The 43,344-nt window shown below is 73.0% G+C and carries 42 protein-coding genes (1 of these 42 cut by a window edge); 22 read left to right on the plus strand and 20 right to left on the minus strand.

The genetic code is table 11. The annotated features are described in order from the left end of the window. Positions 1–121, plus strand: partial view of a right-handed parallel beta-helix repeat-containing protein gene (locus ACZ303_RS25245; RefSeq protein ID WP_467342612.1) — the 3' portion only. 2,300 nt of this gene lie to the left of the window's left edge; the window shows 121 of its 2,421 coding nt (coding positions 2,301–2,421); its start codon lies off the left edge, out of view; it ends in the stop codon at positions 119–121. Here ACZ303_RS25245 and ACZ303_RS25250 read toward each other — a convergent pair. Continuing rightward, a complete protein-coding gene (locus ACZ303_RS25250) occupies positions 91–2,436 on the minus strand; it encodes a hypothetical protein (RefSeq protein ID WP_467342614.1) in 2,346 nt (781 codons plus the stop codon). The genes ACZ303_RS25245 and ACZ303_RS25250 overlap by 31 nt on opposite strands. A 182-nt stretch (positions 2,437–2,618) precedes the next feature. Between ACZ303_RS25250 and ACZ303_RS25255 the strand changes: the two genes are divergently transcribed. Next, complete coding sequence (locus tag ACZ303_RS25255) at positions 2,619–3,467, plus strand: DeoR/GlpR family DNA-binding transcription regulator (RefSeq protein WP_467342615.1); 849 nt, start codon at positions 2,619–2,621, stop codon at positions 3,465–3,467. A 22-nt stretch (positions 3,468–3,489) separates the two neighbouring features. Here ACZ303_RS25255 and cds1 read toward each other — a convergent pair whose 3' ends face one another. Further along, on the minus strand, positions 3,490–4,620 hold the full coding sequence (gene cds1, locus ACZ303_RS25260) for an L-cysteine desulfhydrase Cds1 (protein ID WP_467342617.1): 1,131 nt from the start codon (positions 4,618–4,620) through the stop codon (positions 3,490–3,492). Between the two features lie 137 nt (positions 4,621–4,757). On the opposite strand from cds1, the gene ACZ303_RS25265 reads away from it, so the two are divergent. Then, on the plus strand, positions 4,758–5,084 hold the full coding sequence (locus tag ACZ303_RS25265) for a hypothetical protein (protein ID WP_467342682.1): 327 nt from the start codon (positions 4,758–4,760) through the stop codon (positions 5,082–5,084). A gap of 199 nt (positions 5,085–5,283) precedes the next feature. Continuing rightward, positions 5,284–5,847 (plus strand): ATP-binding protein, encoded by a 564-nt coding sequence (locus ACZ303_RS25270; protein WP_467342619.1) that lies wholly within the window; start codon positions 5,284–5,286, stop codon positions 5,845–5,847. Between the two features lie 379 nt (positions 5,848–6,226). On the opposite strand, the gene ACZ303_RS25275 is transcribed toward ACZ303_RS25270, so the two are convergent. Next, positions 6,227–6,517, minus strand: coding sequence for an SHOCT domain-containing protein (locus ACZ303_RS25275; protein WP_467342621.1), 291 nt, complete (start codon positions 6,515–6,517; stop codon positions 6,227–6,229). A gap of 198 nt (positions 6,518–6,715) precedes the next feature. Next, a complete protein-coding gene (locus ACZ303_RS25280) occupies positions 6,716–7,939 on the minus strand; it encodes an ROK family protein (protein WP_467342623.1) in 1,224 nt (407 codons plus the stop codon). A 17-nt stretch (positions 7,940–7,956) separates the two neighbouring features. On the opposite strand from ACZ303_RS25280, the gene ACZ303_RS25285 reads away from it, so the two are divergent. Together ACZ303_RS25285 and ACZ303_RS25290 are read left to right on the plus strand one after the other, a co-directional pair. Then, complete coding sequence (locus tag ACZ303_RS25285; RefSeq protein ID WP_467342624.1) at positions 7,957–9,180, plus strand: MFS transporter; 1,224 nt, start codon at positions 7,957–7,959, stop codon at positions 9,178–9,180. A gap of 172 nt (positions 9,181–9,352) precedes the next feature. Further along, entirely contained in the window at positions 9,353–10,246 is an 894-nt protein-coding gene (locus ACZ303_RS25290; protein WP_467342625.1) for a DUF2797 domain-containing protein, read from the plus strand. Positions 10,247–10,369: 123 nt separating this feature from the next. Here ACZ303_RS25290 and ACZ303_RS25295 read toward each other — a convergent pair whose 3' ends face one another. The 3 genes from ACZ303_RS25295 to ACZ303_RS25305 all read right to left on the minus strand — a co-directional run bounded on the left by ACZ303_RS25295 (position 10,370) and on the right by ACZ303_RS25305 (position 13,629). Continuing rightward, the gene (locus tag ACZ303_RS25295; RefSeq protein WP_467342683.1) at positions 10,370–11,032 is read right to left on the minus strand and encodes a response regulator; all 663 of its coding nucleotides are present in this window, start codon (positions 11,030–11,032) and stop codon (positions 10,370–10,372) included. A 20-nt stretch (positions 11,033–11,052) separates the two neighbouring features. Beyond that, positions 11,053–12,276, minus strand: coding sequence for a sensor histidine kinase (locus tag ACZ303_RS25300; protein WP_467342627.1), 1,224 nt, complete (start codon positions 12,274–12,276; stop codon positions 11,053–11,055). A 126-nt stretch (positions 12,277–12,402) separates the two neighbouring features. Further along, complete coding sequence (locus ACZ303_RS25305; RefSeq protein ID WP_467342628.1) at positions 12,403–13,629, minus strand: geranylgeranyl reductase family protein; 1,227 nt, start codon at positions 13,627–13,629, stop codon at positions 12,403–12,405. Positions 13,630–13,804: 175 nt separating this feature from the next. Between ACZ303_RS25305 and ACZ303_RS25310 the strand changes: the two genes are divergently transcribed. Next, positions 13,805–15,196, plus strand: a complete 1,392-nt coding sequence (locus ACZ303_RS25310) for a M20/M25/M40 family metallo-hydrolase (RefSeq protein WP_467342629.1) — start codon at positions 13,805–13,807, stop codon at positions 15,194–15,196. Positions 15,197–15,205: 9 nt separating this feature from the next. Here the strand turns inward: ACZ303_RS25310 and ACZ303_RS25315 are convergent, their stop codons facing one another. Together ACZ303_RS25315 and ACZ303_RS25320 are read right to left on the minus strand one after the other, a co-directional pair. Beyond that, a complete protein-coding gene (locus tag ACZ303_RS25315; protein ID WP_467342630.1) occupies positions 15,206–16,243 on the minus strand; it encodes an NUDIX hydrolase in 1,038 nt (345 codons plus the stop codon). 350 nt (positions 16,244–16,593) lie between these two features. Beyond that, on the minus strand, positions 16,594–16,821 hold the full coding sequence (locus ACZ303_RS25320; protein WP_467342632.1) for a hypothetical protein: 228 nt from the start codon (positions 16,819–16,821) through the stop codon (positions 16,594–16,596). A gap of 226 nt (positions 16,822–17,047) precedes the next feature. Between ACZ303_RS25320 and ACZ303_RS25325 the strand changes: the two genes are divergently transcribed. After that, positions 17,048–18,448: an amino acid permease gene (locus tag ACZ303_RS25325; RefSeq protein ID WP_467342633.1), complete on the plus strand. Its 1,401-nt coding sequence runs from the start codon at positions 17,048–17,050 to the stop codon at positions 18,446–18,448. A 28-nt stretch (positions 18,449–18,476) separates the two neighbouring features. Here the strand turns inward: ACZ303_RS25325 and ACZ303_RS25330 are convergent, their stop codons facing one another. Then, positions 18,477–19,439, minus strand: coding sequence for an ROK family protein (locus ACZ303_RS25330; protein ID WP_467342634.1), 963 nt, complete (start codon positions 19,437–19,439; stop codon positions 18,477–18,479). A 209-nt stretch (positions 19,440–19,648) separates the two neighbouring features. Here ACZ303_RS25330 and ACZ303_RS25335 point away from each other — a divergent pair, with 209 nt between their 5' ends. Beyond that, positions 19,649–20,638, plus strand: coding sequence for a LacI family DNA-binding transcriptional regulator (locus ACZ303_RS25335; protein ID WP_467342684.1), 990 nt, complete (start codon positions 19,649–19,651; stop codon positions 20,636–20,638). Between the two features lie 21 nt (positions 20,639–20,659). Here ACZ303_RS25335 and ACZ303_RS25340 read toward each other — a convergent pair whose 3' ends face one another. The 6 genes from ACZ303_RS25340 to ACZ303_RS25365 form a co-directional block, all read right to left on the minus strand. After that, positions 20,660–21,934, minus strand: coding sequence for a DUF6986 family protein (locus ACZ303_RS25340; protein ID WP_467342636.1), 1,275 nt, complete (start codon positions 21,932–21,934; stop codon positions 20,660–20,662). 88 nt (positions 21,935–22,022) lie between these two features. Next, positions 22,023–22,742, minus strand: a complete 720-nt coding sequence (locus ACZ303_RS25345) for a TetR/AcrR family transcriptional regulator (RefSeq protein ID WP_467342638.1) — start codon at positions 22,740–22,742, stop codon at positions 22,023–22,025. Between the two features lie 129 nt (positions 22,743–22,871). After that, a complete protein-coding gene (locus tag ACZ303_RS25350) occupies positions 22,872–23,834 on the minus strand; it encodes an electron transfer flavoprotein subunit alpha/FixB family protein (RefSeq protein ID WP_467342640.1) in 963 nt (320 codons plus the stop codon). A gap of 118 nt (positions 23,835–23,952) precedes the next feature. After that, positions 23,953–24,738, minus strand: a complete 786-nt coding sequence (locus ACZ303_RS25355) for an electron transfer flavoprotein subunit beta/FixA family protein (RefSeq protein ID WP_467342642.1) — start codon at positions 24,736–24,738, stop codon at positions 23,953–23,955. Between the two features lie 188 nt (positions 24,739–24,926). Beyond that, positions 24,927–25,433 carry a flavin reductase family protein gene (locus ACZ303_RS25360; protein ID WP_467342643.1) on the minus strand — a complete coding sequence of 169 codons (507 nt, stop codon included), beginning with the start codon at positions 25,431–25,433 and terminating at the stop codon, positions 24,927–24,929. Between the two features lie 219 nt (positions 25,434–25,652). Then, on the minus strand, positions 25,653–26,015 hold the full coding sequence (locus ACZ303_RS25365; protein WP_467342645.1) for a TlpA family protein disulfide reductase: 363 nt from the start codon (positions 26,013–26,015) through the stop codon (positions 25,653–25,655). A gap of 338 nt (positions 26,016–26,353) precedes the next feature. Here ACZ303_RS25365 and ACZ303_RS25370 point away from each other — a divergent pair, with 338 nt between their 5' ends. Next, a complete protein-coding gene (locus tag ACZ303_RS25370) occupies positions 26,354–27,082 on the plus strand; it encodes a lysophospholipid acyltransferase family protein (RefSeq protein ID WP_467342646.1) in 729 nt (242 codons plus the stop codon). A gap of 63 nt (positions 27,083–27,145) precedes the next feature. On the opposite strand, the gene ACZ303_RS25375 is transcribed toward ACZ303_RS25370, so the two are convergent. From ACZ303_RS25375 to ACZ303_RS25385, 3 genes are read right to left on the minus strand one after another with little or no spacing between them, the layout of a single operon-like run. After that, positions 27,146–28,249 (minus strand): threonine aldolase family protein, encoded by a 1,104-nt coding sequence (locus tag ACZ303_RS25375; protein WP_467342648.1) that lies wholly within the window; start codon positions 28,247–28,249, stop codon positions 27,146–27,148. Further along, positions 28,228–28,989, minus strand: a complete 762-nt coding sequence (locus ACZ303_RS25380; protein WP_467342650.1) for an SDR family NAD(P)-dependent oxidoreductase — start codon at positions 28,987–28,989, stop codon at positions 28,228–28,230. The genes ACZ303_RS25375 and ACZ303_RS25380 overlap by 22 nt, the downstream gene beginning before the upstream one ends. Before the next feature lie 26 nt (positions 28,990–29,015). Continuing rightward, positions 29,016–30,410 (minus strand): DUF6421 family protein, encoded by a 1,395-nt coding sequence (locus ACZ303_RS25385; protein WP_467342651.1) that lies wholly within the window; start codon positions 30,408–30,410, stop codon positions 29,016–29,018. A gap of 360 nt (positions 30,411–30,770) precedes the next feature. On the opposite strand from ACZ303_RS25385, the gene ACZ303_RS25390 reads away from it, so the two are divergent. Genes ACZ303_RS25390 through ACZ303_RS25400 form a run of 3 tightly spaced genes read left to right on the plus strand, consistent with a single transcriptional unit; the run spans position 30,771 to position 33,414 of the window. Next, positions 30,771–31,700, plus strand: a complete 930-nt coding sequence (locus tag ACZ303_RS25390; RefSeq protein ID WP_467342686.1) for an ABC transporter substrate-binding protein — start codon at positions 30,771–30,773, stop codon at positions 31,698–31,700. After that, positions 31,697–32,614, plus strand: coding sequence for an amino acid ABC transporter permease (locus tag ACZ303_RS25395; protein ID WP_467342653.1), 918 nt, complete (start codon positions 31,697–31,699; stop codon positions 32,612–32,614). Before ACZ303_RS25390 ends, ACZ303_RS25395 begins: the two co-directional genes overlap by 4 nt. Beyond that, entirely contained in the window at positions 32,611–33,414 is an 804-nt protein-coding gene (locus ACZ303_RS25400; protein ID WP_467342654.1) for an amino acid ABC transporter ATP-binding protein, read from the plus strand. The genes ACZ303_RS25395 and ACZ303_RS25400 overlap by 4 nt, the downstream gene beginning before the upstream one ends. 54 nt (positions 33,415–33,468) lie before the next feature. Here ACZ303_RS25400 and ACZ303_RS25405 read toward each other — a convergent pair whose 3' ends face one another. Continuing rightward, positions 33,469–34,017, minus strand: a complete 549-nt coding sequence (locus tag ACZ303_RS25405) for a GNAT family N-acetyltransferase (RefSeq protein WP_467342656.1) — start codon at positions 34,015–34,017, stop codon at positions 33,469–33,471. A gap of 100 nt (positions 34,018–34,117) precedes the next feature. Between ACZ303_RS25405 and ACZ303_RS25410 the strand changes: the two genes are divergently transcribed. The 9 genes from ACZ303_RS25410 (at position 34,118) to ACZ303_RS25450 (ending at position 43,229) form a co-directional block, all read left to right on the plus strand. Beyond that, on the plus strand, positions 34,118–34,510 hold the full coding sequence (locus ACZ303_RS25410) for a VOC family protein (RefSeq protein WP_467342658.1): 393 nt from the start codon (positions 34,118–34,120) through the stop codon (positions 34,508–34,510). Between the two features lie 222 nt (positions 34,511–34,732). Next, positions 34,733–35,305, plus strand: coding sequence for a DUF5134 domain-containing protein (locus ACZ303_RS25415; RefSeq protein ID WP_467342660.1), 573 nt, complete (start codon positions 34,733–34,735; stop codon positions 35,303–35,305). Positions 35,306–35,481: 176 nt separating this feature from the next. Continuing rightward, positions 35,482–36,414 (plus strand): M56 family metallopeptidase, encoded by a 933-nt coding sequence (locus ACZ303_RS25420; RefSeq protein ID WP_467342662.1) that lies wholly within the window; start codon positions 35,482–35,484, stop codon positions 36,412–36,414. A 43-nt stretch (positions 36,415–36,457) separates the two neighbouring features. Beyond that, positions 36,458–37,153: a phosphatase PAP2 family protein gene (locus ACZ303_RS25425; protein ID WP_467342663.1), complete on the plus strand. Its 696-nt coding sequence runs from the start codon at positions 36,458–36,460 to the stop codon at positions 37,151–37,153. A 75-nt stretch (positions 37,154–37,228) separates the two neighbouring features. Then, positions 37,229–38,194 (plus strand): pirin family protein, encoded by a 966-nt coding sequence (locus ACZ303_RS25430; RefSeq protein ID WP_467342665.1) that lies wholly within the window; start codon positions 37,229–37,231, stop codon positions 38,192–38,194. 512 nt (positions 38,195–38,706) lie between these two features. Then, on the plus strand, positions 38,707–40,752 hold the full coding sequence (locus tag ACZ303_RS25435) for an RICIN domain-containing protein (RefSeq protein WP_467342667.1): 2,046 nt from the start codon (positions 38,707–38,709) through the stop codon (positions 40,750–40,752). 73 nt (positions 40,753–40,825) lie between these two features. Then, entirely contained in the window at positions 40,826–41,428 is a 603-nt protein-coding gene (locus ACZ303_RS25440) for a hypothetical protein (protein WP_467342668.1), read from the plus strand. Positions 41,429–41,551: 123 nt separating this feature from the next. Next, positions 41,552–42,343: a papain-like cysteine protease family protein gene (locus tag ACZ303_RS25445; RefSeq protein WP_467342670.1), complete on the plus strand. Its 792-nt coding sequence runs from the start codon at positions 41,552–41,554 to the stop codon at positions 42,341–42,343. Between the two features lie 16 nt (positions 42,344–42,359). Next, entirely contained in the window at positions 42,360–43,229 is an 870-nt protein-coding gene (locus tag ACZ303_RS25450) for a hypothetical protein (RefSeq protein WP_467342672.1), read from the plus strand. The last annotated feature ends 115 nt before the right edge of the window (positions 43,230–43,344 follow it).

The following is a 43,344-nucleotide window of genomic DNA, read 5'->3' on the forward strand; positions in this document are numbered from 1 at the left end:
CGCACGCCAGACCTTCGAGGCGATGGTGGAGCGGCACGCTGGCCGGGTGGCGCAGCTTGCCGACCCGAGCACCGACGATCTCACCCTGCTCTATCCGGAGGATCTGCCCGCGCTGCCCTGAGCCGGTGTCCGGGCCGCCAGGCGGGCCAGCAGGGCCGTGCGCTCCTGGGCGAACGCGGGGTCGGCCTGGTATTGGGAGTGGCCGAGGATCGGGGTGGGCAGCGGGTGGTCGACCGTCCGGCCGTAGGCCAGGGGGTCCTTGAGGGGGCCGTGGTCGACGGCCGCGCCGGTGCCGTCGGGGAGGCGCACGGGGCCGCCGATGGGGTCGGTGAGCCGCCACAGATTGCGCCAGCAGCGGATGTCGCGGTGCAGCGCCGTGAGCTGGGCGGGGCCGAAGTAGGCGGGGAACCAGCGTCCGTAGAGCCGCTCCAGGGGTGAGCCGTAGGTGAGGAGGGCGACCCGGCGGCGGGTGGCGGGGTCGAGCTGCCAGACGGCGGCGGCCGCGAGGACGCTGCCCTGGGAGTGCCCGGAGATGACGAGGCGGCCGCCGGTGCGCTCGGTCCAGGTCCGCATGCGCCAGGTGAGGTCGGGCACGGCGCGCTCGGCGTAGCAGGGCGGGGCGAAGGGGTGGGCGGCGCGGGGCCAGAAGGTGCCGACGTCCCAGAGGATGCCGATGGTGCGCCGGGCGGCGGGGTCGCGGTAGGCGCGCCGGCCCCACGTCAGCAGCAGGACGATGCCGAGCCCGACGCCCCAGGAGCCCAGCGCCTGCGCGGTCTGCGCGGTGTCCTCGACGATGGCGGGTGTGCCCTCCGCCGCCTGGCCGGGGACGTCCCTGGTGGCCCAGGCGCCGGCGAGCGCACAGCCGCCGAGGAGGAGCGTGAGGGCTCCGGCGGCGCCGACGATCCAGGGGGCGGAGTCGGTGAGGCCGGCGCGGGCGATGGCGCCGGCGATGACGCCCGTACGGCCGGGGTCGGGCCGTTCGCCGGGATAGCCGTCGGGGACGGTGCGGAAGAGCGCGCGGCGCACGTGCACGGCCCGGGCGGTGAGCAGGACGACGAGCCCGACGAGGGCGGCGAGCAGGGGCGGGACGGCCGCAGCCTGCCAGGAGAGGACCACCGGTGGTCCGGCGATGGGGCCCTCGCCCATGCCGGGGGTGGCGCGGCCGTCGAGCCAGTCCGCCATCCGCTGGGCGACGCCGCCGGACATGAGGCCGCCGAGCGCGCAGGCCAGCATGGCGACGGCGGGTCCGGCGAGGCCGCCCAGCGGGGTCCGCTCCACCGGCGCGGCCCGGTGCAGGCGTCGGGCCGCGAGCGCCAGGAGGACGACGAGGAGCCCTTGGGCGAGGGCGATGAGGCCGAAGGTCCGGTCTCCGGGGAGCATGCCGCGGGAGGTCCAGCCGGGGCGGTTCCAGGCCGCGTCGAGGGCGGCGAGGGCGAGCAGGGCCAGGGCGGCGGCCGGCAGGGCCCGTACGGTGGGGTGGTCGGTGCCCTCGTCGCGGGTGTCCTCGGTGCGACCCCGGCGGCAGACGGCGAGGACGACGAGCGCGGCGGCCGCCGGCAGCGATACGACGAGCGCCCATCCGACGGCGTCGAGCACCTGGCTGCCGCCGGGCGCGCGGTCGTAGCGGGTGGTGGCCTGGACGAGCACGACGGCGACGGTCAGCAGGGCCGCGGCGGTGTGGGCGGCGCGCAGCCGGGCGACGATCCGCCGCCCGTACCAGAAGCCGGGCAGGCACAGGGCGGGGCGGCCGCCCGTGCCGCAGTCGCCGTTGTCGGCGGCAGGCCGCTGGGACTCATAGGCGCTCCAGGTGCGGCGGGAGAGGAACCACAGCACGCCGGTCAGCAGCGCGGGCAGCGTGGCGGCCAGGGCGAGCCGCCGGCCGGGCTGGCTCCACCAGCCGTGCCGGTCGGCCGACATGAAGCCGAGCCATGCCTTTCCGGAGGAGCACGCGCGGGTGCCAGCGCACTGCCAGGCCGTCAGGTCGAGGGAGACCTCGCAGACGGCGGCGGTGAGCAGGACGGTGAGGCTGAGCGCGACGAGGCGCACCAGCAGGCCGTAGGCGCGCACGGTCCGGGCGCGCCCCTCGGACGTGGGGCGCATCCAGTGGGCGAGGTTGACGACCATGAAGGGCACGAGCACCAGCCACAGGGCGCGCGAGCCGTTCCCCGAGGTGAGGTTGGACCAGACGTATGCCTCGCGGACGGGCCGGTCGCGGTAGTCGCCGGGCCGCTCCTCGGCGTCGAGGTCGTCGGCGCGGCGGTGGATGCCCGCCGTGTCGTCGCCGGCGACGCGCTCGGTGCGCGGGTCGGCGAGCATGCCGTGCGGGGTGGCGCCGCCCACGCCGTGCACGAGCAGTTCCAGCGCGAGCTCCGGCTCCGCGCCTTCGCGTGGCCGCGCCGCTCGTGAGACCGTCGTCGGTCGTTCCGTCAGTGCCACCGCGTCCCCCGATCCCGGTGTGTCCTCGCTTCCAGCATCGTGCCAGGACCCACTGACAACAGCCCGCCACAGGCGAGCGAAGCGCAATTGTGATGCGCCCCGAGCGCACGTGATCGATGCCGTGCGTGCGTGGGAGGATGAGCGCGCACATCTGTCGGCGACCGATCGGAAGGACGGGCCGGGTGAGCGACCACCAGAACCTTCTCGCGGAGCAGCGTCGTGCCCTGATCCTCGACGAGGTCAGGCGGCGCGGTGGCGTGCGGGTCAATGAGCTGACCCGGCGGCTCAACGTCTCGGACATGACGGTCCGTCGGGACCTGGACGCGCTGGCCAGGCAGGGTGTTCTGGAGAAGGTGCACGGCGGTGCGGTGCCGGTCGCCGAGGCGACGGCGCACGAGCCCGGGTTCGAGGCGAAGTCGGCCCTGGAGCTGACGGCCAAGGAGGACATCGCGCGGGCGGCGGCGAAGATGGCCGCGCAGGGTGGGGCGATAGCCCTGGCCGGTGGGACGACGGTGTTCGCTCTGGCGCAGCGGCTGGTGGACATCCCGGATCTGACGGTGGTGACGAACTCGGTGCGGGCCGCCGACGTGTTCCACACGGCTCAGCGTTCCGTGACGGCCGCGGGCCCGTCGTCGCGTCCGGGCGCGGCGACGGTGGTCCTCACAGGCGGGGTCCGTACGCCGTCGGACACGCTGGTGGGGCCGGTGGCGGATGCCGCGATCCGCGCGCTGCACTTCGATGTGCTGTTCATCGGCGTGCACGGCATATCCGTGGAGGCCGGCCTGTCGACGCCCAACCTCGCGGAGGCCGAGACCAACCGGCACTTCGTCCGCTCGGCGCGCCGGGTGGTGGTCCTGGCGGACCACACCAAGTGGGGGACGGTGGGCCTGAGTTCCTTCGCGTCGCTCGACGAGGTGGACGCGCTGGTCACGGACGCGGGGCTGCCCGCGGAGGCGCGCGCGGAGATCTCCGAACGGCTGCCGGAGCTGGTGGTGGCGGAGGGCTCCGGGGACACCGCGGCGGACCTCTGACCGGGGGCGGAGCCCGGCGGGCTCAGCCGGGCCAGCGTCCGGTGGCCAGGAAGGTCTTGATGGTCTCGGTGTACGGCCCGATGTCCAGGCCCTGTTCGGCGAGCCAGGTGTCGGAGTAGTACTTGTCGAGGTAGCGCTCCCCCGGGTCGCACAGGAGGGTGACGACGCTGCCCTTGCGCCCCTGCCCGGCCATCTCGGCGACGATCTTGAGCGCGCTCCACAGCCCGGTGCCCGTGGAGCCGCCCGCCTTGCGGCCGATGGCCTGCTCCAGGGCGCGTACGGCCGCGACGCTGGCGGCGTCGGGGACCTTCATCATCCGGTCGATGGCGCCGGTGACGAAGCTGGGTTCCATGCGCGGCCGGCCGATGCCCTCGATGCGTGAGCCGGTCGCGCTGGTCGCGGAGGGGTCGTGGTCCTTCCAGCCGTCGAAGAAGCAGGAGTTCTCGGGGTCGGCGACGCAGACGTGGGTGTCGTGCTGCATGTAGCGCACATAGCGGGCGATGGTGGCGGAGGTGCCGCCCGTGCCGGCGGTGGCGACGATCCAGGCGGGCACCGGGTGGCGTTCGAGCCGGAGCTGGCTGTAGATCGACTCGGCGATGTTGTTGTTGCCCCGCCAGTCGGTGGCCCGTTCGGCGTAGGTGAACTGGTCCATGTAGTGGCCGCCGGTCCGCTCGGCGAGGGCGGCGGCCTCCTCGTACATCCCGCGCGGGTCGTCGACGAGGTGGCAGGCCCCGGCGTGGTACTCGATCAGCCGGCACTTCTCCCGGCTGGTGGTGCGGGGCATGACGGCGATGAACGGCACGCCGATCAGGGCGGCGAAGTACGCCTCGGAGACGGCGGTGGAGCCGCTGGACGCCTCGATGACGGGGGCGTCGGGGCGGATCCAGCCGTTGCACAGGCCGTAGAGGAAGAGCGAGCGGGCGAGGCGGTGCTTGAGGCTGCCGGTGGGGTGGGTGGACTCGTCTTTGAGGTAGAGGTCGATGCCCCATTCCTCGGGCAGCGGGAAGCGCAGCAGATGGGTGTCGGCCGAACGGTTCGCGTCGGCCTGCACCTTGCGGACGGCTTCGGCGAGCCAGGCCCGGTACCGCGGGTCGCTGCGGTCGATGTCGAGGGTGGGGCCGGCGGAGCCGCCCGTGGGTACGGTGCTGTTCACGACGCTCCTCGGGGGGTTCGTCCGGTTTCTTTGTGGATCACTCGGACGTTTCGATCATAAAGGGGCACTGGTGCGTGAGCCGCGTCACAGGCAGACTTCGCACCAGGGCGCACGAGTCGGCCGGGGAGGCGGTTGTCGTGGCGGAGCCGGAGTTCAACGCGACCGGGGTGCGGATCGAGCGCGCTCTGCGTTCCCTCACCCGGGCGGGTCAGGTGAAGATCAGTAACGGTCGGCTCGAGCTGCTGACGAGTTACGGCCGGGAGATCGACAGCGCGCCCCTGGGGTCGGTCCACGCGAGCAAGCCGTGGTTCGCCGCCCGGGACCGGGCGCGGGCCACGGTGAACGGAACGCGCTATCTGCTCACACTGGGCGGCCTCGACACCGCCGAGGAATCGGGGCCGTCCGCGGTCCGGCGCTTCCTGGAGGCGGTCCGCTCCGCACGCGGGGGCGATGCGCGGGGCTGATGGCACAGGAGTTGCGGATGCCGCCACAAGAGTCGACGCTTGACTCGTATCAGCATTACCGAGGGTGCACCGGCGGTTACGCTCCGGATCAGTCTGCCGCCCATCGGACCGGCGGCCACCGTCGCCGGCCGGACCCAGCGCGTGTCAGAAACGCCTATCTGAATCAGGCTAGCCCTACTTCTTCCAGGGAGTCGCAGCCGTGATCAGCCGACCGAACAAGCACTGCACCGTCGAGCTCCAGGCTCTTCCCCCGCGGATCGGCCAGGTCCGCAGAATCGTATCTGCGCAACTGCGCTACTGGCATCTCGACTCTCTCATCGACCCCGCGGCGCTCGGCGTCACCGAGCTCTTGACGAACGTGCACCGGCACGCGGAACCGGACAAACGCTGCACGGTGGAGATCGACCTCGTACTGGACCAGCTCACGGTCTCGGTGCGTGACCACGACCCCCGGCTGCCCCGGATCGGGAACGGGGACACGGGCAGCACGCACGGTCGCGGCCTCGCCCTGATCGCGGCGGTCAGCGCGAGCTGGGGCGTCCAGGAGCGCCATGACGGCGGCAAGGTCGTCTGGTTCACGCTCCCCGTCCCCGGTACGGCCGCGGTCCGGACGGCGCAGGCCGACCGGACCACCATCGCGTTCGAGCAGCCCGTCCTCGAACTGCCCGCCCTGGAGGAACCCGTCTTCGACGAGCCCGCGGTGGCCGTCCGGGCGGCCTCCCTCCGCGAGCGCTCCCCTGTCCGCTCCGCCGTTCCCGGCTGACCGGACAGGGGCATCCACCCCAGCGGGAGCGGCGCCGACTCCGCCGCGACGGCGCGCGACACATCCGGGCGATCGGCCCCCGGGCGGATCGCGGCCCGGTCGGCGCGCCGGCGGCCAGGCCCAGCGGCGCGACCACCACCGGCCGCGTGGGCGGCACCGTGAAAACTCCGGTGCTCCAAGGCCCCTACGAGCACCCGGCCCGGCAAGCGCCCGACGCGGGCCCGCCGGCCGTTCCGAAGGCGGCGCCCCGCGCACCGTCGCGCACGGCTGACGGTGTCCACCCGACGGGCCGCGACAGACCCGGCTCCCGGATCCGTTCCCGGACCGCGAATGTCAGGGTGCCGACGAGGATGACACCCCGCCCTCGCAACCGCGAACGTCATGGCGCGCTCCGCTTTCCGCCGGTGCCGAAGTGCTCCTCCAGGACGGAGAGCCGGCGCCAGTACTCGTCCTCGTCGATGTCACCGGCGGCGAACCGGCGGCCCAGCACGGTCAGAGGAGAGTGCTCGGGCCGGTCGGCGCGGGGCTGCCAGGGGGCGCGGCCCGCGCGCCATCCGGTGCGGCGCAGCAGGGTGATGACTCCGATGACGACGGCCGCCCAGATCAGCGGGAAGAAGAGGATCCAGGGGCCGGGCCCGCCGTCGGCCCAGGTGTGCGCGAGCGTGTTCATGAGGGTTCAGCTCCTCGGTGGTGACGGTTGTTCTCCTCACCACCGAGCCTGGCCGCCGCGGGCCTCCGGGTCGTCGTACGGCGGGCGGCTGCGGGGGTGCCGCACGGGGAGTACGCGGCGGCTCGCGCGTACTCCCCCTTGAGCCGTCGGCGCGTTCCACGCGTGCGCGCGTACGCGTGGAACGCGCCTCCCCGTGCGTCAGCTCAGCGCGGCCAACGGGTCGTCCAGGACCGGCTGCCAGGCCGCTTCGGCCGCCCCGATGAGGCTGTTGTGGTCGAGCGTGCAGGGCAGGATCGGCACGCTGCCGCTGCGGCCCCACAGGCTGCGGTCGGCGACGACGGCGCGCAGCCGCTCCGGGTCGGCCTCCAGCAGCTCGCGGTGGAGGCCGCCGAGGATGACGCGGTCGGGGTTGAGGATGTTGACCAGGCCGGCGAGGCCGAGGCCGAGCCGGTCGATGAGCAGTTCGGCGGCGTTGCGTACGGAGGGGTCCGCGTACTCCGAACGGAGCAGGTCGCGGGACTGCTGGAGCAGGGAGACCTCGGGGCCCGGGTCGCGGCCGGCGGCGGTGAGGAAGGCGAGCGGATCGGCCTCGACGTCCAGGCAGCCCCGGCTGCCGCAGTGGCAGGGCAGGCCCGTGGGGTTGACGGTCAGGTGGCCCACCTCCAGGGCGAGCCCCGAACTGCCGGAGTGCAGACGACCGTCGAGGACGAGCGCGCCGCCGACACCGCGGTGGCCGGTGGCCACGCACAGCAGGTGCTGGGCGCCCCGGCCGCCTCCGTGCCGGTGTTCGGCGAGGGCGGCGAGGTTGACGTCGTTGCCGGTGACGCCCTTGGCCGGGCCGGCTCCGGGGCCGGGGACGTCCGCCTTGGCGAGGGCCTCGGTGAACAGGGTGCGGACCGGGGCGCCGGCGGGCCAGGACAGGTGCAGCGGGTTGAGGGCGGTGCCCTCCGGTTCGGCGACGGCCGAGGGGACGGCGAGTCCCGCGCCCAGGCAGCGGCGGCCGGTCTCGCGGAGCAGGCCGGCCCCGGCCTCGACGACGGCGTCGATGATGTGCGCGGGGTTCGCGGGGACGGTCATGCAGCCGGGCGCGGTGGCGACCATCCGGCCGCCGAGGCCGACGAGGGCGGCGCGGAAGCCGTCGGCGTGGATCTGCGCGGCGAGGACGACGGGGCCGTCCGGAGCGACGGAGAGCCGGTGCGAGGGCCGGCCCTGGGAGCCGGCGGCCGCTCCGGGGCGGGCGTCCACCTCGATCAGCCCGAGGGCCTCCAGCTCGGCGGCGACGGCTCCGGCGGTCGCGCGGGTCACCCCCAGTTCGGCGGTGAGCACGGCGCGCGTGGGGGCGCGGCCGGTGTGTACGAGCTCCAAGGCCGGGCCGAGGGCGCCGCGGCCCCGCTCCAAACGTGTTGTCCGAGTCTGGGTCACACCCCTATTCTGACTTTGTGCCGACGCTAAACAAAATACGGACGGCCATTCGGGGCCGATCCGGCCCGATGCCCTCCGATCCCGCCCTCCGCCGCCTACGCACCGCCCTCACCCTGTTCTTCGCCCTCGACGGCCTGCTCTTCGCCGGATGGGTGGTCCGCATCCCCGCGATCAAGGAGCAGACCGGAGCGTCCGCGGGCGCGCTCGGGCTGGCCCTGCTCGGCGTGTCGGCCGGCGCGGTGGCCACCATGACCGTCACCGGCAGGCTGTGCCGGCGCTTCGGGAGCCACCCGGTGACGGTCGCCACCGGGGTGCTCATGTCCCTGGGCATCGCCCTGCCGCCGCTGACCCACTCGGCGCTCGCCCTCGGGCTGGTCCTGCTCGTCTTCGGCGCCGCCTACGGTGGCCTCAACGTCGCCATGAACAGCGCGGCGGTGGACCTCGTCGCGGCCCTGCGCAGGCCGGTGATGCCCAGCTTCCACGCGGCGTTCAGCCTCGGAGGGATGCTCGGGGCGGGGCTCGGCGGCCTGGTCGCCGGGCAGCTGTCCGCGACCCTCCACCTGCTACTCCTGACCGCCGTCGGCCTCGTCCTCAGCGCGGCCGCGGGCCGTGCGCTCCTCTCCCACCCGGCGCCCGCCGTCGAACGGACGGCCCCGGCGCCCGCACCCGGCGGCGGGACGGCCGGCGGCAAGCGCGGGCTGGTCGCCGTCTTCGGGCTGATCGCGCTGTGCGACGCCTACGGGGAGGGCGCGCTCGCCGACTGGGGCGCGCTCCACCTCCAGCAGGACCTCGACGCCCGGCCCGGCCTCGCGGCCGTCGGCTACTCCGTCTTCGCGCTCACCATGACCCTCGGGCGCCTCACCGGCACGCTGATCCTCGAACGGCTCGGCCAGACGCGGACGTTGGTCGCGGGCGGCGCGACCGCGGCACTGGGCATGCTGCTCGGCTCCCTCGCGCCCACCGTCTGGATGGCGCTGGCGGGTTTCGCGCTCACAGGCGTCGGACTGGCCAACATCTTCCCCGTCGCGATCGGGCGGGCCGGTGAGCTGGCCGGACCGAGCGGTGTGGCCCTGGCCTCCACCTTCGGTTACGGCGGGATGCTGCTCGGCCCGCCGGCGATCGGCTTCCTCGCCGAGTGGTTCTCCCTGCCCGTCGCCCTCACCACGGTCGCGGGGCTCGCGGCGATGGCGGCGGTGATCGCCTACGGCACCCGCGATGTGGTGCGGGCCGCGTCACGGTGATGGACGGGATGTTGCCAGGTGGTGGGCGAGGCGTTGGAAGTGATGGAGGGTGCGTGGGAGGTGAGGGAAGAGGCATTGTCAGTGGGGGCTGACACAATTCTGTGCGTGGGGGTTTCCGGTCACCGCGTGTGACGGCGAGCGGAAGGGCGACGGGAGAAGAGGGGTGGGCGTCATGGGCGTCGAGCGTGCCGGCTGGCAGTGCGCGGGGGTGCGCTGGAGCCGTTCCGGCCCGGCGCTGGCCTGGCTGCACCCGGACCACGGGACACGCTCCTCTCCCCTGCCGCCGGAGCGTCCGCTGGCCTTCACGACGGGTGACGCCCGCCGCTGCGTCGGGGTCCGCAGGGGTGGCCGGCACACGCCCTGCCCGGTGGACGCCCAGGTGGCGGCCGCGGCCGTCTCCGCGCAGTGCGCGGAGTGCGCGCGGCTGGACCGGGCGCACTCGGTGGCCGCCGACACGATCGCCGACGACCCGCGCCCGTACGACGTCTATCTCGCCTGGTTCGGGCCCGGCGTGGTCAAGGTGGGGATCACGGCGGCCGAGCGGGACGGCGTGCGCCTGCTCGAACAGGCCGCGCTGTCCTACGCACTGCTCGGCCGCGGCCCCCTGATGGCGGCCCGCCGGGCGGAGGCCGTGCTGGGCGCGGCGCTGGCGGTCCCGGACCGCTTCCCGTACGCCGCCAAGCGCGCGGCACGGCACCCGACGCCGCCGCGAGGACAGCGGGCCGCGGAGCTGGCGTCGCTGCACGAGCGGGCTCTCGGTCTCGACACCCTGCCGGAGTCGCTGGAAGTGCGGCCCTTCGCGCCGGTGCACCATGACGCGGTGTTCCGCCTGGACCGGATCCGTCCCGGTCACGGCATGGTCGAGCTCTCGCCCGGCCGTACGATATCGGGCCGGGTCGCGGCGGTGGCCGGTCCGGATGTGTATCTCGACGCGGCGGACGGGCGGCCGCTCCTGATGGACGCCCGGCAGTTGGCGGGCTGGCCGCTCCTGGCCACCGCCCCGGAGGCGCGGACCACGGCGACCGTACGCCCACCGGAAACCGCCGGGCCGGAAGCACTCTTCTGAGGCCACCGCGTGACGGCTCCCACCTGACCCGCAGGCGCGGGGCCGTACGCCGATACATCCGTGCGGCCGGATGCCCGTAGGCCCAGGTGCTCGTACGCGCGGACGCCCGGCATCAGCAGGCCCTCAACCCAGCCAGCCCGGCCGGACCAGCCCCGACTCATAGGCGAGGACGACCAGTTGGGCACGGTCGCGGGCGCCGAGCTTGATCATGGTCCGGCTGACGTGGGTCTTGGCGGTGAGGGGGCTGACGACGAGCCGGCGGGCGATCTCCTCGTTGGACAGTCCGATGCCGACGAGCGCCATCACCTCGCGCTCGCGCTCCGTCAGCTCCGTGAGAGCGGTGGCCGCCGCCGGTTCCTTGGACCGTGCGGCGAACTCGGCGATCAGGCGGCGCGTCACCCCGGGCGAGAGCAGGGCGTCGCCGTCGACGACGGCCCGCACGGCGCGCAGCAGTTCCTCCGGTTCGGTGTCCTTGACGAGGAAACCGGAGGCGCCGGAGCGGATCGCCTCGAAGACGTACTCGTCCAGCTCGAAGGTGGTGAGCATGATGACTTTCACGTCCGCCAGGTCCGGGTCGCCGGTGATGCGCCGGGTCGCGGCGAGGCCGTCGAGCGCGGGCATCCGGATGTCCATGAGCACGGTGTCGGGCCGCAGTTCGCGGACCAGGGCCAGGGCCTGCTCGCCGTCGGACGCCTCGCCGACGACCGTGATGTCCGGCTGCGCGTCCAGCAGGGCGCGGAATCCGGCGCGTACGAGGAGCTGGTCGTCGGCGAGAAGGACCCGGATCGGGGCGTCGTCCCGTGTGTTCACGGTCCCTCCTGGTGCGGGGTGGCGAGGGGCAGCAGGACCCGGACGCGGAAACCGCCGTCGGGCCGGGGGCCCGCCTCGACGCTACCGCCCAGGGCGGCGGCCCGCTCCCGCATCCCGACCAGCCCTCTGCCGCCGCCGGGGAGCGCCTCCCTCGTGGCAGGTCCGTCGTCGTCGACGCGCAGTTCGAGGGCGTCGGGCCGGTAGCTCAGGCGGACCCTGGCGGCGCGGGAGCCGGAGTGGCGGACGATGTTGGTGAGGGCTTCCTGGATGACGCGGAAGGCGGCGAGTTCGGTTCCGGGCGGCAGGGTGGTCCGTACGCCCTCGGTGGTGATGTCGACGGTGAGGCCCGCGCCGGCGGCCTGCTCGGCGAGTTCGGGCAGGCGGTCGAGGCCCGGCGCCGGGGTGCGGGGCGCCTCGCCGGAGCCGCGGAGGGCGTCGAGCACCTGGCGGACCTCGCCGAGCGCCTCCTTGCTGGCGGCCTTGATGGTGGTGAGCGCGGTACGGGCCTGCTCGGGGTGCTCGTCGAGGAGGGCGAGGCCGACGCCGGCCTGGACGTTGATGACGGAGATGCTGTGCGCGAGGACGTCGTGCAGCTCACGGGCGATCCGCAGCCGCTCCTCGTCGGCGCGGCGGCGCTCGGCCCGCTCCCGCTCGGCCCGGTCGCGCGCCCACTGCTCGCGCCGTACGCGCACCAGCTCCGACCCGGCCAGGACGGCCACGGCCCACGCCACCGGGGCCCACTCCGCGTTCCAGGCGGCCGGGCCGTCGCCGCCGGGCGGCAGCCAACGGTAGAGCCAGTGGGCGATGAGGAGGTGCGCGGCCCAGAGCAGCCCCACCGCGCACCAGGCGGCGCGGCGGTGTCCGGCGACGACCGCGCCGAAGCAGGCGACGACGACGCTGAGGAAGACGGGCCCGTAGGCGTGGCCGCCGCCGAGGTAGACGGCGGTGACGGCACAGGCGCCGAAGACGGCGGCCCGCGGGTGGCGGTGGCGGATCAGCAGGAAGGCCGGCCCGAGGGCGAGCAGCACGCGGGCGTAGGCGCCCAGGGGCTCGTGGCCGGGCTGGTTCAGGGCGGCGAAGTGCCCGCCGACCTGCTGGATCACCGCGACGCCGAGGGAGGAGGGCCAGGGCAGCCGCCCGGTCGGGCGGCCGAGCCGGCGCATCCACGGCGGTTCGTCGCCGGTCGCCCGCGCCCACGGCGCCCGTCTCTCGCAGCCCATGCGGGCCACGCTAGCCGCCGGCGGGAGCGATGGCGTCCGCCGCGCGTGGTGGCCGCGGCTACTCCCCGGGGAGTAGCCGTCCGGCCCCCGCTCACGGGGGCCGGCCAGGAGCGCGGCGGCCGGACGTCAGCGGTCCACCGACGACAGCACGCGGCGCGCCATCGGATGCGTCCGGACGATCTCCGCGAGCGTGGTCGTACCGCGGGTGATCTTCGCGAAGGCGTGCCAGGCGGGCCGGAAGCCCGTGATCGCGGCGTGTATCAGGCCGGGGCGGCGCTGGAAGAAGGCGAGCATCCGCCGCCCTACGCCCATCTCCACGCCCAGCCCGGCCTTGATGGCGAAGGTGTAGTTGAGGGCCTGCCGACGGGCGTCGACGGCGTCCTGCGCCTCGCCGATGCGGACCGCCCACTCCCCCGCCAGTCGCCCGGAGCGCAGGGCGAAGGAGATGCCCTCGCGGGTCCACGGCTCCAGCAGTCCGGCCGCGTCCCCGCACACGATGACCCGGCCGCGGGAGAGCGGGGAGTCGTCCGAGCGGCAGCGTGTGAGGTGGCCGGAGGAGATGCTCGGCTCGAAGCCGGCCAGGCCCAGGCGGGCGATGAAGTCCTCCAGATAGCGCTTGGTGCCCGTGCCGTCGCCCCGGGCGGAGATCACGCCGACCGTGAGGGTGTCGCCCTTGGGGAAGACCCAGCCGTAACTGCCGGGGATCGGGCCCCAGTCGATGAGCACCCGCCCGGCCCAGTCCTCGGCGACCGTCGGCGGAACCGGGATCTCCGCCTCCAGGCCGAGGTCGACCTGGTCGAGCTTGACCCCGACGTGGGCTCCTATCCGCCCGGCGCTGCCGTCGGCGCCGACGACCGAACGGGCGAGGACGGCCGTGCCGTCACCGAGGATGACGGCGACCGTGCGGCGGTCGGGCACGGCCGGGCCGTGCTGCTCGACGCGCGAGACGGTGACGCCCGTGCGCACCTGCGCGCCGGCCTCCTTGGCGGCCTCGACCAGCGCGGCGTCGAACTCCGGGCGGTTGATCAGCCCGAAGAGCATCCGCTTGGAGCGGCGGGTGCGGGTCAGCTTCCCGTTGAGCGAGAAGGTGACCGCGTGCACGCGGTCGCGCAGCGGCAGTTCGAAGCCGTGCGGCAGGGCGTCGCGCGAGGGGCCGATGATGCCACCGCCGCACGTCTTGTAACGGGGCAGTTCCGCCTTCTCCAGGAGCAGCACCCGACGGCCCGCGGACGCGGCGGCGTGCGCGGCCGAGGCCCCCGCGGGCCCCGCGCCCACCACCACGACGTCCCACACCGGCTCCTGGCCCTCGGCCGCGTCCCGCCCCGCGTCCTGGGCTGCGTTGTCGCTGCTCACCTGTGCTTCTACTCCCGCTCGATCACCGGCTACCGCTACCGCCCGCATCCTACGGCCCGCCGCCCGGCGGCCCCGCCGCGGGAAGACCCGCGAACATCTCACGCAAAAGCCATGGGAGGATCAGCGGACAATCGCCCGTTCGTACGGATAACGCCGCGCCTCCAAGGAGCGTTCCATGGAACCGTCCTCGACCGTCCAGCACCGACCGGCCCCGGCCGCGCTGGCGGCGACCGTTGCCGCCCTCCAGCCCCGCGCCCGGGTCGAGCTGACCGAGCTGGTGGCCTTCAAATCGGTCGCGGACGAGGCGCAGTTCCCCCGCAGCGAGTGCGAGGCCGCGGCGAACTGGGTGGCCGACGCCCTGCGCGCCGAGGGCTTCCAGGATGTGGCGCTCCTCGACACCCCGGACGGCACCCAGTCCGTCTACGGCTTCCTGCCGGGCCCGGCGGGCGCCCCCACGGTGCTGCTCTACGCGCACTACGACGTGCAGCCGCCGCTGGACGAGACCGCCTGGATCTCGCCGCCGTTCGAGCTGACCGAGCGCGACGGGCGCTGGTACGGACGCGGTGCCGCCGACTGCAAGGGCGGGCTGATCATGCACCTCACCGCCGTGCGGGCGCTGAAGGAGCACGGCGGGACACCGGTCAACCTCAAGATCATCGTCGAGGGCTCGGAGGAGCAGGGCACCGGCGGCCTGGAGCGGTACGCCGAGGCGCACCCGGAGCTCCTCGCCGCCGACACCATCGTCATCGGCGACGCGGGCAACTTCCGGGTGGGCCTGCCGACCGTCACCGCGACGCTGCGCGGTATGACGCTCGTGCGCGTCCAGGTGGACACCCTGGAGGGCAATCTGCACTCCGGCCAGTTCGGCGGCGCGGCACCCGACGCGCTGGCCGCGCTGATCCGCGTGCTGGACTCGCTGCGCGCCGAGGACGGCTCGACGACCGTCGGCGGTCTGACGGGGGACGCGAGCTGGGAGGGCCTGCAGTATCCGGAGGAGGAGTTCCGCAAGGACGCGAAGGTCCTCGACGGTGTGGGGCTGATCGGCTCCGGCACGGTGGCCGACCGCCTCTGGGCGCGGCCGGCCGTCACCGTCCTGGGCATCGACTGCCCGCCCGTCATCGGCGCCACCCCGGCCGTGCACGCGAACGCGCGGGCGCTCGTGAGCCTGCGCGTGCCGCCGGGCACGGACGCGACCGCGGCGACGAAGCTGCTGGCCGCGCACCTGGAGGCGGCCACGCCGTGGGGGGCGCGGGTCGCGGTGGAGCAGGTCGGGCAGGGCCAGGCGTTCCGCGCCGACACCGCGAGCCCGGCGTACGCGTCGATGGCCGAGGCGATGCGCGTCGCGTACCCGGGCGAGGAGATGCAGGTCTCCGGCATGGGCGGCTCGATCCCGCTGTGCAACACCCTGGCCGCCCTCTACCCCGGGGCGGAGATCCTGCTGATCGGCCTGAGCGAGCCGGAGGCCCAGATCCACGCGGTGAACGAGAGCGTGTCCCCGCAGGAGCTGGAGCGCCTCTCGCTCGCGGAGGCGCTGTTCCTCGTCAACTACGCGGCGAGCAAGCGCTGACGCGGGCCGTCAGCCGACCGGGACGCCCGCTTCGAGGTTGAGCGGGCGTCCCTGTTCGCGGGCGCGCAGCGCCCACCGGAGCCTGCTCAGCCGTACGGGCGGCAGCAGGGAGGCGGCCTCGTCCTCGGTGACGAAGCGCCAGCCCCGCAGCTCCGCCCCGGGCAGCAGGAGCCGGTGCGCGTCGGCGCCCGGCAGCCGCCCGCCGTCGAAGAGGAAGCGCAGCCCTCCGTAGCCCGGCGGCTTGGGCGGCTCCCAGTCGACGACCAGCAGCCGGGGCACCGAGGGGAGTTGGATGCCTATCTCCTCGGCGACCTCGCGCATCCCGGCGCGGGCGGGGGCCTCGCCCGGCTCCACGACCCCGCCGGGGAACTCCCAGCCGGGCTTGTAGGTGGGGTCGACGAGGAGCACCCGGTCCTCCTCGTCGAAGAGCAGCACCCCGGCGGCGAGCGTCTCGGCCGTCGGCTCGGGCGTCTGGACGATCTCGCACGCGCCCGCGGCGCCGCTGCGCACGGCCTCCGCGACCCGCTCGGCGACCTCCCGGGGCGTCAGCCCGCCGGTGTCGACGGCGAAGGAGTCGGCCCGCAGCCAGGGCAGGGCCGCCCGGTAGGGGCCCATGTGGTCCAGCGCCCACTGCCGGACGCCCGCACTGCCCTCGGGGTCGTCCGGGAACTCCTCGCGTCCGGCGACGCGCGCGCGAAGGATCGTTTCGTCAGCGGTCAGCAATATGTGCCTGACCTGGATGCGACGGGCTGCGAGCCCCCCGAATATCTCGTCGCGGTAGTCCTGGCGCAGCACGGTCATGGGGGCCACGAGGACCCCGCCGACCTCCGCGAGCAGCGCCGCGGCCCCGTCCACGACGAGCCGGCGCCAGATCGGCAGGTCCTGGTAGTCGCCGACCTCGCCCAGTCTCTTCGGCGGCAGGAGATGGCGCAGCGCCCCGCCGATCACCTCGGGGTCGTAGAGGGTGCTGTCCGGGATCAGCTCGGTCAGTTCCTTCGCCGTGCTGGTCTTCCCCGCACTGAACGCGCCGTTCAACCAGACGATCACGGTTCCCCCTTCTCCGTCGACCCCTGTGAAGTGCCCGGAACACCCTGCCACGGAAACGCGTACGAAGGGCATGAGGCGGCGCGGGTCTCCCGGACGCCCACCGACGGCCTGAATCCGCCCCCGCGCGCCCCGTCACGGCGGCTCGGTCGCCGCTCGCGGCCGCGCCGACCGGCGCGTACGCCCCGGCGCGCGGTGCCGCCGCGCCGCGCCCTGCGGCGGCACCGCCCCGGTCCGGCAGGTCGGCGGCGTCCAGCGGCTCGTACGGCTGCCGTCCTGGACCTTCTACGTCCCGGCGCGGCCGGCGGGCAGCGATACCGGCCCCGCCCCGCCGGACCCGCCGGCCCGCGCCCTCAGCGCTTCGGCGGCCTGACCCACCCCTTCTTCACCAGTTGGTCGCAGTGCCACTTGGCATAGGCCGCGCTCTCTCCCTTTTGCCTGGCGGCCTTGATGCAGTCCGCGTAAGGGAACGGCGGCTGGTCGGCGCGGACCCGGGGGTGGGACGCGGGGGCGGCCTGGGCCACCGCCACCGACGTGCCCATGCCGCTGACCGCGACGACCGCGGCCAGGGCGATGCTCATCCGACGCACAGCACTCCTCTCCTCACTCCGTTCAGAGACCCGTTCATGCTCCGGGGAGACCGGCCGCCGAACAAGGCGACGCGCCCGCCGCCCGCGGAGACGGCCGCCGCACGACGATCACGTTAGGTGAGGTGACTGTCCAGATATCGGACAGACGAGTCATACCTTTTCCGGTCCGCCCATAATCGAGAACTCCTTCGATCTCAGATAATGGACAGACACGACCATGAGCCGGACACTGACATCTCCTCCCCCGCTGAACGAGACCCCGCGGCAGGGCTCCCCGCTGTCGAACGGGCTCAAGCAGCGCCACCTTTCGATGATCGCCCTCGGCGGTGTCATCGGCGCGGGCCTCTTCGTGGGCTCCGGCGCCGGCATCGCCGCGGCCGGCCCCTCGATCGTGCTGGCGTACGCCGCGTCCGGCCTGCTCGTGATGTTCGTGATGCGGATGCTCGGCGAGATGTCCGCCGCCAATCCCGCCTCCGGCTCCTTCTCCGTCCACGCCGACCGCGCGATCGGCCCGTGGGCCGGCTTCACCGCGGGCTGGATGTTCTGGACCCTGCTGGTCGTGGGGGTGGCGATCGAGGCGATCGGCGCGGCCCACATCATGCAGGGCTGGTTCCCGGGCACCCCCTCCTGGCTGTGGGTGCTCGCCTTCATGGCGCTGTTCTGCGGCACCAACCTGGGCGCGGTCTCCAACTTCGGTGAGTTCGAGTTCTGGTTCGCCGCGCTGAAGATCGGCGCCATCGCGCTCTTCCTGGTGCTCGGCGCGCTCGCGATCCTGGGCGTCCTGCCCGGCAGCGACTCCCCCGGCACCGCGCACCTCCTGCACGACGGCGGCTTCCTGCCCAACGGCATGGACGGGCTGATGGTCGGCCTGCTGGCCTCGCTCGCCGCCTACGGCGGCCTGGAGACGGTGACCATCGCGGCCGCCGAGTCCGAGAACCCGGTGCGCGGCGTGGCCAAGGCGGTGCGGACGACGATGTGGCGGATCGGCATCGTCTACGTCGGCTCGATGCTGGTGATCGTCGCGCTGATCCCGTGGGACGACAAGTCCGTCACGGAGAGCGGCCCGTACGCCGCCGTGCTCGACCGCCTCGGTGTGCCCGCCGGTGGCCAGATCATGAACGTGGTCGTCCTGATCGCGCTGCTGTCCGCGATGAACGCCAACATCTACGGCTCCTCGCGCATGGCCTACTCGCTGGTCTCGCGCGGTCAGGGCCCCAAGGCCCTGGGCAAGGTCTCCGGCGGGGTGCCGCGCCGCGCGGTGCTCGCCTCCTCCGCGTTCGGCTTCTTCGCCGTCCTCCTGTCGTACTGGTACCCCACCACCGTCTTCACCTGGCTGCTGAACATGGTCGGCGGGGTCGTCCTCGTGGTGTGGGGCTTCATCGCCGCCTCGCAGCTGCTGCTGCGCCGACGGCTGGAGCGCGAGGCACCCGAGCAGCTGGTGGTGCGGATGTGGGCCTTCCCGTATCTGACCTGGGTGACGCTGGCCGGGGTCGTGGGGGCGCTGGTGCTCATGACCCTCGACGCCGACACCCGCGTGCAGCTGTACTTCACCGGCGGCCTGGCGCTCGCGCTGGCCGCGACCGGCTACGTGCGCCAGCGGGCGGCGGCCTCGGCCTGAGCGGCTCGCGGCGCGGCCACGGTAGCCGTCACCGGTCCCCGGAAGCCCACAGGCCGTCCGCCTGCGCCGCCGCTGCCGCGGCTCCGACGAGGCCCGCGTCGGAGCCGAGGCGGGCCGGGAGGACCTCGATGCCCGCGGCGAAGGACAGCGTGGCGTAGTCGCGCAGGCGTGCGCGCAACGGCGCGAAGAGGACGTCGCCCGCCCCCGCCACGCCGCCGCCTATGACGGCCACCTCGACCTCGACCAGGGTCGCCGTCGCGGCGATCCCGGCGGCGAGCGCCTGCGCCGCCCGTTCGAAGGAGGCGCGCGCGAGCGGGTCACCGGCGCGGGCGGCAGCCGCGACGGCGGCCGCGCTGCGGTCGCCGTCCGGGCCGGGCAGCCAGCCGGTGTCCAGCGCGCGGCGCGCGATGTTGGGGCCGCTGGCGATGCGTTCGACGCAGCCGCGCGCCCCGCACGGGCAGGTGTCGCCGTCGAGGTCGACGCTGATGTGCCCGATGTGGCCGGCGTTGCCCGTGGGTCCGGTGTGCAGACGGCCGCCCAGCACCAGTCCGCCGCCGACCCCGGTGGAGACCACCATGCACAGCGCGTTGGCGCGCCCCCGGGCCGCGCCCTGCCAGTGCTCGGCCGCGGTCATCGCGACCCCGTCGCCCACGAGCGTCACCGGGAGCCCGGCCACCCGCCGCTCCACCTCGGCGACCAGCGGGTACGCCCGCCAGCCGGGGACGTTGACCGGGCTGACGGTCCCTCGGGAGGCGTCCACGGGCCCCGCGCTGCCGATGCCGACCGCTCGTACGCGCGACCACTCGGCGGCCCGTACGAGCTCGTCCAGCACCTGCGCCACCGCGCCCATCACCGTCGCGCCGTCCTGTCCGGCGGGGGTCGGCCGCAGGGCGCGGACCAGGAGCCGGCCGCGGCCGTCCACCAACGCTCCGGCGATCTTGGTCCCGCCGATGTCGAGAGCGGCGACGAGGTCGGCGGGGGCGGTGCGCATGAGGGCGGTATCTCCTGGTCGAAGGGGGGAGGCGGCCGCGCGGGGCGATGCCGCGGACGTCAGTCTCCCCAGAGTTGACAACGTTGTCCAGGCTCTATGCTCGACGTCACCCCCCGTGGACCCGACGTCAACCGCAGCGCAAAGGACGAGCATCCGTGGCCGACCCCGCAGAGCCCCGCCCGCACCACCGCTACGGCGCCCGGCCGACCATGAAGGACGTGGCCGCCCGCGCCGGAGTGGGCCTGAAGACCGTCTCGCGGGTGGTGAACGGCGAATCGGGCGTCACCGCGGACACCGAGCGGCGCGTCCAGGACGCGATCACCGCGCTCGGCTTCCGCCGCAACGACAGCGCCCGCATCCTGCGCAAGGGCCGCACCGCCTCCGTCGGGCTCGTGCTCGAAGACCTCGCCGACCCCTTCTACGCTCCCCTCAACCGGGCCGTCGAAGAGGTCGCCCGGGCCCATGGCGCCCTGCTCATCAACGGTTCCAGCGCCGAGGACGCCGAGCGGGAGCGGGAGTTGGCGCTGGCGTTCTGCGCCCGCCGCGTCGACGGCCTGATCGTCATTCCCGCGGGCGGCGACCACCGCTATCTCGAACCGGAGATAGCCGCCGGAATCGCCACCGTCTTCGTGGACCGCCCCGCCGGCCTCATAGACGCCGACGTCGTGCTCTCCGACAGCTTCGGCGGCGCCCGCGACGGCGTCGCCCACCTGATCGCCCACGGCCACCGCCGGATCGGCTTCATCGGGGACCAGCCGCGCATCCACACCGCCACCGAGCGGCTGCGCGGCTACCGCGCGGCCATGGCGGCCGCCGGGCTCCCCGTCGAGGACGCCTGGGTGTCGCTGGGCCCGACCGCCCCCGAGCGCGTACGCGAGGCGGCGGACCGCATGCTGACCGGCCCGGAGCCGGTCACCGCGCTGTTCTCGGGCAACAATCGCGTGACGGTCACGGCCGTGCGAGTCCTCGCCCGCACCCCGCGCCCCGTCGCGCTCGTCGGCTTCGACGACTTCGAACTCGCCGACCTGCTCTCCCCCGGCGTCACCGTCGTCGCCCAGGATCCGGCCCGGCTGGGCCGTACGGCGGCCGAGCGGCTCTTCCGCCGGCTGGACGGCGTGAACGAACCGCCGCGCCGCGTGGAGCTGCCGACCCGCCTGATCGTGCGCGGCTCCGGCGAACTCCCGCCCGCCGAGGGCTGACCGCCGCAACAGCACCGGCCGCTACGCCGTACGCCCCGCCAGCCGGTCGAGGTCCGCGCGGCCCAGCCCCGTGAGAGCGGTGACCTCCGCGCCGTCGACGGCGCCGCAGTCCAGGCCGCGCAGCAGATAGCCGCTGAGCGCTCTGGCGGTGGCGGGTTCGTCCATGACGTCACCGCCGGCGCGCCCGACGTACGCGGTCAGGCGGGCGGCGGCGGCCTCCAGGCCCTCGCGGTAGAAGGCGTACACCGCGGCGTAGCGGGTCGGAAGGTGGCCCGGGTGCATGTCCCAGCCCTGGTAGTACGCGCGGGCCAGTGAGCGGCGTACGAGTCCGTGGTGGAGCCGCCAGGCGTCGTGCACCCGCGCGGTGGGGCCCACGGGCAGGACGTTGGTCGAGCCGTCGGAGAGCCGGACGCCGGTCCCGGCGGCGGCGACCTGCATCACGGCCTTGGCGTGGTCGGCCACCGGGTGGGCGGGCGACTGGTGGGCGGCGCCGACGCCGCAGGCGGCGCTGTAGTCGAAGGTGCCGTAGTGCAGCGAGGTGGCGCGGCCCTCCGCGGCGTCGATCAGGCGGGCGACGGTGGCGCGCCCGTCGGCGCCCAGGATCGCCTGGGTCGTCTCGATCTGGATCTCGAAGCGGATCCGTCCGCCCGCCAGGCCGTGGGCCTTCTCGAACTCCTCGGCCAGCCGCACCATCGCGGTGACCTGCTCGGCGTAGGTGACCTTGGGCAGGGTGAGGACGAGCCCCTCGGGCAGCCCGCCCGCCGCCATCAGGCCGGTGAGGAAGATGTCGAGGGTGCGGATGCCGCGGTCGCGGACGGCGGCCTCCATGCACTTCATGCGGATGCCCATGTACGGGGCGGCGGTGCCGTGTGCGTACGCCTCCGCCACCAGGCGCGCCGCCCGCGCGGCCGCCGCGTCCTCCTCGGCGTCGGGGCGCGGCCCGTAGCCGTCCTCGAAGTCGACGCGCAGGTCCTCGACGGGCTCGCGCTCCAGCTTGGCCCGTACGCGGTCGTGGACGGCCCCGGCGAGGGCGTCGGGTATGCCGAGGACGGCGGCCAGCGCGGCGGCGTCGGGGGCGTGTTCGTCGAGGGCGGCGAGCGCCTGGTCGCCCCAGGAGCGGATCGTCCCGGCGGTGAAGGCGTCGGCGGGGACGTAGACGGTGTGGACGGGCTGGCGGGTGCCGGGCTCGCCGGGATAGCGGCGGGCGAGCTCGGCGTCGACGCCGGCGAGGGAGGCCCCGACGCGTTCGCTCACCGAGTCCCCGAAGGTCGTCCCGATCGTCTGGTGCTGACCCATTGCACACCCTCCGCGTTTCCGCTGTACGGAACCCACTGTCCGTCGGGCGAAGTTATCGACGGCCCGGCGCAAGGTCAACAGTCCTTGGTCACCGGGGACCGGGAGGGGTGAGCCCCAACGACCTCACCAGATCCAGCATTTCGGCGCGGTAGAGCTTGGCCGCGTGCGCGGTGAGCGGGGCCAGGTGACCGTATACCTCCAGGGCGACCAGCCCGTGCATGCGGCCCCACGTGCGCATCGCCAGTGCCAGCGCGGCGGGCGGCAGCCCCGGGAACTCCGCGCGGACACGGCGGACCAGCCCCAGGTCGAAGTCCGTCCAGCGGCAGTCGTCGTCCGCGTGGGCGGCCTCGGCGTGCGGCCAGGCGGCGGCGATCAGCCCGGTGAGACCCGCGCAGGCCCGGCCCGCCGCGTCGACGGCCGGGCCGCCCTCCGGAGGCTGGTAGCCCGGAACGGCGTCGCCGTAGATGAGCCGGAACCCCTCGGGGTTGGCCAGCGCCCAGGTGCGTACGGCTTCGCCCCAGGCCAGCACGCGTCCCGCGGCGTCGTCGGCGGGCAGGGCGTCGCGAGCCGCCTCGACCGCGTCGACGAGCGCGGTGTACACGTCGCCGATGAGCGCGGTGACGAGGTCGTCGCGCGTGGCGAAGTAGCCGTAGATGGCCCCTGCCGTCATGCCCATCTCGCGGGCGATGGCGCGCAGCGCGATGGCGTCGGGTCCGCCTTCGCGCATGAGTTTCAGCGCGACGGTCTTGATTTCCTGGGCGGTTTCCGCCCGCAGGCGCTCCCTGCGGCTCCGCGTCACATTCCCCATGGTCGTCACTTTACGGTACCCAGTTACTATCTGGCGTACTGAAACTGAACGCTGTGCAGCCGTCGGACGCGGGGTCCGGACGCGCGAGGCCCCCGTACGCGGACGCGTACGGGGGCCTCGGCGGACGGGTCAGCCCTTGCGGGACTTGACCTCATCGGTGAGCTGCGGGACGACCTCGAAGAGGTCGCCGACCACGCCGTAGTCGACCAGGTCGAAGATCGGGGCCTCGGCGTCCTTGTTGATGGCGACGATCGTCTTCGAGGTCTGCATGCCGGCGCGGTGCTGGATCGCGCCGGAGATGCCCGCCGCGATGTACAGCTGCGGCGAGACCGACTTGCCGGTCTGGCCGACCTGGTTGGTGTGCGGGTACCAGCCGGCGTCGACGGCGGCGCGGGAGGCGCCGACGGCCGCGCCGAGGGAGTCGGCCAGGCCCTCGATGAGGGAGAAGTTCTCGGCGCCGTTGACGCCGCGGCCACCGGAGACCACGATCGCGGCCTCGGTCAGCTCGGGGCGGCCGGTCGACTCGCGCGGGGTGCGGGAGACGACCTTGGTGCCGGTCGACTTCTCACCGAAGGAGACGGCCAGCTGCTCGACCGTACCGGCGGCCGGGGCGGCCTCCGGGGCGGCGGAGTTGGGCTTGACGGTGATGACCGGCGTGCCCTTGGTGACGCGGGACTTGGTGGAGTACGAGGCCGCGAAGACGGACTGCGTGGCCACCGGGCCCTCGGCGCCGGCCTCCAGGTCGACGGCGTCGGTGATGATGCCGGAGCCGATGCGGACCGCCAGGCGGGCGGCGATCTCCTTGCCCTCCGCGGAGGACGGGACGAGCACCGCGGCCGGGGAGACGGCCTGGTACGCGGCCTCCAGCGCGTCCACCTTCGGGGCGACGAGGTAGTCGGCGAACTCGGCGGCGTCGGCGGTGAGGACCTTCACCGCGCCGTACTCGCCGAGCGTCTTCGCGGCGGCGTCGGCGCCGGCGCCCAGGTGCACGGCGACGGGCTCGCCGATGCGGCGGGCGAGGGTGAGCAGTTCGAGGGTGGGCTTGCGGACGGCGCCGTCCACGTGGTCGACGTAGACGAGGACTTCAGCCATGGGATTGCACTCCTGAGCGGAAAAATGGGGCGGGTGACGGCTCGTACGGGCTGACGGAAGCTCAGCCGCGGTGTGCGCCGGGGGCGGGCGCCGATGCGCCGGGCCCCCGGGACAGCCGCTAGATGAACTTCTGGCCCGCGAGGAACTCGGCGAGCTGCTTGCCGCCCTCGCCCTCGTCCTTGACGACGGTGCCGGCCGTGCGGGCCGGGCGCTCGTTGGCCTCGTCGACCTTGGTCCAGGCGCCTTCCAGGCCGACCTCCTCGGCCTCCAGGCCGAGGTCGGAGAGGTCCAGGGACTCCACCGGCTTCTTCTTGGCGGCCATGATGCCCTTGAAGGAGGGGTAACGGGCCTCGCCGGACTGGTCGGTCACGGACACGACGGCCGGGAGGGAGGCCTCCAGCTGCTCGCTGGCGGCGTCGCCGTCGCGGCGGCCGGTCACCTTGCCATCGGCCACGGCCACCTCGGAGAGCAGGGTCACCTGCGGAACGCCCAGGCGCTCGGCGAGCATCGCCGGGACGACGCCCATGCCGCCGTCGGTGGAGGCCATGCCGGAGATCACCAGGTCGTAGCCGATGTGCTCGACGGCCTTGGCCAGCACCAGCGACGTGCCCAGCGCGTCGGTGCCGTGCAGGTCGTCGTCCTCGACGTGGACGGCCTTGTGGGCACCCATGGACAGCGCCTTGCGGAGCGCGTCCTTGGCGTCCTCGGGACCCACGGTCAGCACGGTGATCTCGGCGTCGTCCGCCTCGTCGGCGATCTGCAGCGCCTGCTCGACCGCGTACTCGTCGAGCTCCGAGAGCAGGCCGTCCACGTCGTCACGGTCGACGGTCAGGTCCTCGGCGAAGTGCCGGTCGCCGGTGGCGTCGGGCACGTACTTCACACAGACAACGATCCTCAAGCTCACGCCGGCTCTCCTACTGCATCGTCTCTTCGTAGCTGCCTTGTGCAGGCAGCATAGGCGCCTTGTGGGGCGGATTCCGGTCGGACCGGGCTGCGCCCCGAGCGGAATGTTACTCGTCAGTACACCCAGGGTGTTGCGCGAACGCAAGGCCGCTCGACTGTGATCTGCCCAACGCGGGAAACCGGGACGTCTCAGTCCCGCAGACCGTTGAAGCGCCCCTGGTGGTAGACGAGCGGACGGCCCGCTCCGGCGGAGTCGCCCGCGACGACCTCGGCGAGCACGACTCGGTGGTCCCCGGCCGGCACCCGGGCCACCACGCGGCACACCATCCAGGCCAGCACGCCGTCGAGCAGCGGCACGTCCTCGGGGCCGGGCCGCCAGCTGGTGGGCGCCGCGAACCGGTCGGCACCGCTGCGCGCGAAGGTGCCGGCCAGCTCCCGCTGGTGCTCGCCGAGTATGTGCACGCCGACGTGGGCCGCCTCCGCGAGCACGGGCCAGCTGGAAGACCCGGTGCCGATACCGAAGGAGACGAGCGGCGGTTCGGCGGCCACGGACGTGAGGGAGGTGGCGGTGAAGCCGACCGGGCGGGGGCCGGGCGCGGTGATCACGGCCACCCCGGCGGCGTGCCGGCGGAAGACGGAGCGGAGCAGGTCCGGAGTGGCGAGGCGGGGTGTGCCGAGTTCGGGTGTGGCCGTCATGGAGATGTCCTTCTGCTGGAGGTCGACCAGAGCGGGGGCGAAGCGAAAGCCGTACGGTCTCGGTTGCTCACGGCCTCTGGCAGCGGTCGCTCGCCGTCCGCGGCAGTTCGGTGTGCGCGCGTCCGTGAAGGAGGGCGGGAAGCGGTTCGGGCCACATAACGTCACACTGACGATTCCGGGCGCGCAGCGTCAAGGGCGGCCGGGGAGATGGGAGACGGATCACGGGGCCAGGACGGCTTCGCCGAGGGCCGCGATGACATCGGCCTTCCTCGGCTGTCCGGCGGCCCGGCGCACGACGCGGCCGGCGGCGTCGAGGACGAGCACGGTAGGTGTGGCCCTGATGTCCAGGGCGCGTACGAGGCCGAGGCTGGCCTCCGCGTCGATCTCGACGTGCGCGACGCCCTCGACCATGGCGGCCACCTCCGCCAGGGTGCGCCGGGTCGCCGAACACGGCCGGCAGAAGGCGCTGGAGAACTGGACGAGCGTGGCCCGCTCCCCCAGCTCCGCGCCGATCCCGGTGGCGTCCAGCCGCATCTCGTCGTCCCGCCCGAGCACACTCGTCCTTCCGCCGTCATCCCGCATACGGTCCGATGCCCATCCGTTTTCCCGCGTACGGTCCGATCCCCTACGTTTCGCCGATTGCAGCACCGGCGGGCCCGGAGAAATTTCCGCGCGCGGGGGCGGGAGCGCTGCCGGTGAGGTGTACTCCGGGTCCGTCGGGGCAGGTGAGGTGTACCTTCGGCAGTACCGGCCCGGGCTCCGGCGACCGGCCGACGTGATGAGAATCTCCTGGTCGGCGGGGCGTCCTCGCTGGTCCATGGGCCGGGCGATCAGGCACGATCGGCCGGGTGCCGAAACCTACGGCCGCGTAACTTCAGCCGGGAGCCCCCTCTCCCCAGGCCCAGAAGGATTTCCCCGATATGGCAGAACTCGTCTACCCCCCGGTGATCGGTGTCGCCCGCACCATGTTCAAGGCGCTCGATCTGCGCTTCGACATCCAGGGCGCCGAGCACGTTCCGCAGCGCGGCGGGGCGGTTCTGGTGAGCAACCACATCGGCTACCTGGACTTCGTCTTCTGCGGGCTGGCCGCCCGGCCCGCGAAGCGGCTGGTGCGGTTCATGGCCAAGGAGTCCGTCTTCCGGCACAAGGTGTCGGGGCCGCTGATGCGCGCGATGAAGCACATCCCGGTGGACCGCGCGGCGGGGATGGAGGCGTACAAGCACGCCCTGGCCGCGCTGCGCTCGGGTGAGATCATCGGCGTCTTCCCGGAGGCGACGATCTCCCAGTCGTTCACGCTGAAGAACTTCAAGTCCGGCGCCGCCCGGCTCGCGCAGGAGGCCGGGGTGCCCCTGCTGCCGATGGCGCTGTGGGGCACGCAGCGGCTGTGGACCAAGGGCCACAAGCGGGACATGCGCCGTCACCACATCCCGATCACGATGCGGATCGGCGAGCCCATGCCCGCCGATCCGGCCGAGCACGCGGATACGGTCACCGAGCGCGTCCGCGGCCGCGTACAGGACCTCCTGGAGGCGGCTCAGCGCGCCTATCCGGTGCGTCCGAAGGACCCGGCCGACACCTGGTGGATCCCGGCCCACCTCGGCGGCACGGCACCCACTCCGGCGGAGGCGGCGGTCCTGGACCGGCGCTGAGTCTACGGACGAGCGAAGGAGCCCCCCGGCCGCGGCCGGGGGGCTCCTTTTTCCTTCTGTGCCTTACCGCTTGCCCATCTCCTCCGCGACAGCCGCGGCGAAGGCGTCCACGTCGCCCTCGGTGGTGTCGAAGGAGCACATCCAGCGGACGTCGCCGGCCGCCTCGTCCCAGAAGTAGAAGCGGTAGCGCTTCTGCAGACGCTCGCTCACATCGTGCGGCAGTCGCGCGAAGACGGCGTTGGACTGCACCGGGTGCAGGACCTCGACGCCTTCGACGGTCCGTACGCCCTCGGCCAGGCGGGCGGCCATGGCGTTGGCGTGCGAGGCGTTGCGCAGCCAGAGGTCACCCGCGAGCAGGGCCTCGAACTGGGCGGAGACGAAACGCATCTTGGAGGCGAGCTGCATGGACAGCTTGCGCAGGTGCTTCATCGCGCGCACGGCGTCCGGGTTGAGCACGACGACGCACTCGCCGTAGAGCATGCCGTTCTTGGTGCCGCCGAAGGAGAGCAGGTCCACGCCGGCGTCGGTGGTGAAGGCCCGCAGCGGGACGCCGAGCGTGGCCGCCGCGTTGGCGATGCGCGCGCCGTCGAGATGGACCTTCATGCCCCGCTCGTGGGCGTGGTCGCAGATCTCCCGGATCTCCTCGGGCGTGTAGCAGGTGCCCAGCTCGGTGGTCTGGGTGATCGAGACGACCTGCGGCTGCGCGCGGTGCTCGTCGTCCCAGCCCCACGCCTCGCGGTCGATGAGCTCGGGGGTGAGCTTGCCGTGTTCGGTCGGCACGGCAAGCAGCTTGAGGCCGCCCATCCGCTCGGGCGCCCCGCCCTCGTCGACGTTGATGTGCCCGGTCGCGGCGCAGATCACCGCGCCCCACCGCTCGGTGGCCGCCTGGAGGGCGACGACATTGGCGCCCGTGCCGTTGAAGACCGGGAAGGCCTCGGCGGTCGGTCCGAAGTGGGCGCGCATCACGTCCTGCAGATGCGTGGTGTAGTCGTCCTCGCCGTACGCGACCTGGTGGCCCCCGTTGGCGAGGGCGAGCGCCGCGAGGATCTCGGGGTGCGCGCCCGCGTAGTTGTCGCTGGCGAAGCCGCGCAGCTCGGGGTCGTGCCGGCGTATCGCGTCGGTCACTCCCGTGAGGGGTGCGGGGGTCACGGTTGCGGAGTCAGCCACTGACGGGTTCCGTTCACTTCCTGGGCGGGCATGTCCCAGACGCCGACGATGGCCTCGGCCAGGTCCTTGACGTCCGTGAAGCCCGCGAATTTCGCGGTCGGGCGCTCGGCGCGCATGGCGTCGTGCACCAGCGCCTTGACCACCAGGATGGCAGCGGCCGCCTTCGGGCCCTCCTCGCCCCCCGCCTTGCGGAAGGAGTCGGCGAGCGCGAGCGTCCATGCCTCGGCGGCGGCCTTGGAGGCGGCGTAGGCGGCGTTGCCGGCGGTGGGCTTGCCGGCGCCGGCGGCGCTGATGAGGAGATACCGGCCGTTGCCGGCGCGCTGGAGGGGTGCCTCGAAGGCGAGCGAGGTGTGCTGCACCGTACGGATGAGCAGCTTCTCCAGCAGCTCCCAGTCGGCGAGGTCGGTCTCGGCGAAGGTCGCCGAGCCGCGCCAGCCGCCCACCAGGTGCACCAGGCCGTCGATGCGGCCGAATTCCTTCTCGGTGCGGTCCGCCCAGGCGCGGGTGGCCTCCAGGTCGAGGAGGTCCACCGTGTCGCCGATGACGGTGGCGCCGCCGTGGGCGTAGCGGGCGGCGTCGACGGCCTCGGCGAGGCGCGCGGCGTCGGCGTCGGCGGCGATGACCGTGGCACCGGCCTCGGCCAGCCGCAGCAGGGCGGCGCGCCCGGCCGGTCCGGCCGCTCCGGCCACCGCCACAACGGTGCCGTCCAGACGGCCGTCGCCGTTCGTCGGAGTGCTCATCCTCGTCGCCTCTTTCTCACGCTCGTTCACGCGGCCACCTGCTCGCTCGCGGCGGTGATGCCCTTCGTCGAGGCGATCACGTTCTTCAGCTTCTTGGCAAGGGCCTCGTAGAACATGCTGAGCGGGAACTCGTCCGGAAGCACGTCGTCCACCAGCTTGCGCGGCGGCAGGGAGAGGTCGAGGGCGTCGGGGCCCTTGGCCCACACGGAGCCGGGGTGCGGGGCGAGGTAGGTGGAGACCAGCTCGTAGGCGGCGAACCAGTGGACCAGCTTGGGGCGGTCGATGCCGTCGCGGTAGAGCTTCTCGATCTCGCCGCAGAGCTGGTTGGTGACCTGCGGGGCACGCTCCCAGTCGATGTGCAGGGTGTTGTCCGTCCAGCGTACGACGTCGTGCTTGTGCAGGTAGGCGAAGAGCAGCTGGCCGCCCAGACCGTCGTAGTTGCGGACCCGCTCGCCGGTGATCGGGAAGCGGAACATCCGGTCGAAGAGGACGGCGAACTGCACGTCACGGGCCTGGGTGTAGCCGTCGGCCTCGAGCTTCACGGCCTCCTTGAAGGCGGTGAGGTCACAGCGCAGCTCCTCCAGGCCGTACATCCAGAACGGCTGCCGCTGCTTGATCATGAAGGGGTCGAACGGCAGGTCGCCGTGGCTGTGGGTGCGGTCGTGGACCATGTCCCACAGGACGAACGCCTGCTGGCAGCGCTCCTGGTCGCCGATCATGTCGGTGATGTCGGCGGGGAGGTCCAGGCGCAGGGTCTCGACTGCGGTCTCGGTGATGCGGCGGAAGCGGGCCGCCTCACGGTCGCAGAAGATGCCGCCCCAGGTGAAGCGCTCGGGCGCCTCGCGCACGGCGATGGTCTCGGGGAAGAGCACCGCGGAGTTGGTGTCGTAGCCCGCCGTGAAGTCCTCGAAGGTGATGCCGAGGAAGAGCGGGTTGTCGTAGCGGGTGCGCTCCAGCTCGGCGAGCCACTCCGGCCACACCACGCGCAGCACGACCGCTTCGAAGTTGCGGTCGGGGTTGCCGTTCTGCGTGTACATGGGGAAGACGACGAGGTGCTGGAGGCCGTCGGCGCGCTGGGCGGCGGGCTGGAAGGCGAGCAGCGAGTCGAGGAAGTCCGGCACCTGGAAGCCGGTCTCGGCCCAGCGCCGGAGGTCCGCGACGAGCGCCTTGTGGTAGGCGTCGTCGTGGGGCAGGAGCGGCGAGAGCCGCTCGACGGCGTCGACCATCCGGCCGACCTCGGCGCGGACGGCCTCGCCCGGCGGCGCCCCCTCTGCCGCGAAGTCGATGGAGCCGTCCGCGGACTGCCACGGCCGGATAGCCTCCACGGCGTCCTTGAGCACAGCCCAGGCCGGGTGATCGATCACACGCTCGGCGGTCGATTCGTCGGTCGCTATTGCCGTCGACGCAAGGATTTCCGTCATGGCTACCCCTCCTCAGGAGAACTTGGCGTTAAGACACCGTATCTGTGCGCGGTTCTTCGTCTCAAGGGGGGACTCGATAAATTATTCTGCCGAGCCCCCATCGCGCCGCGTTTTTTCCTGCCGACAGCCCTGTCCGGATGCCTCAGGCTTGCTTTTTTGCCACAAAAGCCCCAACCGTCCCAGACGCTGTCCTAGTCCGTCGCGGCGGCGGGAGGGGCGTGTTCCAGCCATTCACGGTCCCTCCCGGATGGGTACCCCGGGGCCCGCGCAGAATTCATGAACCGGCAACACTCTTCCGCTATTCGGACGGTTCGTGGCTTGACCTGGACAGATCACAACGCGCGCTGGGAGTCTCCCGCCATGCCCGTCGCCAAGCAGTCCGTACTCCACGCCGATCCGCTCCCCCGCCGCCACGCCGCGCGCCGCGCCACCCGCCTGGTGGCCTGTCTCGCCGTGCTGCTGACGGCGGCCGTCGGCTGTGCCCCGCAGGACGACACCGGCTCCGCGAAGTCCGCCGCCGCGCCGACGGGCGGTGCCGCCTGCGCCAAGGGGCGGCTGGCCACCGGGACCGCCGGGAAGCTGACCGTGGGCACCGACAAGCCCGCCTACGCGCCGTGGTTCCAGGACGACGACCCGACCAGCGGCAAGGGTTTCGAGTCGGCCGTCGCCTACGCGGTCGCCGACCGGCTCGGCTTCGCCCGGTCGGAGGTGGAATGGCGGACCGTGCCGTTCAACAGCGCCGTCGCACCCGGGCCCAAGACGTTCGACTTCGACATCAACCAGATCTCCGTCAGCGACGAACGCCGCCGTGCCGTCGACTTCTCCTCCGGCTACTACGACGTACGCCAGGCCGTCGTCGCCCTCAAGAGCTCGCCCGCCGCCAAGGCCACCAAGGCCGCCGATCTCAAGGGCGTCCGGGTCGGGGCCCAGGTGGGCACCACGAGCCTCGACGTCATCAACGACATCATCAAGCCCGACCGGCGGCCGGCCGTCTTCCAGAAGAACGACTTCGCCAAGACCGCGCTCAAGAACGGCCAGGTCGACGCGATCGTCGTGGACCTGCCCACCGCCTTCTACCTCACCTCCGCGGAGGTCACGGACGCCCGGATCGTCGGGCAGTTCGAGGCAGGGGGCGGCAAGGCCGAGCAGTTCGGGCTCGTCCTCGACAAGGGCAGCCGGCTCACCGGCTGCGTCAGCGACGCCGTCGGCTCCCTGCGCAAGGACGGCACCCTCGCCCGCTTGGAGAAGCAGTGGCTCTCCGAGGCCGCGGCCGCGCCGGTGCTCTCATGACGGCCGGGAAGACGGTGCCCGGCCCGCCCCGGGACGCCGCACCGAGGAAGGACGCGCCCCCGGGCGACGCGTACGTACCCTCCGCCCGGCGCCTGGAGCGTGAACGCCTCAAGCGCGCCCGGGCCCGCCGGGCCACGGCCGTCGCGGCCGTCAGCACGCTGGTCACCGGCGTCGTGCTGTTCGTCGCCGTGGTCAACTCCCCCGGCTGGCCGCGCACCCGGGAGACGTTCTTCAACGGCCACTACGCGCGCGAGGCGCTGCCGAAGGTCCTCGACGGACTGTGGCTCAACCTCCGGCTGCTCGTCGTCTGCGGGGCCGCCGTCCTGGTCCTGGGGCTGCTCATCGCGGTCGCCCGCACGCTGCGCGGCCCGGTCTTCTTCCCGCTGCGCGCCCTGGCCACGGCGTACACCGACTTCTTCCGCGGGCTGCCGCTGGTCATCTGCCTGCTGATGGTGGTCTTCGGCGTGCCGGCGCTGCGCCTGCAAGGGGTGACGAGCGACCCGGTCCTGCTGGGCGGGACGGCCCTGGTGCTCACGTACTCGGCGTACGTCGCGGAGGTCTTCCGCGCCGGCATCGAGTCCGTCCACCCCAGCCAGCGCGCCGCCGCCCGCTCCCTGGGGCTGAACGGTCGGCAGACCCTGCGCTTCGTCGTCCTGCCCCAGGCCGTGCGCAGGGTCGTACCGCCGCTCCTGAACGATCTGGTGTCGCTGCAGAAGGACACCGGGCTCGTCTCGATCGCGGGCGCGGTCGACGCGGTCTACGCGGCGCAGATCGTCGCGAGCAAGAGCTTCAACTACACGCCGTACGTGGTCGCCGGGCTCATCTTCGTCGCCCTGACCATCCCCATGACCCGTTTCACCGACTGGGTCACGGCGCGGATGGACCGCCGCCGGGCACAGGGAGGGATCGTATGAGCCAGAAGGAGAACGGGAGCGGGAACATCGCTGCCGAGGCCACCCGGGCGTCGGACACGGCGGTGCTGCGGATGGAGTCCGTCCGCAAGACCTTCGGGCAGTCGGTCGTCCTGCGGGACGTCGACCTGGAGGTCGCCCCGCACACCGTGACCGCTCTCATCGGCGCGTCCGGGTCGGGCAAGTCGACGCTGCTGCGGTGCGCGAACCTGCTGGAGGAGATCGACGACGGCGCGATCCTCCTCGACGGCGAGGACATCACCGACCCGCGCGTGGACCCGGACACCGTGCGCCGTCGGATCGGCGTGGTGTTCCAGGCGTACAACCTCTTTCCGCACATGAGCGTGCTGGACAACATCACCCTCGCTCCGCGCCGGGTGCACGGGGAGTCGCGCGCCGGGGCGGAGGAGCGGGCGCGGGAGCTGCTGGAGCGGCTGGGCCTGGCGGGCAAGGCCGGGGAGTACCCGGACCGGCTCAGCGGCGGTCAGCAGCAGCGAGTGGCGATCGTACGGGCCCTGGCGGGCCGGCCCCGGCTGCTGCTGCTCGACGAGATCACGGCGGCGCTCGACCCGGAGCTGGTCGGCGAGGTGCTCGGCGTCGTGCGCGATCTCAAGGACGAGGGCATGACCATGGTCCTGGCCACCCACGAGATGGGGTTCGCCCGGGACGTCGCCGATCAGGTGTGCTTCCTGGACGGCGGGGTCGTGCTGGAGCGGGGCACGCCCGCCGAGGTCTTCGGTGAGCCGCGGGAGGAGCGCACGCGGCAGTTCCTGCGGAGGCTGGTGGAGGCAGGCCGGTTGTGATGTGACGGGGGTAAGGGGCTCTGTCCACGGACAGAGCCCCTTACCCCCGTGCGGTTACGCCAGTTCCTTGACCAGCAGCTCGAATTCGAGGTCGTCGCGCTGCGGGATACCGAAGCGCTCGTCACCGTAGGGGAAAGGGCTCATCCGGCCCGTGCGGCGGTAACCGCGGCGCTCGTACCAGGCGATCAGGTCGTCGCGCTGCCGGATGACGGTCATGTGCATCTCGCGGGCGTCCCACTCGGCGCGGACGACCCGCTCGGCCTCGGCCATGACGACCTTGCCGAGACCGGCGCCCTGCATCGCGGGACGGACGGCGAACATGCCGAAGTAGGCGTGGGCTCCCCGGTGTTCGAGCTGGCAGCAGGCGACCGTCTCGCCGTCGACCTCCACCACCAGCAGGCGGCTGTTCTCGTCCGTGACCACGGCCATCACACCGTCGGGGTCGGTCCGCTGTCCGTCCAGCAGGTCCGCCTCGGTCGTCCACCCGGCACGGCTGTCGTCGCCGCGGTACGCCGATTCGACGAGCGCGACCAGCTCGGGCACGTCGGCGGCGGTGGCCGCGCGGAAGGTCGGCTCTGCGGTGCGGCTGCTGGCGGTTTCCATGGTCTCGGTGAGGTCCTCTCCGTAAGCTGTGGCTCCAGTTTCGGCTCCATACGAACACTAACCCGACACCGACCGGCCGAGTGTGCGTACAGTCGCCGTCATGGTGCACGTACTCAGCAGCAGGGTGCTCCTGCGGCCCACCGACCCGGAGCGGTCCCGGACCTTCTACGGCCGGCAGCTCGGCCTGGCGGTCTACCGCGAGTTCGGTACGGGCCCGGAGCGCGGCACCGTCTACTTCCTGGGCGGTGGCTTCCTGGAGGTCTCCGGACGCGCCGACGGCCCACCGGGGCCCGGTCTCGAACTGTGGTTCCAGGTCGCGGACGCGGCGGCCGCGCACGAGGACTTCGTCCGGCAGGGGATCGAGATCCTTGAGCCGCCGGAGAGGAAGCCGTGGGGGCTGATCGAAATGTGGATCGCGGACCCGGACGGGGTGCGCATCGCCGTGGTGGAGGTACCGGAGGGACATCCGCTGCGGTATCGCCCGGGGGTCTGACGGTTGCGGTATCGCCCGGGGATCTGACGGGCGGAGCGCCGACTGTCCGTCGCGCTCATCGGTGGGCGCTTGCTCCGTTGACATCCCGATGACATCCGACCGCGCGTGCGCGGGCGCACCGCTTGGCACGTTGCGCTCCCCTTGTGCGCCCATGCGCTCCCGTGTAAAGCAAAAAGAGCGGGAATCCTCGGGGGGTAGGTCTGCGCGTCCGGGAGGTGTGCCGTGCACGGACCGCCGCTGGTCGGCTGGTTGCTGGTGGTGCTGTGCGCTGCCACGGGGGCGTATTGCCTGGCCAGAATACGGATGAGCGTGGAGCCGGACGAGAGTCGGGCCACGGGCGGTGACGCCCTGATGGGGCTCGGCATGGCGGTCATGGCGGTGCCCACCGCCGTGCTGGACACCCGCCCTTGGGGCGCACCGCTGTTCGCCCTCGTCTTCGGCGCGGCGGGGCTGCGGTCCCTGTTGGGGGCGGCGCGGGGGCGCTCGCAGCCGAATCATATGCACCACGCGGTGGGCGCGTTCGCGATGGTCTATATGGCGCTGGCGATGGCCGCCGTCCCGATGGCCGGTCACACCGGGCACTCGTCGGGGCTGCGCGAACCGGCGGGCACTCCCCTGCTGACCGGCCTGTTGCTGGTGTATTTCGCGGTGTACGTCGTCCGCTCGGTGGCCGTGCTCGTGCCCGTGGTGACCGCGACGTCCGGCGAGGTCACGTGGCCTGCCCGGCCGAACCTCACCAATGCCTGCCGGCTGTCGATGGGGATCGGGATGCTGGCGATGCTGCTCACCCTGTGAGGGTGAACAGCTTGTTCCGGGAGGCCGATCCGCTCCGTGATGGCGGTGGCTCTCCGAACGCGGCCGGACGCCCCGCTCCGCGAACGGGCGCCGCGCGGGGCGGCGGGGGCCGTGGCATGCGTCACTTCCCACTCGGGACCGTACCGCCGTGCGGCGCCCGCTCATAGGCTGCCGCCATGATGGTCCCGCTCGCGCTGCTGGTCCTCGGCGGACTGGTCGCGGCATTGGCGCCGCGCGTGCTCACCCGTGCCGACTGGCCCGACCGTGAGCCCGTCGTGGCGCTGTGGGTGTGGCAGTGCGTGGTGGTGGCCGTGCTGCTCTGCTGTGTCCTCGCCATGTCGCTGAGCGCCGCCGCGGCCTGGGAGGCCGTGCGCGGCCATGTCTTCGCGATCGCGCCGCACGGTGTGGTGGAGGCGTACGCGCTCACCGCCTACGGGGCGTGGGCCGCGCCGCTGGCGGTCGCTCTCGCCTGCGGGGCGGTGTGGACCGCGGCGATGCTCACCCGCGAGATCAGCCGGGCGCGTGCCCGGCGTCGGCAGCGGCGCGCGGAGCTGGTCGTACGTTCCCCCCGGCTGCCCGGCGAGGAGCCGGGCGAGCTCGTCGTACTGGAGGGCGAGCGGCCGGACGCGTGGTGGCTGCGCGGCGGTGCCGCCTCGCAGCTGGTCATCACGACGGGGGCGCTGCGCCGCCTGAAGGGCTCGCAGCTGGACGCCGTGCTGGCGCACGAGCAGGGGCACGCGCGGGCTCGGCACGACTGGTTGCTGCACTCCTCCTCGGCGCTGGCGAACGGCTTTCCCCAGGTGCCGGTGTTCGCGGCGTTCCGCGATCAGGTGCATCGTCTGGTCGAGCTGGCGGCGGACGACGCCGCCTCACGGCGCTTCGGCCGGCTGACGACGGCGCTGGCGCTCGTCGAACTCAACGAGGACCGGGGCGTGTTCGGCCCGTGCCCGGCTCCGCTCTCCCAGGTGCCGGGCCGGGTGGACCGGCTGCTGGAGCCGGCACCGCGGTTGACGGCGGCCCGGCGGCTGCGGCTGACGGCGGTGGCGGCGCTGGTGCCCGTGGTGCCGCTGTTGGTGACGTTTGTGCCGGGGCTCAGCGCGCTGGGGTAGCTTCCCGGTGGTGTCGCGGGGTCCGATGGGCGACGATCTGACGATGCATCCCAGGACACGCTCCTTGCCCACGCCCACCATCCGGCCCCGGCCCGCGGGCGCCTCGTGGAGAGGCGCGGGCGTACCGGGCGTCCTGTTCCTGGTCCTGCTGGCGCTCGCGGCCGGCGCCTGGGCGCCGCTGGAGTCCCTGGACCGGTGGATCGCGGACGGGCTGCACCCGGTGGCCGTCGGGCACCGGGGCTGGACCCACGCCGCACGACTGCTCTCGGACTGGGTGTGGGACCCCTGGACGATGCGCGCGGCACTCGCCTTGGCGGCACTCTGGCTCGTACGGCGTCGGGAATGGCCGCTCGCGGTCTGGATCGCGGGGACGTCGCTGCTGGGCACGGCTCTCCAACAGGGCATCAAGGCCGCGGTCGGACGGGACCGGCCGCGGTGGGCGGATCCGGTGGCCACCGCGCACTACCAGGCGTTCCCGTCGGGGCACGCACTGACCGCGACGGTGGCGTGCGGGCTGCTGGTGTGGCTGCTGTGGCTGCACGGGGGCCGGCCGGGGGCGGTCCGCGGCGCGTTGGTGGTGAGCGTGGTGTCGGTGCTGGGCGTCGGCTTCACCCGGGTGTATCTGGGGGTGCACTGGTTCTCGGACGTGGTGGGCGGCTGGCTGCTGGGCGCGGCGCTCGTGGCGGCGTCGGCCGGCGCGTACGCCGCGGTGGCGGAGCGACGCGCCGACGGCGACTGAGGGCGGGGCAGGCGGGGCGAAGGAGGTTGTCCACAGGCCGCTGCGGGCTGCAGCACGAGCTGGCACAGTGCGTCCATGAGCAATCTTGATCTCAAGCCCGCACCGACCGTCTGCGGCGGCCGCACCGATGTCACGGCACGGCCGGTGCGGGAGCTGCTGCCCGCGAAGGACGTGCCCCTCGGCGAGAGCACCGTGGTGCGCCGCCTCCTGCCCAGCCTCGGACGGCGCATGGTGGGCGCGTGGTGCTTCGTCGACCACTACGGCCCCGACGACATCGCCCGGGAGCCGGGCATGCAGGTGCCTCCGCATCCGCACATGGGTCTGCAGACCGTCAGCTGGCTCCACGACGGCGAGGTGCTGCACCGCGACAGTCTGGGCAGCCTCCAGACGGTGCGGCCGCGGCAGTTGGGGCTGATGACGTCGGGGCGGGCCATCGCGCACTCCGAGGAGTCGCCGCCCAAGCACGCGCCCGTGCTGCACGGCGCGCAGTTGTGGGTGGCGCTGCCGGACGCGCACCGGCACACCGCGCCCCTGTGGGAGCACCACGCGGAGCTGCCGCAGGTGACCGGCGGCGGGCTGAAGGCCACGGTCATCATGGGCGAACTCGACGGCACGCCCTCCCCCGCCACCGCGTTCACCCCCATCGTGGGCGCGGACGTCACGCTCGCCGCGGGCGCCTCCGCCAGGCTCCCGGTGCGGCCCGACTTCGAGTACGCGGCACTGACGATGTCCGGCGAGGCGGAGGTCGACGGCGTACGGCTCGCGCCGGGAGCCATGCTCTACCTGGGCTGCGGGCGCTCGGAACTGCCCCTGCGCACGGACGTGGACAGCTCCTTCATGCTCCTCGGTGGCGAGCCCTTCGAGGAAAAGATCGTCATGTGGTGGAACTTCGTGGGGCGGTCGCACGAGGAGATCGCGCAGGCTCGCGAGGACTGGGCGACCGGCTCGCGCTTCGGTGAGGTGCGCGGCTACGACGGCGGACGGCTGTCCGCTCCGGCACTGCCGCCGGTGCCGATGAAACCGCGGGGGCGCGTGCGCTGATCCGCGGTCGCGCGCCCCGAAGCGCGTAGTGGTGAGGCACGAATGTCGTCCCCCTCGGCCGGCGCACCCGAGAGGGACGACCGCGTCTCCGGCGATCGGCTCGGGTGCGGACTTCCGGCGAATGCGCGCGGCCGGAATGCCCGGAGTCGGCCGCAATTGCGTTCCATAAGCCTTCCTTGGTGCCGCCTAAACGGATTCGCAAGGAAGGTGATCAAGGGTGATATGACTCCTACGCTATGCAATTGCACACAAGCGGAACCTTCTGCTCCATGGTAACGATCTTGTTACGCCAACGCCCCTGAGTTCACCGGGCATTGGAATGGACCTTTCGCGGGCGCGCATACAAATACCCTATTTTCAGGGCCACTTGGCTTACACCCAATACCAACCCCTTAACCTCGCTTGAATCATGCACTCATTTCCACCGGGCTAAACAGCCCTGTCTGACGGTCCATCCGCTCTGGCACACTTCCGGCCACCCACAACTCCCCCACAGGAAATGAGGTGTGGCCATGTCCGGTCGCAGAAGACAGGCGCGGCAGCGAAGACGAAAGCCCGGCATGCTCATCGCCGCGGTCGCCGTGGCGGCGGGAGCACTCGCCGGCACCGCGGCGCTCGGTGGCGTCTTCGATCACGAGCCCACCCGACCGCAGACCGCCGCCGCGCAGGCGACGGCCGACGGCCCGGCTCCGGCCCCCGCGCATGACAGCACACCGGAACCGGTGACCCGAATACCCAACGAGGACCGCGCCCACGGCCTGGTCTACAAGGGCTTGAGTCCCGCGCCCAAGGAAGACCGTTGTGCCGGCGTCCTGCGGACGACCGACGGCCGTTGCACGCACGGCCCCGACAAGCCGCCCAAGGGCGTGGACATCACCAAGGACACCCCGCCCGCCGCGAAGACGCAGGACACGGCCGAGACGCCGAGCGACCCCGGCACCGCGAAGCCGTCCCAGGGGCAGCCGTCCGCCGGCACCACCGCCTCCGTGGACGCCCGCCAGGCGGGCACCGCCGCCGCCAAGAAGCCACCCGCCGCACCCACTCAGCGCCCCGCGGACGGGAAGGCGGCACCGGCCGGTCAGACGGTGCAGTGCGACGGCGACGGCACCACCGGCAACCGCGTACAGGTCGTGTACGTGCACAGCCCCGGCAACGACCGGTACGCCGAGTACCTGGCCTCGTTCCGCAAGTGGGCCGGCGACGCCGACACCATCTACTTCGCCAGCGCGCAGGAGACCGGCGGCGTACGGCACATCCGGTTCGTGACCGGCGCCGACTGCATGCCTTCGGTGCTCAACGTCGAGGTGCCGGACTCGGCACTGGCGGAATTCAGCGCGACGAACTCGGCGCTCGCGGCGAAAGGTTTCGACCGGCGCGACCGCAAGTACATGATCTTCGCTGACGCCAAGGTCTACTGCGGCATCGGTACCTTCAACGGCGACGAGCGCCCTGACTCCAGCAACCTCAGCAACTTCGGCCCCTCCTACGGCCGTACGGACGCCGGGTGCTGGGGCGGTTCCACCGCCGCGCACGAGCTCGGGCACAATCTCGGAGCGGTGAACAACAGCGCGCCCAACACCAGTCGCGCCGCGCACTGCACCGACGAGTGGGACGTCATGTGCTATTCGGACGCGCCGTACTACCCCACCATGCGCAACGTCTGCACCGAGCGCGGCCACGACGAGCGCCTCGACTGCAATCACGACGACTACTACAACACCAGTCCGAAGCCGGGAAGTTATCTGGCGACCCACTGGAACGTCGCGAACAACCAGTTCCTGATGACGGGCGGCGGCACCCGGCCGGATCCCGATCCGAACCCCTCCCCCACCCCGACCCCGAAGCCGACCGGCAGCACCGGGCCGTCGTCGGGCCCCGTGCCGGTCGTCGGACAGCTGACGTCCGACTCGGCCGTGGTCAGCTGGCCCGCGGCCCCCTCCGCGGCGTGGTACCAGCTGCTGCTCAACGGCAACCACCTGGCCTGGGTCCAGCCGAACTCGGCGCGGATCTACAACCTGCGGCCCGACACCGACTACACGGTCGCCGTCGCGGTCCGTGACCAGGCAGGACGGGACTCCAAGGCCGGCCGTTCGGTGTCGTTCCACACCCCGCCCGTCGGCAACACCACCGCCAAGCCCGGCGCGCGGTACACGCTGACCAACGGACAGAGTGGACTCGCGGCCGAGATCTGGGGCGGCAAGGCCGCCGACGGCACCGTCCTGGTCGGCAACCAGCCCAATAAGCTCACGCTTCAGCAGTGGTACCTCGACGACGCGGGTGGCGGCAGCGTGCGGCTGCGCTCGGCCGCGTCCGGCAAGTGCCTGCAGATCGGCGGGGCCCCGAACCCCGGCCAGTGGCTCGCCCAGCAGTCCTGCTCCGGCAACGCCGCCCAGCAGTGGCAACTGACCAAGTCCGGCAACGGCCTGCGCCTCACGGCCAAGAACAGCTCCCTCGTCCTGGGCGTCGGCAAGCGGCCGTACTACGGGGCCTGGCTGCTCGAACTCCAGAACCCGGACAGCTCCGGCTACCAGACCTGGAACCTGCAGAAGACCTCCTGAACCACCTAGGTGGCCGGGGTCGCCCCCGCGCGGCCCCGGCCACCCTCCCCACTCACACCGGAGTCACCTCCTCATGCCCGATCGCCGCTTCACGGCAGCGGCCGCCACTCTCGCGGGCCTGCTCGTCCTGGGGCCCGCCGCCACGGCGCACGCCCACGGCGACACCATCCACCTGACCGTCACGGGCGTCTCCGCCGGCCACCCCACCACCCGGGCGACCTGGGAGGACGACGGCCACCCCGTGACCGAGACAGTCGCCGGCACGCTCACCGCGACCTCGGCCGACGGCACCACGCTCGGCCCTTGGCGGTTCGTCCCGGTACCCGGCGAGCCCGGAACCTTCACCACCACCGAGGCGCTGCCCGCCGGCCGCTGGACCATCACGGCCCAGACCGCGTTCCCCGCACTCGGCCGCACCGAATCACAGGCCGAGGTGACCACCGCGTCACCGGCGGGCCCCTCGGGCGCGCCTTCCGCCGCGCCTTCGGCGACGGCTACGGCCGCCACGGCCGCCGAATCGAGATCCGAGTCGGAATCCGAATCGGCATCGGAATCCGACGGCGGTTCGGCGCCCGGCGCGGTGACTCTCGGCGTCATCGCCCTGGCCGTCGCCGCCGTCGGCACAGCGGCCGCGTTCTGGGTGCTGCGGCGCCGGCGCGCCCGCCGGACCGCCTGACCCCTCATCGCCTGATCGCCTGATCGCCTGATCGACAAGGAATCCTCAAAGGAACCCCCCATGCGCAGATTCCGTTCACCGGCCCGCATATCGGGCCGTAGAAAGACTCTCCTGTCCACCGCGATGGCCGCCGTCCTGTCCGGCGGGCTCCTGCTGGGCGCTGCCCCACAGGCCCAGGCCGCCGTCACCGGCACGGTCGTCGGCGGGCAGGGCAACTTCAGCACCGTCAACCAGCGCTCCCTGCCGTCCCTCTCCTCCAACGTCACCGGAAGCTCGCCGGTCGGCGACCATGTCCCGATGGTCTGCCGCACGACCGGCGACGTCGTCGAGAACAACTCCCGCTGGGTCTGGTCCGGCGCGTTCTACATCGCCGACGCGTTCATCCGTGAGGACACGGGCAGCCTGCCCGCCTGCAACGGCAACCGCCCCACCGGCTGGACAGCCCTGAACATCGGCATGCAGAAGCAGGTCCGGGACCAGTGGTGCTGGGACGCCTCCGGCCTGACCATCGCCAACTACTGGGGCTACACCGGCTACAACCAGTACGACTTCTGCCGCCTGGCCGCCCAGGGCAATCAGCTGGACTGCAACAACCAGCCCGCCACCCTGGGTGACATGGCCAACGCCCTCCACAACATGGGCTTCCGCAACAGCGGCACCGACCTGTACCGCAACGCCTCCTTCAGCGAGACCCAGACCGAGGTCGCGAACGGACGCCCGTTCGCCGTCCGTATCGGCTGGACCTCCGGCGGCGGCCACATGAACGTCGTCTACGGCTACGACAGCACCAGCAACATGGTCGCGGTCGGCGACCCCTGGCCCAGCACCCAGACGTACACCTGGTGGAACTACTCCACCTACGCCGGAAACACCTCCTTTCGGTGGACCCACACGCGCATCGGCATCCACGGCTAGAGGAGAGGAACCCACCATGCACCGTACGACCAGACGCGCCGCCACGCTGCTCGCGGCCGCTGCCGTCGCCGCCCTCTGCGGAACCGTTCCCGCACAGGCCGCCGAAGCACCCACCACGCCTGCCGCGACCGACTACGCCACCGCTCAGCAGGTGCTGCGCTCCGGCCAGGTCCACGACACCGTCTCCCGCTTCCTGACGGCCGCCGAACAGCGCACCCCGGCCACCGGCGCGGACGGCGGCACGGGCGCCGCCCCGCGCGGCCTCACGAAGTCACCCGCCGCCGCGCCCGGCTTCGACCTCAAGAAGCCGGTCCCCTTCTACGAGCTCGCGCCCGAGTTCGTCACGGGCAAGACCACGCCCAGTGCCAAGTCGGCCCTGCGGCTGTCCTACCTCGCCTCCCGCGTCTCGGCCACCAACGGCCACCAGGCCGCCGTCCTGCTCGCCTCCGGTAAGAGCGGCGGCGGCCAGACCTGGCAACTGGCGGGCATCCGCGACGGCGACGCGGACATCAGCGCCGCCGAGCGCGGCACGGACCAGGCGCGGACCTTCATGGAACCGCAGATCCACGCCTGGTACCGGCTGACCGGTGACGGCTCCGTCGAGCCGCTCAACAAGGAGGCGGGCGTGGCTCTCCAGGGCAAGCCGCGCGTCACCCTCCCCGCGTATCAGCAGCTCGTCACCAAGCGCTACGGTGACAAGCAACCCGGCTCGGCCTACGACCGCAAGGGCCTCGCCGGCGGTTACGCCCAAGCCGAGGACCAGCCCGCCGCCACCGCCACCGCCGCGCCCGGCTCCGGCCCCTGGCTCCCCGCCGCCTCGGGCGCGGCCGTCCTGGCGGCATCGGGCGCGGTGCTCCACCTGCGCCGCCGACGCCGCTCGGCCTGATCGCGACCGCCCGGCGGTGGGGTGGCCCCCGGTGGGGGGGACGGGGGGGGCGGGGCGGGGTGGGGCCGGGAGTGCCACTGCTGGGGGTGGGGGCGAGGAGTGGCCCCGGAGAGAC

Source organism: Streptomyces sp. NPDC023527 (assembly GCF_055560115.1).

Coding starts and splice junctions, on each gene's coding strand:
- ACZ303_RS25350 (WP_467342640.1), bottom strand. CDS start 23,834: ATGGCTGAAGTCCTCGTCTACGTCGACCACGTGGACGGCGCCGTCCGC.
- ACZ303_RS25320 (WP_467342632.1), bottom strand. CDS start 16,821: ATGAGCATCGCCCTGGCCGCGGTCGTCGCGGTCAGCGGCATGGGCACG.
- ACZ303_RS25435 (WP_467342667.1), top strand. CDS start 38,707: ATGTCCGGTCGCAGAAGACAGGCGCGGCAGCGAAGACGAAAGCCCGGC.
- ACZ303_RS25360 (WP_467342643.1), bottom strand. CDS start 25,433: ATGACGGCCACACCCGAACTCGGCACACCCCGCCTCGCCACTCCGGAC.
- ACZ303_RS25440 (WP_467342668.1), top strand. CDS start 40,826: ATGCCCGATCGCCGCTTCACGGCAGCGGCCGCCACTCTCGCGGGCCTG.
- ACZ303_RS25335 (WP_467342684.1), top strand. CDS start 19,649: ATGAAGGACGTGGCCGCCCGCGCCGGAGTGGGCCTGAAGACCGTCTCG.
- ACZ303_RS25390 (WP_467342686.1), top strand. CDS start 30,771: ATGCCCGTCGCCAAGCAGTCCGTACTCCACGCCGATCCGCTCCCCCGC.
- ACZ303_RS25370 (WP_467342646.1), top strand. CDS start 26,354: ATGGCAGAACTCGTCTACCCCCCGGTGATCGGTGTCGCCCGCACCATG.
- ACZ303_RS25385 (WP_467342651.1), bottom strand. CDS start 30,410: ATGACGGAAATCCTTGCGTCGACGGCAATAGCGACCGACGAATCGACC.
- ACZ303_RS25420 (WP_467342662.1), top strand. CDS start 35,482: ATGATGGTCCCGCTCGCGCTGCTGGTCCTCGGCGGACTGGTCGCGGCA.
- ACZ303_RS25290 (WP_467342625.1), top strand. CDS start 9,353: ATGGGCGTCGAGCGTGCCGGCTGGCAGTGCGCGGGGGTGCGCTGGAGC.
- ACZ303_RS25365 (WP_467342645.1), bottom strand. CDS start 26,015: ATGCGGGATGACGGCGGAAGGACGAGTGTGCTCGGGCGGGACGACGAG.
- ACZ303_RS25310 (WP_467342629.1), top strand. CDS start 13,805: ATGGAACCGTCCTCGACCGTCCAGCACCGACCGGCCCCGGCCGCGCTG.
- ACZ303_RS25445 (WP_467342670.1), top strand. CDS start 41,552: ATGGCCGCCGTCCTGTCCGGCGGGCTCCTGCTGGGCGCTGCCCCACAG.
- ACZ303_RS25300 (WP_467342627.1), bottom strand. CDS start 12,276: ATGGGCTGCGAGAGACGGGCGCCGTGGGCGCGGGCGACCGGCGACGAA.
- ACZ303_RS25275 (WP_467342621.1), bottom strand. CDS start 6,517: ATGAACACGCTCGCGCACACCTGGGCCGACGGCGGGCCCGGCCCCTGG.
- ACZ303_RS25400 (WP_467342654.1), top strand. CDS start 32,611: ATGAGCCAGAAGGAGAACGGGAGCGGGAACATCGCTGCCGAGGCCACC.
- ACZ303_RS25450 (WP_467342672.1), top strand. CDS start 42,360: ATGCACCGTACGACCAGACGCGCCGCCACGCTGCTCGCGGCCGCTGCC.
- ACZ303_RS25405 (WP_467342656.1), bottom strand. CDS start 34,017: ATGGAAACCGCCAGCAGCCGCACCGCAGAGCCGACCTTCCGCGCGGCC.
- ACZ303_RS25340 (WP_467342636.1), bottom strand. CDS start 21,934: ATGGGTCAGCACCAGACGATCGGGACGACCTTCGGGGACTCGGTGAGC.
- ACZ303_RS25395 (WP_467342653.1), top strand. CDS start 31,697: ATGACGGCCGGGAAGACGGTGCCCGGCCCGCCCCGGGACGCCGCACCG.
- ACZ303_RS25325 (WP_467342633.1), top strand. CDS start 17,048: ATGAGCCGGACACTGACATCTCCTCCCCCGCTGAACGAGACCCCGCGG.
- ACZ303_RS25410 (WP_467342658.1), top strand. CDS start 34,118: ATGGTGCACGTACTCAGCAGCAGGGTGCTCCTGCGGCCCACCGACCCG.
- ACZ303_RS25380 (WP_467342650.1), bottom strand. CDS start 28,989: ATGAGCACTCCGACGAACGGCGACGGCCGTCTGGACGGCACCGTTGTG.
- ACZ303_RS25425 (WP_467342663.1), top strand. CDS start 36,458: ATGCATCCCAGGACACGCTCCTTGCCCACGCCCACCATCCGGCCCCGG.
- ACZ303_RS25330 (WP_467342634.1), bottom strand. CDS start 19,439: ATGCGCACCGCCCCCGCCGACCTCGTCGCCGCTCTCGACATCGGCGGG.
- ACZ303_RS25430 (WP_467342665.1), top strand. CDS start 37,229: ATGAGCAATCTTGATCTCAAGCCCGCACCGACCGTCTGCGGCGGCCGC.
- ACZ303_RS25345 (WP_467342638.1), bottom strand. CDS start 22,742: ATGGGGAATGTGACGCGGAGCCGCAGGGAGCGCCTGCGGGCGGAAACC.